At 71.5% G+C, this 57,087-nt stretch carries 51 protein-coding genes (1 of these 51 running past the window's edge); 32 read left to right on the top strand and 19 right to left on the bottom strand.

The window, feature by feature from the left end:
* Positions 1-52 precede the first annotated feature (52 nt).
* Genes FDO65_RS16610 through FDO65_RS16600 form a run of 3 tightly spaced genes read right to left on the bottom strand, consistent with a single transcriptional unit; the run spans position 53 to position 2,477 of the window.
* Positions 53-1,513 carry an aldehyde dehydrogenase family protein gene (locus tag FDO65_RS16610; protein ID WP_240757675.1) on the bottom strand — a complete coding sequence of 487 codons (1,461 nt, stop codon included), beginning with the start codon at positions 1,511-1,513 and terminating at the stop codon, positions 53-55.
* Positions 1,514-1,518: 5 nt separating this feature from the next.
* A complete protein-coding gene (locus tag FDO65_RS16605; RefSeq protein WP_137450845.1) occupies positions 1,519-2,049 on the bottom strand; it encodes a flavin reductase family protein in 531 nt (176 codons plus the stop codon).
* Entirely contained in the window at positions 2,049-2,477 is a 429-nt protein-coding gene (locus FDO65_RS16600; RefSeq protein ID WP_137450844.1) for an ester cyclase, read from the bottom strand. The genes FDO65_RS16605 and FDO65_RS16600 overlap by 1 nt, the downstream gene beginning before the upstream one ends.
* A 268-nt stretch (positions 2,478-2,745) precedes the next feature.
* On the opposite strand from FDO65_RS16600, the gene FDO65_RS16595 reads away from it, so the two are divergent.
* Genes FDO65_RS16595 through FDO65_RS16565 form a run of 7 tightly spaced genes read left to right on the top strand, consistent with a single transcriptional unit; the run spans position 2,746 to position 8,239 of the window.
* Positions 2,746-3,420: an amino acid synthesis family protein gene (locus FDO65_RS16595; protein WP_137450843.1), complete on the top strand. Its 675-nt coding sequence runs from the start codon at positions 2,746-2,748 to the stop codon at positions 3,418-3,420.
* Positions 3,414-3,971, top strand: a complete 558-nt coding sequence (locus FDO65_RS16590) for an amino acid synthesis family protein (RefSeq protein WP_137450842.1) — start codon at positions 3,414-3,416, stop codon at positions 3,969-3,971. Before FDO65_RS16595 ends, FDO65_RS16590 begins: the two co-directional genes overlap by 7 nt.
* A 15-nt stretch (positions 3,972-3,986) precedes the next feature.
* The gene (locus FDO65_RS16585; protein ID WP_137450841.1) at positions 3,987-4,712 is read left to right on the top strand and encodes an alpha/beta fold hydrolase; all 726 of its coding nucleotides are present in this window, start codon (positions 3,987-3,989) and stop codon (positions 4,710-4,712) included.
* Positions 4,709-6,199, top strand: coding sequence for an aldehyde dehydrogenase (locus FDO65_RS16580; RefSeq protein WP_137450840.1), 1,491 nt, complete (start codon positions 4,709-4,711; stop codon positions 6,197-6,199). The genes FDO65_RS16585 and FDO65_RS16580 overlap by 4 nt, the downstream gene beginning before the upstream one ends.
* A 2-nt stretch (positions 6,200-6,201) precedes the next feature.
* Entirely contained in the window at positions 6,202-6,405 is a 204-nt protein-coding gene (locus FDO65_RS16575; RefSeq protein WP_137450839.1) for a 2-hydroxymuconate tautomerase, read from the top strand.
* 11 nt (positions 6,406-6,416) lie between these two features.
* Positions 6,417-7,148, top strand: a complete 732-nt coding sequence (locus FDO65_RS16570) for a GntR family transcriptional regulator (RefSeq protein ID WP_205850112.1) — start codon at positions 6,417-6,419, stop codon at positions 7,146-7,148.
* 50 nt (positions 7,149-7,198) lie between these two features.
* A complete protein-coding gene (locus FDO65_RS16565) occupies positions 7,199-8,239 on the top strand; it encodes an LLM class flavin-dependent oxidoreductase (RefSeq protein ID WP_137450838.1) in 1,041 nt (346 codons plus the stop codon).
* Positions 8,240-8,298: 59 nt separating this feature from the next.
* On the opposite strand, the gene FDO65_RS16560 is transcribed toward FDO65_RS16565, so the two are convergent.
* Together FDO65_RS16560 and FDO65_RS16555 are read right to left on the bottom strand one after the other, a co-directional pair.
* Positions 8,299-8,853 (bottom strand): HutD family protein, encoded by a 555-nt coding sequence (locus FDO65_RS16560; protein WP_137450837.1) that lies wholly within the window; start codon positions 8,851-8,853, stop codon positions 8,299-8,301.
* The gene (locus tag FDO65_RS16555; RefSeq protein WP_240757674.1) at positions 8,850-9,515 is read right to left on the bottom strand and encodes a GTP cyclohydrolase II; all 666 of its coding nucleotides are present in this window, start codon (positions 9,513-9,515) and stop codon (positions 8,850-8,852) included. Before FDO65_RS16555 ends, FDO65_RS16560 begins: the two co-directional genes overlap by 4 nt.
* Before the next feature lie 438 nt (positions 9,516-9,953).
* Between FDO65_RS16555 and glnT the strand changes: the two genes are divergently transcribed.
* The 6 genes from glnT to FDO65_RS16525 all read left to right on the top strand — a co-directional run bounded on the left by glnT (position 9,954) and on the right by FDO65_RS16525 (position 16,908).
* Entirely contained in the window at positions 9,954-11,324 is a 1,371-nt protein-coding gene (gene glnT / locus FDO65_RS16550; protein ID WP_420847549.1) for a type III glutamate--ammonia ligase, read from the top strand.
* Positions 11,325-11,451: 127 nt separating this feature from the next.
* The gene (locus FDO65_RS23135) at positions 11,452-12,357 is read left to right on the top strand and encodes a class II glutamine amidotransferase domain-containing protein (RefSeq protein ID WP_137450834.1); all 906 of its coding nucleotides are present in this window, start codon (positions 11,452-11,454) and stop codon (positions 12,355-12,357) included.
* Entirely contained in the window at positions 12,345-13,112 is a 768-nt protein-coding gene (locus FDO65_RS16540) for a protein glxC (protein ID WP_137450833.1), read from the top strand. Before FDO65_RS23135 ends, FDO65_RS16540 begins: the two co-directional genes overlap by 13 nt.
* Positions 13,113-13,156: 44 nt before the next feature.
* Entirely contained in the window at positions 13,157-14,488 is a 1,332-nt protein-coding gene (locus FDO65_RS16535) for an FMN-binding glutamate synthase family protein (protein WP_137450832.1), read from the top strand.
* 7 nt (positions 14,489-14,495) lie between these two features.
* Complete coding sequence (locus tag FDO65_RS16530) at positions 14,496-15,653, top strand: FAD-dependent oxidoreductase (RefSeq protein ID WP_137450831.1); 1,158 nt, start codon at positions 14,496-14,498, stop codon at positions 15,651-15,653.
* A complete protein-coding gene (locus FDO65_RS16525; protein WP_205850111.1) occupies positions 15,646-16,908 on the top strand; it encodes an allantoate amidohydrolase in 1,263 nt (420 codons plus the stop codon). The genes FDO65_RS16530 and FDO65_RS16525 overlap by 8 nt, the downstream gene beginning before the upstream one ends.
* 143 nt (positions 16,909-17,051) lie before the next feature.
* On the opposite strand, the gene FDO65_RS16520 is transcribed toward FDO65_RS16525, so the two are convergent.
* The 5 genes from FDO65_RS16520 to FDO65_RS16500 all read right to left on the bottom strand — a co-directional run bounded on the left by FDO65_RS16520 (position 17,052) and on the right by FDO65_RS16500 (position 23,046).
* The gene (locus FDO65_RS16520; RefSeq protein WP_137450830.1) at positions 17,052-17,732 is read right to left on the bottom strand and encodes a helix-turn-helix domain-containing protein; all 681 of its coding nucleotides are present in this window, start codon (positions 17,730-17,732) and stop codon (positions 17,052-17,054) included.
* Positions 17,733-17,858: 126 nt separating this feature from the next.
* Positions 17,859-19,190 (bottom strand): ammonium transporter, encoded by a 1,332-nt coding sequence (locus tag FDO65_RS16515; RefSeq protein WP_137450829.1) that lies wholly within the window; start codon positions 19,188-19,190, stop codon positions 17,859-17,861.
* Positions 19,191-19,397: 207 nt separating this feature from the next.
* Positions 19,398-20,513 carry a vWA domain-containing protein gene (locus tag FDO65_RS16510; protein WP_137450828.1) on the bottom strand — a complete coding sequence of 372 codons (1,116 nt, stop codon included), beginning with the start codon at positions 20,511-20,513 and terminating at the stop codon, positions 19,398-19,400.
* A 259-nt stretch (positions 20,514-20,772) separates the two neighbouring features.
* Complete coding sequence (locus FDO65_RS16505; RefSeq protein WP_137450827.1) at positions 20,773-21,963, bottom strand: ATP-binding protein; 1,191 nt, start codon at positions 21,961-21,963, stop codon at positions 20,773-20,775.
* Positions 21,964-22,188: 225 nt separating this feature from the next.
* Entirely contained in the window at positions 22,189-23,046 is an 858-nt protein-coding gene (locus tag FDO65_RS16500; RefSeq protein WP_137450962.1) for an AAA family ATPase, read from the bottom strand.
* Between the two features lie 187 nt (positions 23,047-23,233).
* On the opposite strand from FDO65_RS16500, the gene FDO65_RS16495 reads away from it, so the two are divergent.
* The 5 genes from FDO65_RS16495 (at position 23,234) to FDO65_RS16475 (ending at position 30,738) form a co-directional block, all read left to right on the top strand.
* Positions 23,234-25,321 (top strand): hydantoinase/oxoprolinase family protein, encoded by a 2,088-nt coding sequence (locus tag FDO65_RS16495; RefSeq protein WP_137450826.1) that lies wholly within the window; start codon positions 23,234-23,236, stop codon positions 25,319-25,321.
* Positions 25,321-27,324, top strand: a complete 2,004-nt coding sequence (locus FDO65_RS16490) for a hydantoinase B/oxoprolinase family protein (protein WP_205850110.1) — start codon at positions 25,321-25,323, stop codon at positions 27,322-27,324. The genes FDO65_RS16495 and FDO65_RS16490 overlap by 1 nt, the downstream gene beginning before the upstream one ends.
* Positions 27,321-28,016, top strand: a complete 696-nt coding sequence (locus FDO65_RS16485; RefSeq protein WP_137450825.1) for an NAD(P)H-binding protein — start codon at positions 27,321-27,323, stop codon at positions 28,014-28,016. Before FDO65_RS16490 ends, FDO65_RS16485 begins: the two co-directional genes overlap by 4 nt.
* 109 nt (positions 28,017-28,125) lie before the next feature.
* Positions 28,126-29,055, top strand: a complete 930-nt coding sequence (locus tag FDO65_RS16480; protein ID WP_137450824.1) for a carbamate kinase — start codon at positions 28,126-28,128, stop codon at positions 29,053-29,055.
* Between the two features lie 135 nt (positions 29,056-29,190).
* A complete protein-coding gene (locus FDO65_RS16475; RefSeq protein ID WP_137450823.1) occupies positions 29,191-30,738 on the top strand; it encodes a carboxyl transferase domain-containing protein in 1,548 nt (515 codons plus the stop codon).
* A 7-nt stretch (positions 30,739-30,745) separates the two neighbouring features.
* Here the strand turns inward: FDO65_RS16475 and FDO65_RS16470 are convergent, their stop codons facing one another.
* On the bottom strand, positions 30,746-32,434 hold the full coding sequence (locus tag FDO65_RS16470) for a PucR family transcriptional regulator (RefSeq protein WP_205850109.1): 1,689 nt from the start codon (positions 32,432-32,434) through the stop codon (positions 30,746-30,748).
* A 261-nt stretch (positions 32,435-32,695) separates the two neighbouring features.
* On the opposite strand from FDO65_RS16470, the gene bar reads away from it, so the two are divergent.
* Both bar and FDO65_RS16460 read left to right on the top strand, forming a co-directional pair.
* Entirely contained in the window at positions 32,696-33,826 is a 1,131-nt protein-coding gene (bar, locus tag FDO65_RS16465) for a barbiturase (protein ID WP_137450822.1), read from the top strand.
* Between the two features lie 161 nt (positions 33,827-33,987).
* Entirely contained in the window at positions 33,988-35,400 is a 1,413-nt protein-coding gene (locus tag FDO65_RS16460; RefSeq protein WP_137450821.1) for an amidase, read from the top strand.
* On the opposite strand, the gene FDO65_RS16455 is transcribed toward FDO65_RS16460, so the two are convergent.
* The gene (locus FDO65_RS16455) at positions 35,373-36,377 is read right to left on the bottom strand and encodes a helix-turn-helix transcriptional regulator (protein WP_137450820.1); all 1,005 of its coding nucleotides are present in this window, start codon (positions 36,375-36,377) and stop codon (positions 35,373-35,375) included. The two genes, FDO65_RS16460 and FDO65_RS16455, sit on opposite strands and share 28 nt — an antisense overlap.
* A gap of 129 nt (positions 36,378-36,506) precedes the next feature.
* Here FDO65_RS16455 and FDO65_RS16450 point away from each other — a divergent pair, with 129 nt between their 5' ends.
* The 3 genes from FDO65_RS16450 (at position 36,507) to FDO65_RS16440 (ending at position 39,021) form a co-directional block, all read left to right on the top strand.
* Positions 36,507-36,902: a RidA family protein gene (locus tag FDO65_RS16450; RefSeq protein ID WP_137450959.1), complete on the top strand. Its 396-nt coding sequence runs from the start codon at positions 36,507-36,509 to the stop codon at positions 36,900-36,902.
* A 217-nt stretch (positions 36,903-37,119) separates the two neighbouring features.
* Positions 37,120-38,553 (top strand): APC family permease, encoded by a 1,434-nt coding sequence (locus FDO65_RS16445; RefSeq protein WP_166442249.1) that lies wholly within the window; start codon positions 37,120-37,122, stop codon positions 38,551-38,553.
* A gap of 36 nt (positions 38,554-38,589) precedes the next feature.
* Entirely contained in the window at positions 38,590-39,021 is a 432-nt protein-coding gene (locus FDO65_RS16440) for a carboxymuconolactone decarboxylase family protein (RefSeq protein ID WP_137450819.1), read from the top strand.
* Between the two features lie 22 nt (positions 39,022-39,043).
* On the opposite strand, the gene FDO65_RS16435 is transcribed toward FDO65_RS16440, so the two are convergent.
* Complete coding sequence (locus tag FDO65_RS16435; RefSeq protein ID WP_137450818.1) at positions 39,044-39,673, bottom strand: MBL fold metallo-hydrolase; 630 nt, start codon at positions 39,671-39,673, stop codon at positions 39,044-39,046.
* A 437-nt stretch (positions 39,674-40,110) separates the two neighbouring features.
* Here FDO65_RS16435 and FDO65_RS16430 point away from each other — a divergent pair, with 437 nt between their 5' ends.
* The gene (locus FDO65_RS16430; protein ID WP_137450817.1) at positions 40,111-40,941 is read left to right on the top strand and encodes a hypothetical protein; all 831 of its coding nucleotides are present in this window, start codon (positions 40,111-40,113) and stop codon (positions 40,939-40,941) included.
* A gap of 10 nt (positions 40,942-40,951) precedes the next feature.
* Here FDO65_RS16430 and FDO65_RS16425 read toward each other — a convergent pair whose 3' ends face one another.
* A complete protein-coding gene (locus FDO65_RS16425; RefSeq protein WP_240757670.1) occupies positions 40,952-41,695 on the bottom strand; it encodes a FadR/GntR family transcriptional regulator in 744 nt (247 codons plus the stop codon).
* A gap of 405 nt (positions 41,696-42,100) precedes the next feature.
* Here FDO65_RS16425 and FDO65_RS16420 point away from each other — a divergent pair, with 405 nt between their 5' ends.
* The 7 genes from FDO65_RS16420 to FDO65_RS16390 all read left to right on the top strand — a co-directional run bounded on the left by FDO65_RS16420 (position 42,101) and on the right by FDO65_RS16390 (position 50,822).
* The gene (locus tag FDO65_RS16420; RefSeq protein WP_137450815.1) at positions 42,101-45,187 is read left to right on the top strand and encodes an FAD-binding and (Fe-S)-binding domain-containing protein; all 3,087 of its coding nucleotides are present in this window, start codon (positions 42,101-42,103) and stop codon (positions 45,185-45,187) included.
* A gap of 66 nt (positions 45,188-45,253) precedes the next feature.
* Entirely contained in the window at positions 45,254-46,225 is a 972-nt protein-coding gene (locus FDO65_RS16415) for a hypothetical protein (RefSeq protein ID WP_137450814.1), read from the top strand.
* A gap of 132 nt (positions 46,226-46,357) precedes the next feature.
* Positions 46,358-47,257, top strand: coding sequence for a hypothetical protein (locus tag FDO65_RS16410; RefSeq protein WP_137450813.1), 900 nt, complete (start codon positions 46,358-46,360; stop codon positions 47,255-47,257).
* Positions 47,254-48,228 carry a hypothetical protein gene (locus FDO65_RS16405; protein WP_137450812.1) on the top strand — a complete coding sequence of 325 codons (975 nt, stop codon included), beginning with the start codon at positions 47,254-47,256 and terminating at the stop codon, positions 48,226-48,228. Before FDO65_RS16410 ends, FDO65_RS16405 begins: the two co-directional genes overlap by 4 nt.
* A 37-nt stretch (positions 48,229-48,265) precedes the next feature.
* On the top strand, positions 48,266-49,246 hold the full coding sequence (locus FDO65_RS16400) for a hypothetical protein (RefSeq protein ID WP_137450811.1): 981 nt from the start codon (positions 48,266-48,268) through the stop codon (positions 49,244-49,246).
* A gap of 73 nt (positions 49,247-49,319) precedes the next feature.
* Positions 49,320-49,805: a hypothetical protein gene (locus FDO65_RS16395; RefSeq protein WP_137450810.1), complete on the top strand. Its 486-nt coding sequence runs from the start codon at positions 49,320-49,322 to the stop codon at positions 49,803-49,805.
* A 60-nt stretch (positions 49,806-49,865) separates the two neighbouring features.
* Positions 49,866-50,822 (top strand): septum formation family protein, encoded by a 957-nt coding sequence (locus tag FDO65_RS16390; protein ID WP_137450809.1) that lies wholly within the window; start codon positions 49,866-49,868, stop codon positions 50,820-50,822.
* On the opposite strand, the gene FDO65_RS16385 is transcribed toward FDO65_RS16390, so the two are convergent.
* Both FDO65_RS16385 and FDO65_RS16380 read right to left on the bottom strand, forming a co-directional pair.
* Positions 50,823-51,344, bottom strand: a complete 522-nt coding sequence (locus FDO65_RS16385; protein WP_137450808.1) for a hypothetical protein — start codon at positions 51,342-51,344, stop codon at positions 50,823-50,825.
* A 29-nt stretch (positions 51,345-51,373) separates the two neighbouring features.
* Positions 51,374-52,117: a CPBP family intramembrane glutamic endopeptidase gene (locus FDO65_RS16380; RefSeq protein WP_137450807.1), complete on the bottom strand. Its 744-nt coding sequence runs from the start codon at positions 52,115-52,117 to the stop codon at positions 51,374-51,376.
* Between the two features lie 110 nt (positions 52,118-52,227).
* Here FDO65_RS16380 and FDO65_RS16375 point away from each other — a divergent pair, with 110 nt between their 5' ends.
* The gene (locus tag FDO65_RS16375) at positions 52,228-53,523 is read left to right on the top strand and encodes an acyltransferase family protein (protein ID WP_205850108.1); all 1,296 of its coding nucleotides are present in this window, start codon (positions 52,228-52,230) and stop codon (positions 53,521-53,523) included.
* A gap of 15 nt (positions 53,524-53,538) precedes the next feature.
* Here FDO65_RS16375 and FDO65_RS16370 read toward each other — a convergent pair whose 3' ends face one another.
* The 3 genes in view from FDO65_RS16370 to FDO65_RS16360 are tightly spaced (at most 11 nt apart) and all read right to left on the bottom strand, a layout consistent with a single transcriptional unit that may run on beyond the window.
* The gene (locus tag FDO65_RS16370) at positions 53,539-55,857 is read right to left on the bottom strand and encodes a xanthine dehydrogenase family protein molybdopterin-binding subunit (RefSeq protein ID WP_137450806.1); all 2,319 of its coding nucleotides are present in this window, start codon (positions 55,855-55,857) and stop codon (positions 53,539-53,541) included.
* Positions 55,854-56,342: a (2Fe-2S)-binding protein gene (locus FDO65_RS16365; protein WP_137450805.1), complete on the bottom strand. Its 489-nt coding sequence runs from the start codon at positions 56,340-56,342 to the stop codon at positions 55,854-55,856. Before FDO65_RS16365 ends, FDO65_RS16370 begins: the two co-directional genes overlap by 4 nt.
* A gap of 11 nt (positions 56,343-56,353) precedes the next feature.
* Positions 56,354-57,087, bottom strand: the 3' portion of a protein-coding gene (locus FDO65_RS16360) for an FAD binding domain-containing protein (protein WP_137450804.1). 106 nt of this gene lie beyond the right edge of the window; only the last 734 of its 840 coding nucleotides appear in the window; its start codon lies off the right edge, out of view; its stop codon occupies positions 56,354-56,356.

Genomic DNA, 57,087 nt, shown 5'->3' with positions numbered 1-57,087 from the left:
CGGTGCCGGGAGAGCGGCAGTACCAGAACGGGAGTGCGGTGGGGAGAACGGATCAGCTCAGGCCGGACAGCACGAGCGTGCGGACATCGGTGAAGTCCTCCATCGCGGAGCGGACGCCCTCGCGTCCTATGCCGGATTCCTTGACCCCGCCGTAGGGCAGTTGCTCGGCGCGCACGGTCGGGACGTCGCCGATGATCACACCGCCGACCTCGAGCTCCCGGTGGGCGCGAAAGGCAGTGGCGAGGTCGTGGGTGAGGACTCCGGCGTGGATGCCGAATCGCGAGTCGTTGATGCGTCGCAGCCCGTGGGTGAGGCCGTCGACCGTCTCGACCGTCATGACCGGGCCGAAGACCTCGTCGCAGGCCACCGCGGATCGGGGGTCGACGTCGGTGAGTACCGTCGGGGCGACGACCGCGCCGGTCCGGGTCCCGCCGGTGAGGAGCCGGGCCCCGGCGTCGACGGCGGCCTGCACCCAGGTGTGGACGCGGTCGGCCGCGGCCGCATCGATGAGCGGGCCGACATCCGTGTCCGGGTCCCGTGGATCGCCCGTCCGCAGGTCGGCAACCGCGGCCAGCAATCGCGGCAGGAACGCCTCGTGGACGGCCCGATCGACGAGGACCCGCTGCACGGAGATGCAGGACTGCCCACCCTGGTAGTTGGCGCACAGGGCGATCCGCCGGGCCGCGAACTCGAGATCGGCCGGGCTGGACCAGTCGTCGCAGACGAGCACCGCGGCGTTACCGCCGAGCTCGAGGGCGACGTGCTTGCGGGGGACGGCGTCGCGGATACTCCAGCCGACCGGTCCGGAACCGGTGAACGAGACCACCGGCAGTCGTGGGTCGGCGACAAGATCGGCGGCGCCGGCGTTGTCGACGCACAGGACGGAGAATGCGCCGGCCGGGAGGTCGCACTCGGCGATGATCTCGCCGAGGGCCAGCGCGCTCAGCGGGGTGGCCGGCGCCGGCTTGAGCACGATCGGCGCGCCTACGGCGAGGGCGGGTGCGACCTTGTGGGCGACCAGGTTGAGCGGGAAGTTGAACGGGGTGATGCCCAGGATCGGGCCCCGCGGGACCCGCAGCAGCAGGGCCAGCCGTCCCTCGTCGGCCGGGTCGGTGTCCAGTCGCTGCAGCTCACCGGACCACCGGTTGGCCTCCTCGGCCGCCCAGCGGAAGGTCGATGCCGCCCGCCGCACCTCGCCGCGGGACCATCGGATCGGCTTGCCGCTCTCGGCGGTGATCAGCTCGGCGAATTCGTCCAGCCGCTGCCGGAGCCGGTCGGCGATGTGGTGCAGCGCCGTGCTGCGCCGGTGGGCGGGGGTCCGGGCCAGCTCGTCACGGGCACCGGCCGCCAGCTGCACGGCGCGTTCGACGTCGGCCGGTCGCGGCTGTTCGACGGTGGCGAGAACGCTTCCGTCCCAGGGATTGTGCACCGTGATGGGGGCGCCGCCGCCCACCCGGTCCTGACCGACCCAGCCCCCGGCAACCATGTCCGTGGCCACGATGGTGAGGGTCATCGGGCTCAGCCCGTCGCCGACGCGAGCTCGGTCAGATCGGCCCCGTCGAAGAACCGGCCGGCCTTGTAGACCATCGGTGCGAGATCGGCGACCTGGGCGTGTCGCACCCGACAGAGGAACAGGGTGTGGGTCTTGGCCTGGAAGCGCTCGCGGATCTCCGCCTCCAGCATGGCCGCCGAGCCGGGGATCAGCGGGGAACCGTGTGGGCCAGGCTGCCATTCGACCTGGGAGAACTTGTCCGGGTGCTTGGAGGCGAAGGTGGCCACCACCGCCTGCTGCTGGTTGCTCAGCACATTGACCCCCAGGTGGGTCGCGGCGAACAGGGCGGGCCAGGTCGACGATGTGCGTTGCACGCACACCATCACCAGCGGCGGGTCGAACGAGATCGAGCAGTAGGCATTGACGGCGAGTCCGCGGGCGCGGCCGTCGTCCATCGTGGTCACGACGGTCACGCCGGTGACGAACTGCCGGTTGAAACCCTTGAGTGCGTCCAGATCGGGCTCGTCGGTCAGTGGGGTGGACAGGGCGTCGGTCATCAGTCGTGCCTCACAGTCGAGATGCCCAGCGCGGTGAGCAGGTGCCGGGGATCCCAGGTCACGCGCTCGTCGGTGAGCTTGCCGTCGGACAGGGTGCAGAGATTGGAGCCATAGGTCACGACCTTGCGCCGGGTGGCCGGGATGCCCAGCAGCTCGGCCTGATGGGTGCCGGTGCTGGTCCAGAAAATGGCCACCCGGTCGCCGTCGAGAACGATCTCGTCGATCGTGGTCACGAGGTCGGGAAAGGCCTCGCGGGTCGCGCGGATCTCCTTCTTCAGTTCGTCCGCCGACAACGACGTCTTGGAGCCTTGCGTGCGGCGGGTGAAACCCGGAGCCAGCAGATCGTCGAGAGCGTCGACGTCCCCGTCGTCCCAGGCGCGGGCCCAGGCCTGCGCAATGGCGGCCTTCTGGGGTGAATCCATGGTCATCTGCGGTCATCTCCGGCGTGACGTTGCATGGTAGGCGGATCAGCCGAGATTAGGAGTGACGTGCAAGGCCGTCAAGAGGTTGACGTCAGGAAATGTGGCGTTCACAACGGGAAACACTATGAACAAGGCCAAGTGACCTGGTGAAGCGGGGCCATCCGGCCGATGACTTACTCATTGCAAAAGGGGGTGGACCGTTGCTGGCCGAGCAGTTACGTTGACTGCCATACAACAGCTGGTTTTCCGTTCCCTCTCACGAAGGACACCTGTCATGACCGCATTCGCCCTCGCCGGGGATGCCCGGGAGTCGGCCGGCGGCTCCGGCCGCGCCGCCCCCCAGGTCCTCGCCGGTGTCCGCAAGACGGTGCTGGGCGTCGAGGACGTCCTCCTGGAGAACGGACGGGGCCCGGCCGTCCCGGCCCGGCGGGCCTTCGCCGCCGCCGTCATCGCCAATCCCTGGCTGGGTACCGACCCGACCGCCGATCTGGGCGACGAGGTGTTCGCCATCGCGCCGGTGCTGGCTCGGGGGCTGACCGACCGCCTGATCGACGCACTCGGCGGGCCCGAGCGGATCGAGGCCTTCGGCAAGGCGGCGATCGTGGGCACGGCCGGCGAGATCGAGCACGCGGGTGCCCTGATCCACACGCCGTACTTCGGCAATCTCATGCGCGATTTCCTGGATGGCGACTCCATCATCTGCTTCGCCGACGCGCGGGCGGAGGCCGGGGAGGCCCTCGTCGTGCCGATGTGGCACAAGCGGCACGTCGCGACCCGCAGTCATTACCAGACGGTCTGCGCCCGCGTGGCGGATGCGCCGCACGCCGGTGAGATCGTCGTCATCGCTGCGGCCTCCACCGGGCCGCGGCCGCACGCCCGCATCGGTGACCGTTCCACCGACCCCGTCGTCAACGCCGCGCAGCACCTGGAGAGTGACCTGTCATGGTAGAAATCCGCAAGATCGTGACCGTCGTCGAGGAGACCCACTCCGAGGGCGGTCGTCGGGTCGATCCCGCAGCGCGCGTCGCCGTGGTGGCCGCGGTCATCCAGAACCCATGGGCTGGCCAGGGTTTCGTGCAGGATCTGACGCCCGGCATCGAGGCCAACGGCTCGGACCTGGGCGCGCTGCTCGCTCCCCGGGTGTTGGAGGCGCTGGGCGCTCCGGCGGAGGCGTTCGGCAAGGCGGCGATCGTCGGGGTGAACGGCGAGATCGAGCACGGCTCCGGGCTCATCCACTTCCTCGGTTTCGGCAACCACTTCCGCCGGGCCGCGAACGCCACCACCCTGCTGCCTGCGGTCGAGAAGCGCGGTCCGGCCGGCATCGTCTTCGACATCCCGCTCAAGCACGTCACCGACGCCACCATCCGCTCCCACCACCAAAGCCTCGAGGTGCGCATCGCCGACGCGCCGCACCCCGACGAGCTGATCATCGCGCTGGCGGCTGCCGCGCAGGGACGCCCGCAGCAGCGGCTGGCGGCGTTCTCACCCGACCAGCTCTAGCCCCGGACGGACGCGATGACTGCACCGTCGATCGTGCTGCTGCACGGGGTCGGGCTGGACCACACCATGTGGCGACCGGTCGTGACCCGCCTGTCGGGCGAGTTCGCCGTGCTGACACCCGATCTGCCCGGTCACGGCGGCCGAGCCCCGGTCCCAGCGGACCTGAGCCTGCGGGAGCTGGCCGACCGGGTCGCCGACGAGATCCCACCCGGCTCCCACGTCGTCGGGTTCTCGTTGGGGGCACTGGCCGCCCAGCACCTGGCCCGCTTCCGGCCGGAACTCGTCAGGACCCTCACCTGCGTCAGCTCGGTGTGCCGCCGGACCCCGGAGGAGCGGGCCGCCGTCCTGGACCGGTTGGCCCTGGCCGAGCGGGACTTCGCCGGCAGCGCCGCGGCCTCGATCGAGCGGTGGTATGCCGGGACCGACGTCGACCAGGCCACCGTGGACCGCACCCGGCAGGTGCTGCTGGCCAACGATGTCGGATCTTTCTTGGCCTGCTACCGGGTGTTCGCCGCCGGCGACGCCGACATCGGATTGGAACTCGGCCGGATCACCGCACCGGCGCTGGCCATCACCGGCGAACTCGACGGCGGGTCCACTCCCTCGATGTCCGAGCGGTTGGCACAGGTCCTGCCGGACTGCCGGGTGCAGATCGTCCCGGGCGCCCGGCACATGCTGCCAGTACAGGAACCGGACGCCTTCGTCACCGCCATCACCACCTTCATCCGGGAGAGCTCATGACGCACCCGACTCGCTACGAGCACCACATCGGCGGTACTGCGGTGCCGCCGTCGGGCGGCGAGTACTTCACCAGCACCAACCCGGCCACCGGGAAGGCGCTGTACGAGGCGGCCCGCGGGAACGCCGCCGACGTCGACCGAGCGGTCGCCGCGGCCCGGGCCGCATTCGACGACCCCCGATGGCGCGATCTGAGCCAGACCCGTCGGGGCCACCTGCTGCGCCGGTTGGGCGATCTCATCGGCGAGCACGCCGACGAGCTGGCCGAGATGGAGTCACTGGACAACGGCAAGCTGCTGCGCGAGATGCGTGGCCAGATGGCCGCTCTGCCGGAGTACTACCACTACTACGCCGGACTGGCCGACAAGATCCAGGGCGACGTGATCCCCACCTCGGATCGCCGGGTCCTGAACTACACCCAGCGCGAACCGCTGGGGGTGGTCGGGGCGATCACCCCGTGGAACTCGCCGTTGACCCTGACCACCAGCAAGCTGGCCCCCGCGCTCTGCGCGGGCAACACGGTCGTCGTCAAGCCGTCGGAGTACACCAGTGCCACGGTGCTGCGCCTGGCCCAGCTGGTCGACGAGGCCGGGTTCCCGCCCGGGGCGATCAATGTCGTGACCGGGTACGGCGTGGAGGCCGGGCAGCCGCTGGTGGACCATCGGGGGCTGGCCAAGATCTCGTTCACCGGAAGTACGGCCACGGGCGCCCGGATCGCGGCCAGCGCGGCGTCCCGGTTCATCGGCACCACCCTGGAGCTGGGCGGCAAGTCGCCCAACATCATCTTCGACGACGCGAACGTGGCCAACGCCGCCATGGGCGTGGTGGCCGGGATCTTCGCCGCGGCCGGGCAGACCTGCATCGCCGGCAGCCGGGTCTTCGCCCAGCGGGGCGTCTACGACGAACTGCTCGAGCGGGTGACCGACCGGGCCCGCACGATTCGCGTCGGCGACCCGCTGCTCAGCGACACCGAGCTCGGCCCCCTCGCGTTCGCCGACCAGCGCGACAAGGTCGCCGGATACGTCGATCTGGGCCGCAGCGAGGGGGCGACCGTGCTGACCGGCGGCCGGCCCACCGACGGCGGGGGCCTGGGCGGCTACTTCTACGAACCGACCGTGCTCACCGGCGTCGACAACTCGATGCGCGTGGTCCGCGAGGAGATCTTCGGCCCGGTGGCGGCGATCATGCCGTTCGACACCGAGGACGAGGTCGCCGTGCTGGCCAATGACACCGACTACGGTCTGGCCGCCGGCATCTGGACCAGCAATCTGTCCCGCGCCCACCGACTGGCCGATCGCCTGGAGGCCGGCACCATCTGGGTCAACACCTACCGGGCGATGTCACCGATGTCGCCGCGTCAGGGGTTCAAAAACAGCGGCGTCGGCATCGAGCACGGCGTGGAGAGCATGAAGGAGTACACCCGGCTCAAGAGCGTCTGGATCAACACCAGCGAGGAACCGGTCGCCGATCCCTTCGTGATGCGGAGCTGAAGATGCCGCACGTCGCGATCACCCTGTCCGCCGGACGCAGCCCCGAGCAGGTGCGTGCTCTGCTGCACGAGGTCCACGACGCCGTCGTCCGCGCCGCGGGGGCCCGGCCCGAGCACGTCCGTGTGGTCGTCCACGAGGTGCCCCGCACGCACTGGGCCACCGGCGACGTCACCCTGGCCGAGATGGACGCCGGAGGTCTCCCGTAAAAATGTCGGTCATGAGCGATCAGCAGGACAGGGCCGTCTCGTCCGATGTGGCCGGCTCCGGGGTTTCCCGGCCGCGCGGCATCCGCCCCGGCGTGGAGCCGGACACCAGCCTGCTGACCCGGTTGCGGGACATGGTGCTCGGCGACGGGCTCACCCCGGGGACGGCCCTGTCCGAGGTCCGGCTGGCGGAGATGTTCAACGTCAGCCGTACGCCCGTCCGTGAGGCCCTCAAACAGCTGCAGGTGGAAGGGCTGGTCGAGATCAGGCCCAAGGTCGGCACTTTCGTCCGCGAGATCAGCCGCCGTGAGGTCGGCGAGATGTTCGAGATGAAAGAGGTGCTGGAGGGCATGGCCGCCCGCCTGCTGGCCCGTCGCGGGCAGGTTCCCGAGCTGGACATCCTGCGGGAGAACATCGCCGATTCGGAGATCGCCGCCGCCCGCCACGACGGCGAGCGCTACGCCGCGCTCGTCCACGAGTTCCACCGGGCCATCGTCGAAGGCAGCGACAACCACAAACTCATCGAGCACTACACCAGCCTGATGAACCAGATGGCGTACCACCGCATGGTGCTGCGCACCGTTCAGAACCCGAAACGGCTCGACCGATCCAACGACGAACACCACCGCATCCTCGAACTGATCCTCGAGAAGGACGGCGTGGGTGCCGAGATCGCCATGCGCGACCACGTCGTGGCCTCCGCCCGCGAGGCGATGGCCCGGTCCGCCGTGGACCACCGCACCTGACCGTCCGCGTCGACGACGCACGGTCCGAGAACGAGAAAAGGACCCCAGCAATGCGCTTCTCCCTGTTCATCCACATGGAGCGGTGGGACGAGACCGTCAGCCACCGTGAGCTTTTCGAGGACCTGACCGAACTGACCCTGATGGCCGAGGCCGGCGGCTTCGGCACGGTGTGGATCGGTGAGCACCATTCGATGGAATACACCGTCTCGCCCAATCCGATGCCGCAGCTGGCCTATCTCGCCGCTCGCACGTCGACGATCCGGCTCGGCGCCGGCACCATCATCGCCCCGTTCTGGAACCCGACCCGGGTGGCCGGCGAGGCGGCCCTGCTCGACGTCATCAGCAACGGTCGGGCCGAGATCGGCCTGGCCCGTGGGGCATACCAGTTCGAGTTCGACCGGATGGCCGGCGGCATCCCGGCCAGCAGCGGTGGCAACCACTTGCGCGAGCTGGTGCCGGCGGTCCGGGAGCTGTGGGCCGGCGACTACGCCCACGACGGGGACATCTGGCAGTTCCCCACCTCCACTAGCGTGCCCAAGCCGATCCAGCGGCCACTGCCGATCTGGATCGCCGCGCGGGACCCGGAGTCGCACAAATTCGCGGTCCGCAACGGGTGCAACGTGATGGTGACACCGCTGATGAAGGGCGACGAGGAGGTCGTCGATCTCCGCGACAAGTTCCAGGCCGCCCTGGACGAGAACCCGGACGTGCCCCGGCCGGATCTGATGGTCTTGCGGCACACCTACGTGCACCCGGCGGACGAGCCCGACGGCTGGGTCGCCGGTGCCACCGCGGTCAACCGCTTCTACCGCACCTTCGATGCCTGGTTCGGCAACAAGACCACCCCGGTCGACGGGTTCCTCGAGCCAAGCCCGGAATCCAAGTTCGCCGAACGGCCCGAGTTCGGAATCGACTCGCTGCACCGCACGGCGATGATCGGCACCCCGGACGAGGTCATCGAGCGCATTCGCTACTACGAGCAGCTGGGAGTGGACGAGTACAGCTTCTGGTGCGATAACGGGATGTCGCACGAGGAGAAGAAGCGCTCGCTCGCCCTGTTCATCGAGCAGGTCGTCCCGGCGTTCGGCTGATCGTCCGCGATCCGGCCCCGGGTCGTGCGCGGAACGCCGCGCCCCGGGGTCGGGTCGCGTCAGACCATCGTCGGGCCGGGCGCCGCTCCGGGGAGCACCAGGGCCAGCGGTAGCGCCGGGCCGGACGCGAGACCGGCGTGGGGGCGGACGATGTCGAACCGACCGAACCCGCCGCCCGGAGTCAGGGTGAGCGCGGCGATCGCCGCGGCGCAGCGCGGGTCGTGGGAGTCGGCCATCACCAGTTCCGGTCCGCCCCCGGATGCACGGACCATCAGATTCACCGCGAAGGCCGGGGCCGACGTCAGATCCAGGAGTTCCACGACGTCCTTGCCGGAGAACCGGCAGACCTGGCCGGCCGGCACGGGGATGTCCGCCCCGGCGATGCGCAGCCGGACGTCCGCACCGATCGGCAGGAAGTGGCGGTCGACGCCCGGGAGCGGTGAGAAGGGCGCAGGGCCGTCGAGCCGGGCGATGCTCAGGCGCCACGCAGGACCATCGGATCCGAACAGCCCGGGGCCGTCGGACCACCCGAGTAGCTCGGTGGTGCTGCCCAGGCCGTTGGCCCAGGGCTGGGGTCGCCGGTCGCGGAACCGGACGAGCGGCCGAGCCGTCATCGGCGGCTGGTGGCCTCGTCCGGCCCCGGGGCCGTGGACGGACCGAACTGGTGGTGCATGCGGTCGCGCTTGGTCCGCAGGTAGCCGATGTTGGCCGGGGTGACCGCGGCGGGCAGGGCCAGCCGGCGGACGACCCGCACGCCGCCCCCGGTCAGCGCCCGGGTCTTGGCCGGGTTGTTGGTGATCAGCGCGACCGCGCTCACGCCGAGGTCGGTCAGGACCGCGACCGCGCCGCCGTACTCGCGGGCGTCCTCGGGCAGGCCGAGCGCGAGGTTGGCGTCCACCGTGTCGGCGCCGGCGTCCTGCAGGCGGTAGGCCCGCAGCTTGTCGAGCAGTCCGATACCGCGGCCCTCGTGGCCGCGCAGGTAGACGACGACGCCGCGGCCGGCCTCCGCCACGACGGCCAAGGCGGCCTGCAGTTGCGGGCCGCAGTCGCAGCGCAGGGAGCCGAACCCGTCCCCGGTCAGGCACTCCGAATGTAGGCGGACGGGGACCGGCTCCCCGTCGGAGCGACCTGCGCCGGCGGCCGTCGCGGGCCCATCGGTCTCCCCGGGGACGTCCAGACCCATCACCAGCGCGACGATCTCGTCGCCGGTGACGCGATCGCGGTACCCGATGGCGGTGAACAGGCCCTGGGCCAGGGGCATCCGGGTGCTGGTCACCCGCTCCACCCGTGCCGCGGTCCCGTCGGGCCGGCGAAGCGCCGGCCCCGGGGGAAAGATGCCGGCGCGGACGAACGGAGCCTCCCGTCGCGGCCGCACGGGGGAGTCGGGCAGTGGGGCACACGACATGCGAGCTCCTGAGGCGGTGGCGATCTCGTGGACGCCGGCGTGACGCATGATGCATACATCAACAGTGGGCGTTCGGGTCCACCAACCGTAAATTCCGCGCTCGTACTGCGCAAGAGCTCACGGTGCAGCGACAGAATCTCTCGACACCGAATGGTCACTGGCATGCATCGCAACATGATGCTGACGCCGCGGATACATGGTTGTTACGGAGGCCCTGTCTACTGCTAGTAGACAAATCAGCCTCACATGAGACATCGAGGAGTTCCGCCCGTGACCGCCACCGCGCTCTCGCCCGATACCCGCCTCCCCATCGCTGCGCGGTCCGGGGGCTCGGTCGCGACCTCCCCGACGACCGCCGCCCCGATCGCGAGCCTGGCCGAGCTCGCCGCCGCGGACGGCGTCCAGCACCTGCTCGCCACCTTCACCACGTTGAGCGGCAAGCCCTGCGCGAAGCTGGTTCCGGTCGCCGTGGCCGACCAGCTCCAGGAGGAGGGGTGCGGGTTCGCCGGGTACGCGGCCGGCGCGATGGGGCAGGTGCCGGCCGACCCGGACATCGTCGCCGTCCCGGACGTCTCGTCCTACACGCCGTTGCCGTTCGTCCGGCCCGGCCTGGCCATGGTGCAGTGCGACCCGCACGTGAACGGTGATCCCTACCCGTTCGCCCCGCGGGTGATCCTGCGTCAGCAGATCGCCGCGGCCGCCGAACTGGGCATGACGTTGTCGGTCGGGGCCGAGGTCGAGTACTTCCTGGTCACCCGCGGCGCCGACGGCCGCCTGCGGACGGCCGACGCGGCCGACGACGCCGACCGCCCCTGCTACGACGCCCGTGGGCTGACCCGAATGTACGACCACCTGACCGCGGTCTCCGATGCCATGGGCACCCTGGGCTGGGGGCCGTATGCCAGCGACCACGAGGACGGCAACGGCCAGTTCGAGCAGAACTTCCACTACGCCGACGCGCTCACCACCGCCGACCGGGTCACCACGCTGCGCTACGTGATCCAAATGCTGGCCGAGCAGCGCGGGATGATCGCCACTTACATGCCCAAGCCGTTCACCGACCGCACCGGAAGCGGGATGCACCTGCACCTCTCGCTCTGGGACGAGGCGGGCCCGCGCTTCCCGTCCGCCGGTGTCGACCCCCATGGGCTCGGTCTGTCGGAGACCGGTTACGCCTTCGTGGCCGGGCTGCTGGAGCACGCCCCCGGTCTGCAGGCCATCCTCGCCCCGACCGTGAACTCCTACAAGCGCACGGGGGCCAGCTCCACTGCGTCCGGGGCCACCTGGGCGCCGCGGGCCGCCACCTACGGCGGCAACGACCGCACGCACCTGGTGCGGGTGCCGGACGCCCAGCGGGTCGAACTGCGTTCCGGTGACGGAGCGGGCAGTGCCCACCTGGCGGTGGCGGCCGCGTTGGGCGCCGGCCTGGCCGGCATCCGGTCCGACCGGGATCCCGGGGCGCCCGGCGCGCGCCCGGCCGACGCCCCGCTGCTGCCGCGCACGCTGCTGGATGCTGTGGCCGCGCTGGAGTCCGACGCCGTCGTCCGGGGGGTCCTGGACTCGGTGTCGCCCGCGGCCGGAGTGGCCGACTACTACGCGCAGCTCAAGCGCGAGGAGTTCTACGAGTGGCATGCGCGCGTTACCGACTGGGAGGTCGAGCGCTACCTGACCGCCGTCTGAGTCGGCGTGTGAGAGGGCCCACCCGGCTGATCCTGCGTTTCACAACAAGAGACATGATCTACTACTGGTCAACACTTCAGTGGGTCGCCCGCACGGCGGTGCGGCCCGGGAAATCGGAGGCAAGCCCATGTGCGGTATCGCCGGGCTCCATCTGCGGGACGACGAACTCCGTCCCCGACTCGGACAACTGTTGGGCGGCATGCTGTGTCAGGCCGCCGAGCGGGGAACCGATGCCGCGGGCATCGGCATCTACGGCGATCCATCGCTGAACCCGGCGGGTCGGTCCACCGTCTGCGTCGTCGACGGGCCGGCCACGACGGATGCCGCCGTGGCCGCCGCTGCCGCCGTCACCGCGCTCCTGGGCCGGCCGGTCGACCAACGCGTCGCCGGTCAGACCGCCCTGTTCACCGCCGCCGCCGGATCCGCCGATCTGGAGGCCGCCGTGCGGGCCGCGCTGCCGGAGGCCGTCCTGACCAGTCGCGGCACCGCACTGTCGGTGCTCAAGGGCACCGGCCATCCGGATGCGCTGGCCAGCACGTTCTCGCTGGCGGAGGCCACCGGCTACCAGGGCGTCGCCCACACCCGGATGGCCACCGAGTCCGCCGTCACCTCCACCGGCAGCCACCCCTACTCGGTCGGCCCCGACCAGTGCATGGTGCACAACGGCTCCTTCGCCAACCACGCGACCATCCGCCGCGAGTTGATGGCCGACGGGATCACCTTCGACTCGGAGAACGACACCGAGGTCGGAGCCCGGTTCGTCGCCGCCCAGCTGGCCGCCGGGGCGGACGTCGAGAAGGCGCTGCGCCTGCTGTGCGAACGCTTCGACGGCTTCTACACGCTGCTGGTCGCGACCGAGAACTCCTTTGCCGTCGTCCGCGACGCGATCGCCTGCAAGCCGGCCGTCATCGCCGAGACCGACCGCTGGGTCGCGATGGCCAGCGAGTACCGCTACCTCACCGGGCTGCCCGGCATCGAGTCCGCCCGCATCTTCGAACCTGAACCGGAAGTGGTGTACGCATGGGAACGCTGACGTCCGAGACCCCCTCCGTGGCTGCCGATGTCGCTGCGGCCACGGTGCCAGCGCAGGCCGTGCCCGCCGCCGAGGTGAGCACCGTCGACCTCGCCCGGTCGAGCACCCGGGAGCTCAACTCGACCCTGCACGCCGAACCCGAGGGATCCACCCGGGCCTTCCGGGTCACCCACCCGGTCGGCACGCACTCGCTCGCCGTGGGTTTGCGCGGTCCCCTGCACGTCACGATCGAGGGGCATGTCGGCTACTACTGCGCCGGGATGAACCAGCAGGCCACGGTGGTGGTCGAGGGCAACGCCGGGGTCGGCGTGGCCGAGAACATGATGTCCGGCCGGGTGCACGTCACCGGTGACGCCTCGCAGTCGGCCGGCGCCACGGCGCACGGCGGCCTGCTGGTGATCGACGGGAATGCCGCGGCCCGCTGCGGGATCTCGATGAAGGGAGTCGACATCGTCGTCGGCGGCAACGCCGGGCACATGAGCGCGTTCATGGCCCAGGCCGGCCGCCTGGTGATCTGTGGCGACGCCGGGGAGGCGCTGGGCGACTCCATCTACGAGGCCCGCATCTACGTCAAGGGCACGGTCGCCTCCCTGGGCGCGGACTGCATCGCCAAGCCGATGCGCGAGCAGCACCTCGCCGAGCTGGCCGAACTGCTGTCCGCCGCCGGCCGGGACGACGACCCCGCCGAGTTCACCCGATACGGCTCCGCCCGCACGCTGTACCACTTCCACGTCGACAACGCCTCGAGCTACTGAGTTCTCGAGACACCTCAGCCACGAGCCCCGGAGACCGACATCCCATGACCGACAACTCCTTCGACCCGGCCGCCGCCGGGCTCCGTGAGTCGGCGACCTTCGACCGTCGCACCATCGCCGCGATCCAGCACGCCGCCCGTACCGGCATCTACGACATCCGCGGTGGGGGCGCCAAGCGCCCGCTGCCGCACTTCGACGACCTGCTGTTCCTGGGGGCCAGCATGTCCCGGTACCCGCTGGAGGGTTACCGCGAGCGGTGCGACACCGACGTGGTGCTGGGCGATCTCCACGCCAAGTACCCGCTGCGGCTGGCCACCCCGGTGACCATCGCGGGGATGAGCTTCGGCGCGCTGTCCGGTCGGGCCAAGGAGGCCATCGGTCGCGGCGCCAGCGCCGTCGGCACCTCCACCACCACCGGTGACGGCGGGATGACCGACGAGGAACGCGGCCACTCCAAGCACCTGGTCTACCAGTACCTGCCGTCCCGCTACGGGATGAACCCCGACCACCTGCGGGCCGCCGACGCCATCGAGATCGTCCTCGGCCAGGGGGCCAAGCCCGGCGGCGGGGGGATGCTGCTCGGCCAGAAGATCACCGAACGGGTCGCCGGCATGCGGACGCTGCCCGCCGGTGTCGACCAGCGTTCGGCCTGCCGGCACCCGGACTGGACCGGCCCCGACGACCTGGCCATCAAGATCGGTGAGCTGCGCGAGATCACCGACTGGGAAAAGCCGATCTACGTCAAGATCGGCGCGAGCCGCCCCTATTACGACGTGAAGCTGGCTGTGAAGGCCGGGGCGGACGTCGTCGTCGTCGACGGCATGCAGGGCGGCACGGCCGCCACCCAGGACGTCTTCATCGAGCACGTCGGCATCCCCACCCTGGCTGCCATCGGCGACGCGGTGCGGGCCCTGCAGGAGATGGGCATGCACCGCAAGGTCCAGCTCATCGTCTCCGGCGGCGTGCGCAACGGGGCCGACGTGGCCAAGTGCCTGGCCCTGGGAGCGGACGCGGTCGCCATCGGCACCGCCGCGCTCATCGCCCTGGGCGACAACGATCCGGCGCTGGACGCCAAGTACCGCGAGCTGGGCTCGGCCGCCGGGTACTACGACGACTGGCAGGCCGGGAAGGACCCGGCCGGCATCACCACGCAGGATCCCGAGCTGCAGCTCAATCTCGACCCCGAGGTCGCCGGCCGCCGGCTCGCGAACTACCTGCGGGTCATGACCATGGAGGCGCAGATCATCGCGCGGGCCTGCGGCAAGGCCCACCTGCACCACCTGGAGCCCGAGGACCTGGTCGCGCTGACCATCGAGGCGGCGGCGATGACCCGCCGTCCGCTCGCGGGCACCAGCTGGATCCCCGGACAGGTGTGAGGCCCTGATGAGTGCAGGGAACGGTCCCGCGGGCGACCGGCGGCGGTTCCTCGTCGTCGGAGCGGGTCTGGCCGGGGCGTCCGCGGCCTGGCACCTGGCCCGCCGCGGGCACGCGGTCACCGTCGTCGAGCGGGACGTCCCCGCGTCCGCCGCGGGCAGCTCGCACGGGTCCGCCCGGATCCTGCGGTTCGCCTACCCGGACCTGGACTACGTCCAGTGGGTGCAGGAGGCGACCGCCGGGTGGCGGGAGCTGGCCGAGGTGTCCGGTACTCAGGTGCTGACCCCGACCGTCGCCCTGGATTACGGCGTCACCCGGAATCCCGCCGCCCTGGCCGCGGTGCTGGCCCGAGCCGGGGTGGCGCACGAGCTGCTTACCCCGGACCAGGCCCGCGGCCGCTGGGCCGGACTGCGTCCCGACACCGACGTCCTGGCCCATCCCGGATGGGTGATCGACGCCGAGAGCACCGTGCACGCGATGCTCGGACAGGCCCAGTCGCACGGTGCCCACGTCGAGAGCGGTTTCTCGGTCGCGGGTCTCACCCGCACGCCAACGGGGCTGTCGGCCCGGGCGGCCGACGGGCGCACCGTCGACGCCGACCACGTCGTCATCGCCGCGGGAGGCTGGCTGCCCGACCTGCTGGACGGACTCGACCTGCCGGCCGGGTTCCGGGCCGCGATCCCGGGGTTCACCGTGCGGGAGGAGAACGCCTTCCACTTCCCCTACCGCGACCAGGGTGCAGCGCGCTGGCCCACGCTGATCCACAAGCGGCCGGAGATGGCGGTCTATTCGCTGCCCGGCGACCGCGACGCCGGCTTCCGGGGCCAGAAGGTCGCCGAGTACGAAGGTGGGTCGGTCATCGGATCGGCCACGCACGGCAGCGGCACCGTCGATCAGGCCAATCGGGCCCGGGTCGTCGAGTACGTGCGCGAGTTCCTCCCCGGCCTGGACCCCGAGCCCTACGCCGAGACCACCTGTCTGTTCACCACGACCCCGTCGGAGGACTTCGTCATCGACACCGCGAACGACGTGACCGTGCTGTCGGCCTGCTCCGGGCACGGAGCGAAGTTCGCGCCGTTGCTCGGCCGCTGGGCGGCCGACACGGCACTCGCCGGGACCGCTGTGGTGCCGCGCTTCGGCGTCCAGCGGGAGACCGCCGGTGTCTGACCCCGTTGCGCCCGTCCCCGGTCCGACGACGGCCGACCTGCTGGCCGAGATCGCCGACGTCGGGCGGGATCCGGTCCGCGGCGGCTACTCCCGTCCGGTCTTCTCGTCCGGGGAGCGGACGCTGGTCGACTGGTTCACCGATGCCGCCACGCGCCGTGGCCTCGACCTCACGGTCGACCGGAACGGCATCGTGTGGGCCTGGTGGAACCCGGCCGGAGCGCCGCTGCAGGACGCGGTGGTCACCGGTAGCCACCTGGACTCGGTGCCGGGCGGGGGAGCGTTCGACGGTCCCCTCGGGGTGGCGTCCGCGTTGCGCGCGGTCGACGTCCTGCAGGCCCGCGGTGTGCAGCCCGCCCGACCGCTCGCCGTCGCCGTCTTCCCCGAGGAGGAGGGATCCCGCTACGGGGTCGCCTGCCTGGGGTCCCGGCTGCTCAGCGGCGTCCTGGAACCCGAGCGGGCCCTGGCGCTCACCGACGCCGACGGTGTCACCTACGCCCAGTCGTTGACGGCGGCCGGGCTCGATCCGGCCGCGATCGGCCGTGACGACGAGACCCTCGGACGGATCGGTACTTTCGTCGAACTGCACGTCGAACAGGGGCGGGGCCTGATCGACCTGGACGCCCCGGTCGCGGTCGGCGCCGCCATCCTCGGGCACGGCCGATGGCGGATCAGCATCACCGGGCAGGGCAACCACGCCGGCACCACGCTGATGGCTGACCGCCGGGACCCGCTGCTGGTCGCCGCGGAGGTGGTCGTCGCCGTCCGGCGGATCGCCGGCCGGCACCCGGGGGCTCGTGCCACGGTGGGCCGCATCCAGCCGGTGCCCGGCGGGACCAACGTCATCGCCTCCCGGGTCGACCTCTGGTTGGACGCCCGGCATGTCGACGACCTGGTCACCGCCGCGGTGGTCGCCGAGATCACCGCCGCCGCGCAGGGGGCCGCCGCGATCGAGGGCTGTGCGGTCGAGGTCCGGCAGGAATCGCTCAGTCCCACCGTCGATCTCGACCCGCAGCTCGGCGCACGCATGGCCCGGACCCTGGGCGGGGCGCCGGTGCTCGACACCGGGGCCGGTCACGACGCCGGGGTCCTCGCCGCTCGGGTCCCGTCGGCGATGCTGTTCGTCCGCAACCCCACCGGCATCTCCCACTCACCGGAGGAGACCGTCGAGGACGTCGACGCCGACCGGGGAGCGCTCGCGCTGGCCGATGTGCTGGCCGATCTGCTCGCCGACGGAGCTCCCGCTGAACGACCCTGAGAAGGCCGCAGGACGGCCACCGGACCAGGCGCCCGCTCGGGATTCCTCCAGGCCCCGAGCGGGCGCCTACCTGTCTGCGCGCCCGGTGGTCAGGCACGGGTGCGACGGCCGAACAGCGGCTCGCAGCGCCCGGATCCGCTCGGTCAGGGCGACGCCGGCGCGTCGCCGTACGCGGTGACCGACAGGAAGCGCACCGGGACCTCGGACAGCTCCTCGGGGCCGTGGGGGCCCTCACCGTCGAACTGCAACGCGTCCCCGGGTTGCAAGGTGTAGCGGGTCTCGCCGTGCCCGTAGATCATGCGGCCCTCCAGCATGAAGAGCAGTTCGGTGCCGGGGTGCTGGAAGAGCGGGAACACCTCCGAGGCCTCGGTCAACGTGACGAGGACGGCCTCCATGCGCTTGTGCGGCCCCCGCAGGGCGCCGAGCAGCTCGTAGAGGTGCCCCTGGCGGGACCCTCGGCGGACGATCCGCGCGCCATGGCCGGCGGGGACGAACACCGCCTCCCGCTCGGCGTCGATCCCCCGGAACAGGGCGGTCACCGGCACCTCGAGTCCCGCGGCGAGCCGGGCCAGAGTGGTGAGACTGCAGGACGTCTGCGCGTTCTCGATCTTCGACAGCATCGCCTTGGAGATGCCGACGCGCTCGGCCATGTCGGCCACCGACAGGCCCGCCGCGGACCGGTAGAAGCGGACCTGGGCAGCGATGCTCCGTTCGAGGTCGCCCTCGCGGGGGCCGGATGGTTCGCGACGGATCTCGCGGGCCGGGGAGCCGGTGCCGACCGCTTCCGCGCCGGACTCGTCTCTGGCCAGGTCCTCGACTGTCATGGTCACAGTGTCCTCCCGGACGGTGCGCAGGATCGGGGGCGCGGCGGGCACGCCGCTCGGGGTCGAGAAAAGGAGATGGCGGCGCCGGGAAACCCGGCGCCGCCATCGATCACTGCCGATCCCGCATCAGGCGGTGTGCGGGGCCACCAGCTTCTGGTGGTGCGCCCCGGAAGCCGGGACGACGGAACCGTCGTCCTCGCCGGCGCCGGCCGAGCCCAGGTCGTAGGCGGTCTCGCTGTGCAGCACGAGGTCGACCCCGGCGCGTTCGGTTTCCGCGTCGACCCGCAGCCCCATGGTCTTGTGCAGCACCAGCGCGATCAGCAGGGTGACGACGAACGAGTACGCCATCACCGAGCCGGCCGCGACGGCCTGCTCCCCGAGCAGCTCCCAGCCCCCGCCGTAGAACAGTCCGGACCGGCCGTTGGGGGCGGCGTCGGTGGCCAGCAGTCCGATGAGCAGGGTGCCGATGATGCCCCCGACCAGGTGCACCCCGACGACGTCGAGAGCGTCGTCGTAGCCGAAGCGCCGCTTGAGCCCGATGGCCAGCGGGCAGACCGCGCCGGCGATCAGGCCGATCACGATCGCGCCGATCGGGGACACCGCGCCGCAGGACGGGGTGATCGCGACGAGCCCGGCGATCAGGCCGGACGCCGCGCCGAGGGTGGTGGCATGGCCGTCGCGGAGTTTCTCGACGACCAGCCAGGCCAGCAGCGAGGCGCAGGCGGCGACGAACGTCGTCATGAACACCACGGACGCCGCTGTCCCGGCGGCGAGCGCGGAGCCGGCGTTGAACCCGAACCAGCCGAACCACAGGATGCCGGCACCCAGCACCGTGGCGGGCAGGTTGTGGGGGCGGGGAGAGCGCGGCCAGCCGAGCCGTCGACCCAGGACGAGCACGACGGCCAGACCGGCGATCCCGGCGTTGATGTGGACGGCGGTGCCGCCGGCGAAGTCGATGGCCTTGAGCTGGTTGGCGATCCATCCGCCGGTGACCGAACCGTCGGGGGCGTCGAAGGCGAAGACCCAGTGCGCGACGGGCAAGTAGACCAGCGTGACCCACAGGCCGCTGAAGACCATCCACGGGCCGAACTTCATGCGGTCGGCCACGGCGCCGGCGACCAGGGCCACCGTGATGGCGGCGAACAACGCCTGGAAGGCGGCGACCAGCATGGGCGGCAGCGTGGCATCCGGGGTCGGGGCCATCAGCTGCCCGAGCCCGAGGTACTCGGTCGGATCGCCGAGCAGGCCGCGGCCGCCCAGGGAATTGCCGAAGACGGCGGAGTAGCCGTACAGCACCCACAGCACACCGGTCAGGGCCACGGCGCCGAAGACCATCATCATCATGTTGAGCGTGCTGCGGGCGGCGGTCATCCCGCCGTAGAACAGGGCGAGGCCGGGGATCATCAGGGCGACGGCCGCTGATGCGGCCAGGATCCAGGCGGTACTTCCGGTGTCCATGCAGAGACCTTCCGGGTTCGAGTCGGTCGGGACGACCAGTGACAATCGGACGCGACACAGTGCGGTCGGAGCGCGAGGAACCCGAACTTCGGACCACTGTGATGAGGCGTTGGCTCATGACAGTGGACACCGGCTGTGTTACTGCTCGCCGTGTCTGTGGTTACGGGTGTGTGTCGTTGGCCGTAGCCGAGGCCCGGTCCGCAGCTGTCAGGACCGGGCGACGAGCTCAGCCACTTCGGCGAACGCGGCCAGCGAATGCCCGGCGACGAAATGGTCGCAGTGCGGTAGCACGGCGAGCACGCCGCGTTGGACGGGTTCGTAGTCTGCTCGGCCCTGGTGCGGGGTCGCCCAGATCACCCGGTGGGCGATGCGTCGGAGTCGGGCGGCCTGGTCGGCGAGCAGGTCGGGTTCGCCCCGTTCCCACCCGTCGCTGAACACGACGACCACCGCGCCGCGGGCCATCCCGGGCCGGCCCCACCGGTCGAGGAACACCTGCAGCGATTCGCCCAGCCGGGTGCCGCCCGACCAGTCGGGCACGGTGGCCCCGGCCGCGGCGAGCGCTCGCTCGGGGTCCTCGGTCCGCAGGGCACGAGTCACGTGCGTCAGACGCGTTCCGACGGTGAAGGTCTCGACCGTCCCGCCCTGGCGGCGGGTCGCGACGGTGCAGCGGTGGGCGAAGCGCAGCAGGGCGTCGGCGTAGGCCCGCATCGAGCCGGAGACGTCGACCAGCAGGATGACCCGGCGGGGTCGGCGCCCACGCCGGCGCCGGGCCAATTCGGCCGCTTCGCCGCCCTGCCGGAGCGCGTTCCGCAGGGTTCGGCCGACATCCACTTCACCGCGGTGCCAACGCTGATGCCGGGCCGTCCGCCGCAGGGGCGGCCGCGGGTGCAACGACGCGAACAACCCGGCGAGACGCCGGCGATCGTCCGCGGACAGCTCGGCGATGTCCCGGCTGCGCAGCACGTCGGTGTCGCTGACCAGCGCCCGGATGACCTCGCTCTCGCCCTCTTCCGGGCCGGAGTCCCCGTCGCGGTCGGGCAGCGGCGCCCGGGCGGTCGTGCGGGACCGGTCGGCCGGGGCCTGCCGGGGTCCGGCGTGCCGGGAGAAGAAGGCCGGGAAGACCAGGTCGAAACGGGCCAGGTCGTCCGGGCTGGCGCACAGCGTCGCCCGCCCGGCCAAATGAACGCCCCGGGCGGTGTCGGCCCCGACCACCGCGACAGCGGCCAGGAATGTCTGTGCGCGATCGGGAGTCACTGCGACGCCGGCCACCCGGAGGGCGTGGACGAAGGCGAGGAGTACCTCGTCGGCGTCGCGGCTGATCATGGTCCGACCGTACTCAGCAGTGTGGAGTTCCGACGCTGCGAACCCGCGTTGTCGCCGTGCCGTGGAGGCTGGGCCGGGGGCAACCGCAGCTACGCTGCTTGGCCAGGGCGGACAGGATCGGCATGTCAGCCGTGAAGCCTCAGGAGCGTCACCAGTAGGTTGACGTCAGCCCACGGCATCAGTGTCGACGACCGAGCCCGGTACCAGGACGTGGACCTTGTAGCGGCTGGTCTCGCGGGCGGTCATCAGCGGGGGTCTCCTACATGCCGGTCGAGGGTGACGGATGTTCTGGGGCCGCGGGCTGCAGGTCCTCATGATCGACCGAGCTGGCGGCGTGCTCACGGAGGTACTCGCGGAGCTGGGGCAGGGTGTAGTCGATACGGCCGTGCCCGGCGGGGGTGATCAGATCGGCGGCGATCAATCGCCGGCGGTACTGAGCGGCGTAATTGGTGTCGACCCCCATTCGGTCGGCGATAGTCGCGGTGCGAGACGGGCCCTGGTCCAGGGCCATGGCGGTCAGGAAGGTCCGGTCGACGTCGGACAAGTCCTGCAGGGCAGGTTCGTGGACCAGTGATCCCAGGCGTCTTCGCGCAGCCTGGACGCCGGCGGCAGCCGCGGTGGTGTCGATCAGCGTGGTCGGTTGGCCGTTGGTGAGGGTCCTGCACGTCCAGTAGCCGACCAGCTGGATGAGGAACGGGTAACCCCCCGTGCCGCGGGTGGCCATGTCGAGCGCTGCGTCGGTGATCTCGTATCCGGCGGCATGGAGCGGGGTGCGGAGGGCGTCGGATACGTCGGCGGGGTCGACGGCGCCCAGGTGGTGGCGGTCGGCTCGGCGCAGGAAGGTCAGGACATCGTCGTTGAGGAGGTCGGTAATGGCGGCGGGCAGGCCGGCGCCGGCGAAGGCGATGGGGCGCTGTTCGCGGAAGCAGTGCTGCAGGGTGGCCACCAACTCGCGCATGCCGGCTCGGTCGGCTCGGTGTAGCTCGTCGACGGTGATGAGCAGACCGGTGCTGTGATCGGCGAGATGGTCGGTCAGGGCGTTGATCTGGGCCCGCAGATCGAGCTGTTGGGCGGCAGCCGGCGGTTGCCATGTCACGCCGCCCAGGTGGAACGGCAGGCTCACGGAGGTGAGTCGCCGGCGGGTTTCCGCACCGCCGACGGCTACCTCGAGCTGGGCGGCGACTTCGGGCAGGCGGGATTGGACGAGGCGATCGACGATGCCGGGCACTCCGGTCTCGGAGACGACCACCCATCCCCGTTCCCGGGCCAGGGACTCGGCCTCGTTGAGCATCACGGTCTTCCCGACCCCGCGCAGACCGGTGTACAGGGTTGCCCTACCAGGAGCACCAGGGCCAGACTCGAGCGCGTCAACGAAGTCCAGCAGCTCGGCGTCGCGGCCGACCAGCAGCGGCGGGTTGACGCCGAACGACGGCCGGAACGGGTTCTCCACCCGCTACCCCCTTTACCAAGCTTTCACTTCTTTTCACTTTACCTGCCGCTGATGGCGGGATGACGGCCAGCGCCTGCGCAGAGCAGAACAAGGGTGCGCAGGATCAAGCAGGCCGGCCGGTTGGCCGGAAGGCGATATCAGTGACTGCGCTATGGCGTAGGCGGATGCCCCTCGGGATGAAGACGCCGGTTCCGCAACGTCGGCGAGAGCGATCATCCATAGCGCTCACGGTCGCAGCAGCCGGTCCAGCGCCAGCCGCACCCGATCGACATCCTCCCGGTACTTCACCAGGGCGCCGAGAGTGGCCGCGGCCGAGGCCAGATCGAGTTCGGCGGCGCCGAGGTGGTGCAGGGCCCGCGCCCAGTCCAGGGTCTCGGCGACCCCGGGTGGCTTCTGTAGGGATTCCGCGGTACGCAGGCGCTGGACGACCTCGACGACCTGGCGGCGCAGCGTCTCCGACACCTCCGGCGCCCGGGACCGGGCGATGCGCAGCTCCTGGTCCAGGTCCGGGTGGTCGACCCAGTGGTAGAGGCAGCGGCGCTTGAGGGCGTCGTGCAGTTCGCGGGTGCGGTTGGAGGTCAGCACCACCACCGGCGGTGTCTTGGCACTGACCGTGCCGTACTCGGGGATCGAGACCTGGTACGTCGAGAGCACTTCCAACAGGAAAGCCTCGAACTCGTCGTCGGCCCGGTCGATCTCGTCGATCAGCAGCACCGCCGGACTCTGCTGCAGGGCCTGCAGCACCGGCCGGGCGGAAAGGAAACGTTCGCTGTAGACGCTCTGCTCGGCTTCGGCGACGGTCTCGCGGGTGACGCCGCCGGCCGCCTCCAGTGCCCGCAGGTGCAGGATCTGCTGCGGGAAGTTCCAGTCGTAGAGCGCCTGCGCGGCGTCGATGCCCTCGTAGCACTGCAACCGCACCAGTGGGATCGACAGCGCCTGGGCGAGCGCCTCGGCCAGCGCCGTCTTGCCCGTCCCCGGCTCGCCCTCCAGCAGGACCGGACGCTGCATCCGCAGGGCCAGGAAGGTGACCGTGGCCAGCGCGTCGTCGCTGAGATACCCGGTGCCCTGCAACAGCTCGGACATGTCGGCGGCGGATTCGGGAGCCACGGGTCAAGACTACGGCGCGGCTCCGCGCGCCGACCTGGCAAGAGTTGGACAACATGTGGGCGGACGACGGCAAGAATTGCTGTGGTCCCGGGTCCGGGTGGTCGGTTGAATCCAACCTCAGACAGACGACGGCACGGGGCGACGTCGCGGAACAGGAGCAGTCATGGCCCGGAGCATCCGGATCGGCATCGACACCGGCGGCACGTTCACCGATGTCGTCGCCTTCGACGAGGAGTCGGGGGAGCTGGTCACCACCAAGACCCCGTCGACACCCAGCAACCCGGCCGACGGATTCCTGGCCGGGATCGACAAGGTGCTCGCCCTCGTCGGGGGGAGCGCCGCCGACGTCGACGCGGTCAGCCACGGGACGACGGTCGCGACCAACCAGCTCCTGGAGGGCAAGGTCGACCGGCTCGGCTTGATCACCAACGCCGGATACGAGGCGATGCTGGAGATCGCCCGGCAGTCCGTGCCCGACGGGTACGGCAACTCCTACTTCTGGGTCAAGCCCGACCGCATCGTCCCGCGCCATCTGGTGAAAGGGGTGGAGGGCCGGCTCGGCGTCGACGGCGAGGAGGTGCGCCCCTTCGACGAGGGCGGGGCTCGGGCCGTCGCCCGGTGGTTCCGCGATCAGGGCGTCAACACGCTGGGCGTCTGTTTCCTGCACGCCTACGCCAACTCCGATCACGAGGACCGGATGCGGGCCATCCTCGCGCAGGAACATCCCGGTGCGGTGGTGTCGGTGTCCAGCGAGGTGCTGCGCGAGTACCGCGAGTACGAGCGGGCCATGACGACTCTCGTCGACGCCGCCGTGAAGCCGCGCCTGTCCGCCTATGTCCGCAACATCGCCCAGCGGCTCAACGCCCTCGACGGCCGGACCATCCCCTTCTACGTCATGAAGTCCAACGGCGGGGTGCTGTCCGCCGACGAGGTCGTCCACCAGCCGATCACCACGGTGCTCTCCGGCCCGGCGGCCGGGGCGCTCGGAGCCGCGCTGATCGCCAAGGTCGCCGGGTTCGACAAGGTGCTCACCTCCGACGGCGGCGGCACCTCCACCGACGTCAGCGTCGTCATCGACGGCGAGCCGACGCTGACCACCGAGGGATCGGTCGGGGCGTTCCCGTCCAAGATCCCGATGATCGATGTCGTCACCGTCGGCGCCGGCGGCGGCTCCATCGCCTGGCTGTCGCCCGAGGGCACCCTCAAGGTCGGGCCGCAGTCGGCCGGCGCCGATCCCGGTCCGCTCTGCTACGGCAAGGGTGGTCAGGACGTCACCATCACCGACGCCCACGTGTTCCTCGGCCGCATCCCGCCGCACCTGCTGGGCGGCGAGATCCAGCTGCACACCGAGGCCGCCCACCGCGGCATCGAGATCCTCGCCGACAAGCTGGGTCTGAGCCCGGAGGCCTGCGCCACCGGCATCCTGGAGATCTCCGCCTGGAACCAGGCCAACGCGCTGCGCCAGGTCACCGTCAAGCGGGGCCTGGACGTCCGCGACTTCGTCCTGGTCACCTTCGGTGGTTCCGGCTCGCTCCTGCTGTGCCGGTTGATCGACGTGCTCGGTCTGCCCGCCGTCCTGGTGCCGCCCAACCCCGGCAACGTCTCGGCGTTCGGCCTGCTGACGGTGGACGTCAAGAACGACTACGTGCAGACCCATGTGGCGTTGCCGGACGAGCTCGACCCGGCCGTCGTCGCCGGCATCTACGACGGGCTCACCGCGCAGGCCGCGAAGGCCCTGGCCACCGAGGGCTTCCCACCCGAGGAGCACGTCTACTCGCGCACCGCCGACGTCCGCTACTTCGGTCAGGCCTTCGAGGTGCGGGTCCCCGTGCCCGAGGGGCCGATCGACGCCGACGTGCTGGCCGAGGTCGCCCGCCGGTTCCACGCCGAGCACACCGCGCTCTACGGCTACGACTTCGCCGGTGACCCGACCCAGCAGGTCGAGTGGGTCAACCTGCGGGTGTCGGGCATCGGCCCCATCCAGCGACCGGAGATCCGTCGACACCCGTGGGGTGACGGCCGGGTGCCGGCCGAGAAGTCCCGGCGGGGAGTCTGTTTCGACGCCGCCGGCGGGTACGTCGACACCCCGGTGCTCTGGCGGACCGACCTGCGGCCGGGGGTCGTCGTCGACGGCCCGGTGATCATCGAGGAGTTCGGGTCGACCGTCCCCGTGCACCCCGGCTTCAGCGTCCGCGTCGACGACCACCTCAACCTCATCGTCACCCGGCTCGAGTCGAAGGAGAGCAACTGATGTGCACCTGTTCGACCGGCGTCAGTTCGACGGGCCCGGCCTCCGCCACGACCCCATCCGTCGGCGAGAGCCGCCGGGCCCCCACCCAGTTCCCGTTCACCTCGCTGACCGTCGACGCCGGCGCCGGGGCCGACCCGGTGCTCGTCGAGATCGTCCAGGGGTCACTGGCTTCCGTCGAGATGGAGGTCGAGACCGCGATCGCCCGGACCAGCCGGAGCCCGATGATCCGGGACGCCCACGACTTCCGGGCCGGCATCCACGACCGGTTGCTCCGCAAGCTCACCGGCCGGTCGTACTCCGCGCTCGTGCACCCGGTGGCCCGTGACTTCCCCATCGAGCAGATGCGGGAGGGGGACGTGTTCTTCCACAACGACGTCTACCGCTCCGAGGGCGGCATCGGGCACCTGCCCGACCTGTGCGTCACCGTCCCGGTGTTCGCCGGGCCGGCGGGGGATCGTCGGGTCGTGGCGTTCGTGCAGGCCTTCGGCCACCACGACGACATCGGCGGCGCCGTCCCCGGTTCCATGCCCTCGCACGCCACCAGCGTGTTCGAGGAGGGGTTGATGGTCCCGCCGATCCGGTTGTGGGACGCGGGCGTGCCGAACCGCGCCGCGCTGGCCATCATGACCCGCAACTCGCGGATGCCCGAGTCGCTGTCGGCCGACCTCGACGCCGAATGCTCGGCCTGCCTGATGGGCGCCCGCCGACTCGGCGAACTCTTCGACCGGTACGGCGTCGACACCGTCGAATCCTGCTTCGACGCCATCATCAGCCGGACCACCCAGACCTACCGTCGCGAGATCCTGTCCAAGATCCCGGTCGGCAGCTGGGTGTGGGAGGACTACGCCGAGCACGACGGGGTCGACGAACCGCAGCTGCACACCCAGCGGATCACTCTCACCCGCACCCCGGCCGACGACCCGGAGGGGGAGCGGCTCATCCTCGACTTCGGCGGCACCTCGCCGCAGGCCAAGGGCCCGATCAACCACTGCGGCGACTACAGCGACGGCGTCTTCCTCAAGAAGTGGCTGGCGCCGATCCTTCGGAACCTGGCCGACACCCCGGAGCGGATGGCCGAACTCGACGTCAACGAGGGCATCGTGCCGCTCATCGAGATGCGCTTCCCGCCGCCCGGCACCCTGCTCACGCCGGTGTTCCCCGCGCCCACCAACGCGCGCACGTTCGTCATCCTGCGGCTGCTCGGGGTGCTGGCCGGGGTGGTCGCCAAGGCGGTGGACGGTCGGATGCCCGCCGACCAGGAGACGATCCGTTACACCGGCGTGTACGGCGAGGACCTGCACGGCCGCTCGTATCTCATGCGCGAGGTGCTGGGCGGCGGGTCCGGCGGCCGTTACTACGCGGACGGTGAGGACACCATCCACGTGGTGCCCGACTCCCGGAACCTGCCGACCGAGTTCACCGAGGCGCGGTTCCCTTTCCGGGTCGAGTCGCTGTCCCTGGCCGTCGACAGCGGGGGAGCCGGCCAGTTCCGCGGCGGCCTGGGCTATGAGAAGCACATCCGGATGCTCAAGGACGGTCACTTCATGTCGATCGCCGACCGCTCGATCCTCGGCTGCTGGGGGGTCAAGGGCGGCAAGGCCGGTAAGCCGTTCCAGGTCACCATCGACCCGGGCGGGCCGAACGAACGGGAGATCGACGCGCTGGCCGACTCCGAACCCATCAGCGCCGGCGAGGTCGTCCGCATCCGGACCACCGGCGGCGGCGGCTGGGGCGACCCGCTGCAGCGCGACCCGGCGCTGGTCGTGCGGGACGTCCAGTGGCACAAGGTCTCCGCCGCCGCCGCGCTGGCCGACTACGGCGTCGTCCTCACCGGATCGCTCGACGACGACACCCTCGGGTACGACGACGCCGCGACCCGCCGGGAACGCCAGGGTCGGTCGACGGCCGGCACCGCGTTCTTCGACCGCGGTCCCGGCTACTCGACCCTGGCCGGCGGGGCCAGCCATGCCGCGGTCGACGTCCCGATGGCGGCGGCGCGGTGAACGATCCGGCCGGGCCGCGGCGGGTCGCCGTCTTCGGCGGTCATGGCAAGACCGGCCGGGCCGTCATCGCGGCACTGATCGAACGAGGCGCGGAACCCGTCCCGTTGGGACGCGCGGAGTGGCCCGCACTCGGGACGGCGCTGATCGGTTGCCAGGCGGCGTGTGTGATCGCCCCCAATCTGCACCCGGACGAACCGGACTACGTCGCAACGGTTCTCGGTGCCCTGACCCGGGCCGGTGTGCCGCGGGTCGTCTACCACTCGGTGGCCTCACCCTACGCGCCGGACATGCCGCACCACGTCGGCAAGGCCCGTTCCGAGGACCTGGTCCGCCGGTCCGGGCTGTCCTGGACGATCCTGCAACCCGGGGCGTACCGGGAGAACCTGGACCTGTCCGGGCCGACGGTCACCGTGCCGTACGACGTCGACGCCGTGTTCGGGTTCCTCGACCTGGCCGATCTCGGTGCGGTGGCCGCCACCGTGCTGCTCGATGCCTCTCACGCGGGGGCGACCTACGAGCTGGCGACCCGGCAGGCCACCGTGCGCGAGCTGGCGGCCGAGTGTGGGCTGACGGCACAGCAGGTACCCAACGAGGTGGAGCATCCGTGGCTGCGGGCGATGTTCGACTACTACGACCGGCACGGCCTGCCGGTGGGTCTCGGCGTGCTGCGGCACCTGCTCGGATCCCGGTGACGGCTGACGGGCCCGGCCGGCGGTCCCTGGCAACAACTGCCCGCGCCGGCCACGATTTTCGCGCATTCCTGCCCATGTCCGCTGGTCGGAGCGTCCCTAGGTTGAGGCCATGAGAGTCCTGCTCGCCCTGGGCGGCAACGCCATGACGAACGCCGAGGGGCGCGCCCAGCCCGAGGACCAGATCGCCGCCGCCCAGGTGGCCATGGCCGCGGTCGCCGAGCTCCTCGGCCGCGACGTCGAGGTCGTTCTCACCCACGGCAACGGCCCGCAGGTGGGCAACCTGCTGGTGAAGAACGAACTGGCCGCCGGCGTGGTGCCGCCCGTCCCCCTGGACTGGTGCGGGGCGCAGACGCAGGGCACGCTCGGGGTCGTCCTGATGAACGCCCTGGACGCCGCGCTGGCCGACCGGGGTATCGACCGTCCCGCCGCGACGCTGGTCACCCGGACCCGGGTCGACGCCGACGATCCGGGTTTCACCACCCCCACCAAGCCCATCGGGCGGCACCTGCCGAAGGTGCAGGCGCAGGTGCTCGTCGACCGCGGCGAGACCTGGCAGGACCGCGGGGCGAAGGGGTGGCGACGGGTCGTCGCATCGCCCGAACCCCGCGAGATCCTCGACGCCCCAGCGGTCGTCGCCCTCATCGCGGCCGGGTTCGTCGTCATCGCCAACGGCGGCGGCGGGGTTCCGGGGATCCGCGAGAACGGCCGGCTACGCGGGGTCGAGGCCGTCATCGACAAGGATCTCGGGGCCGCGTTGCTGGCCCGGTCGATCGGCGCCGACGTACTGGTCATCGGCACCGATGTGGCGCACGCCGTCCTGCACTGGGGGACCCCGCAAGCCCGGGACGTCGGAACGGTGACCGTCGCGCGGATGCGCGAGCTGGCCGCCGAGGGACATTTCGCCAGCGGCTCGATGGGCCCGAAGGTCGATGCCGCCTGCCGCTTCGTCGAACAGGGCGGACGGCGGGCGGTCATCACCGACCTGGCCCACCTGGCCGATGCAATCACCGACGACGTGGGGACCGTCATCGTCCCCTGATCGGGGTCGACCCGTCGCCCCCGGCGCCTGCACGGGCGGGCCGGGGGGTTCGATCGACGGGGGATGTGAAGAACCTCGGCGACCAGCCCCGGGCCGCCCCACCGATACGACGAGCACACCGACCCGGGAGCCCCGATGACCACGACCGAGCAGCACCCGTCGAGCGGACCGCGCGCGGACACGGCCCGAGGTCGGGTGGGCGCGCGGGAACTGCTCGACATCGTGCTGGACCCGGGCAGCTGGCAGAGCTGGGACATCCCGCCGGCCGCGAACGCGGGCGCCGCGCCCGAGTACGCCGCCGAGCTGGCCGCCGCCGCGGCCAAGGCCGGCACGGACGAGGCGCTGATCACCGGCACCGGACGGATCGACGGCCGCACGGTGGCCATCGTCGTCAGCGAGTTCCGTTTCCTGGCCGGATCGATCGGCCGCGCGGCCACCGAGCGACTGGTGGCCGCCGTCGAACGGGCCACCCGGGAGGGTCTGCCGCTGTGCGCCGCCCCGACCTCGGGCGGCACCCGCATGCAGGAGGGCACCCGGGCGTTCGTCGGGATGGTGGCCATCTCGGCGGCCGTCGCCCGGCACAAGGCGGCCGGTCTGCCGTTCATCGTCTACCTCCGCAACCCCACCACCGGCGGGGTGCTCGCCTCCTGGGGGTCGCTCGGCCACTTCACCGCGGCCGAACCCGGCGCGCTCGTCGGCTTCCTCGGCCCCCGCGTCTACGAGGCGTTGTACGGGACGGCGTTCCCGGCCGGCGTGCAGACGGCCGAGAATCTATACCGGCGGGGGTCGATCGACGCCGTCCTGCCGGTGACCGCGCTGGCCGCCGTCGCGTCCCGGGTGCTGAACGTGCTGATGTCGCCGCGCGAGGGACTGCCCGAACTCAGCGAACTGCCCAAGGACGTGCTGGCCGACATCCCGGCTTGGGAATCGGTCACCCGGTCCCGGCGGCCGGACCGGCCGGGCGTCCGGGAGCTGTTGCGGCACGCGGCCACCGACGTCGTGCCGCTCAGTGGGACCGGCGAGGGCGAACAGGACCCCAGCATCCGCATCGCCCTGGCCCGGTTCGGGGGGATCCCGTGCGTCGTCCTCGGCCAGGACCGGCGCAACCAGAGCGAGAGCCAGCAACTCGGCCCGGCCGGCCTGCGTGCCGCGCGCCGCGGCATGCGGCTGGCCCACGAGCTCAACCTGCCGTTGATCAGCATCATCGACACCCCGGGCGCGTCGCTCAGCCAGGAGGCCGAGGAGGGTGCGCTGGCCGGCGAGATCGCCCGCTGTCTGGCCGATCTGGTCGCCCTGCCGGCGCCGACCCTCTGCCTGCTGCTGGGCCAGGGCACCGGCGGCGGTGCCATCGCCCTGCTGCCCGCCGACCGGGTGATCTGCGCCGAGCATGCGTGGCTGTCCCCGCTGCCGCCGGAGGGGGCGTCGGTCATCCTGCACCGCGACGTCGACCGCGCCCCGGAACTGGCTGCGCGCCAACGCATCCGGTCGCGCGACCTGCTCGCCGACGGCATCGTCGACCGCATCGTGTCCGAACGTCCCGACGCTGCGGACGACCCGGAACAGTTCTTCGAGCGGCTCTCGCACGTCCTGCGGTACGAGCTGGCCCGCCTGCTGCGCGCCGACGCCGAGCAGCGGATGGCCGAGCGTTCCGCACGTTTCACCCGCCTGGGGTCGCTGGGTTGAGCCCCGTTCAGCGGGGTCGGGCCAGGCCGCGCATGCCGTGGACGCGCAGGGCCATGGCCAGGGTCATGCGCAGTTCGGCGTCGGTGACGAACGGACCCAGCAGCTGTTCGAGCCGGCCGATCCGGTACCGGAGCGTGTTGTAGTGGATGAACAGGCGCCGCGCGGACTCGGCGACGTTCATGTTGGTGTCGATGAGCAGGCCGAGGGTCCGTCGGTGCTCGGCGGCTTCCGGGGTGTCCAGCGCCAGGTCGCCCAGGGTGTCGCCGACGAAACGGTGCAGGGCGTCGGTGTCCGGGATGAGCGCGAGCAGCCGGTAGGTGCCCAGGTCGTCGAAGTGGGTGATGGCCGACGACCCGTGGATCTGCCGGCCCACGGTGACGGCGTTGAGCGCCTCCTCGTACGCCCGGGGGAGGGCATCGACCGACGTGACGGTCTGCGAGATCCCCGTGCAGAACGTGCGCCGGCCGCCGCCGCCCAGCCCCCGCACGATCGTGACGATCCGGGTGACCTCGTCGACCACGTCCTGCCGGCTGGCCGTGCCCTCGATCGGGAAGAGGGTGACGACCTCCTGACTGAACCCCATGACCGGGGTGGTGGCGTCCCGGGTCGTCGCACTGCGCACCCAGGCCCGGGTGAAGCGGTCCTGCAGGGCCCGGATCTCCTCGGCCGGCCGGGCCGTCTGCTGATCGTCCTCGTCGGTCTCCGCGACGACCACCACCATCGGCCGGTCGATGTCCCAGCCCAGCGACCGGGCGTGGGCGATGGCCTCGGCGCGCCGGCCGGCCCGGCCGGCCAGCGCATCGCGCAGGAACTCGGCGCGGTACTTGCTCTCCACGGCCGACACCGCCTGCGAGCGGGTGATCGCCAGGGCGGCCACCATCGCCGCGCGTTCCAGGGTGGTGACGTCCTGCTCGACCATGACCCGGTCGCTGGCGAACGCGACCAGCCGGCCGAGATCGGTGTTGGCGGCGACGATGCGCACCATCGCCCGGCTGCCGCCGACCGTCGGTTCCGCGGTGACGCCGAAGCGCTGCTCCTCCACCACCAGGCGGCCAGAGGCGTCGAAACACGGGTGTCGGCGCGCATTGTCGAGCTCGGCGACCGCCGTGCTGCTGGTCACCAGGACCCGGCCGTCGGTGTCGGTCACCATGACCGCCCCGTCCATCAGCACCGCCAGGTGATCGGCCAGCTCGTCGAGGCTGCCCCCGGTGAGCACGCTCTGCTCGATCATCCGGTGCACCCGGTCGATGCGATCGAGCAGCAGTGACTGTTCGTGGAGCACCAGCCGGAGGGCGCGCGCGTGCCAGGCCCGTGCGGTCACCTCGTCGGTGGCCAGCACCGGCAGACCCGCCGCGGCCGCCGCGTCCCGGCAGATCGCCAGCTGCCCGTCCGGCAGGTCGGCGAGGACGAGGACCGACACGCCCCGGGCGGCGGCGTCGGCGACCAGAACCGCGGCGCGGGGCATGGTGCCGGACACCACCAGCAGGCAGCGGTCGAGCTCGGCCTCCGGGAGCGCACCGTCGTCGGCGACCGCGGCGCCGCCGATGCGCACGTCGTCCAGCCCCGGGAGTGCGGCCGGCGGACGGAGGGTGGCGTCATCGAGCACCGCGGCCAGGGGCACGGTCACGAACGGCTGCGGGCGAGGCGTCAGCGACCCGACGCCCGGCGGGGAGATCGCGTCGGGGGAAGTGGTCACGCCCGCACCCTACTGGCGGAATCTGCCGGTCCCGGCCGGCGAACGTCACCGTCCACCTAAGCCCGGGCGGACCGCTCGACGCGGGCGGCGGCTGTGAGTGGTCCCCGGACCAGGCCCGGCACATTTGGCAAGATCTGCTAATGAACCGTCCGGGGGACGTCCGGTGGGATGGAACCGAACCGCCGAGCACCCGAGTTCCACCGTGACCTCCTCGGCCCCCTGCCCGCCCGCCGATCCCACTCCACCGAAAGGGTCCAGGTCATGCCTGAAGCCATCGAGGTCCGCAAGGTTCCGATCCACGGCGTCTCCGACGCCTCCGAGCTGACCAAGCTCATCGACGACGGCGTGCTGGAGGCCGACCGCGTCGTCGCGATCATCGGCAAGACCGAGGGCAACGGCGGGGTCAACGACTACACCCGCATCATCGCCGACCGGGCGTTCCGGGAGGCGCTGATCGCCAAGGGGGCTCCGGCCGAACAGGTCAAGCAGATCCCGATCGTCTGGTCCGGCGGCACCGACGGCGTCATCAGCCCGCACGCCACCATCTTCGCCACGGTGCCCGCGGAGAAGGCCGAGCAGACCGACGAGCCCCGCCTGACGGTCGGGTTCGCCATGAGCGAGCCCATCGCGCCCGAGGAGATCGGTTACCTCGGCATGATCGAGAAGGTCGCGGCCGGTGTGAAGGTCGCCATGGAGCGGGCCGGCATCACCGACCCGGCCGACGTGCACTACGTACAGACCAAGACCCCGCTGCTGACGATCCACACCATCCGCGACGCCAAGAGCCGCGGGAAGACGGTGTGGACCGAGCACACCCACGAGTCGATGGACCTGTCCAACGGCACCACCGGCCTCGGTGTCGCGCTGGCCCTCGGCGAGATCGAGAAGCCCACCGACGCCGACATCATGCACAACCGCGAGCTCTACTCGTCGGTCGCCTCGTGCTCCTCGGGTGTCGAACTCGACCAGGCGCAGATCGTCGTGGTCGGCAACGCCCGCGGGGTCGGCGGCCGCTACCGCATCGGCCACTCGGTCATGCAGGACGCCCTCGACCAGGACGGCATCTGGACCGCGATCAAGGACGCCGGACTGGACCTGCCGGAGCGTCCGCGCACCACCGACCTGCAGGGCCGGTTGGTGAACGTGTTCCTCAAGTGCGAGGCCAGCCAGGACGGCACCGTCCGCGGCCGCCGCAACGCCATGCTCGACGACTCGGACGTGCACTGGCACCGGCAGATCAAGTCGTGCGTCGGCGGTGTGACCGCGGCCGTCACCGGCGACCCGGCCGTGTTCGTCTCCGTCTCGGCCGCCCACCAGGGCCCGGAGGGCGGCGGTCCGGTCGCCGCCATCGTCGACCTCGGAGCCGACCCCACCGGCTACCAGCGGGCCTGATCCGCCCGCAGCCGCCGTCCCCCGGGAGCGGCGGAAACCCCCCCCGACCGAACGCTCCGGGGTCGGTGCCCGCCGGCCCCGGGGCGTTCCTCCATGTCCGTACCGATGTCTGTACCGGTAGGTGCACCGACGTCCGCGACCGACCCGACGGGAAGCCGACCATGACCGCATCACTCGCCGCGCTCAGCGCCCGGGATCTCGCCGCCGGGCTGCGCAGCCGGCGGTTCTCGGCCCGCGAGGTGCTGGCCGACCACCTGGCCCGGATCGACCAGCTGAACCCGACGGTGAACGCCATCGTCAGCCTCGACGTCGAGGGGGCGCAGGCGGCCGCGGCCGACGCCGACCGGCGCTGCGCCGCCGGCGAGCCGCTCGGCCCGCTGCACGGGCTTCCGGTGGCCTACAAGGACACCCACGCCACCGCCGGGCTGCGCACCACCTACGGTTCACCGCTGCACGCCGCGACGGTTCCCGACCGCAACGACGAGATCGTCGATCGCATCGAACGGGCCGGGGCGATCCGGGTCGGCAAGACGAACGTCCCGGAGTTCGCGGCCGGGTCCCACACCTTCAACTCCGTCTTCGGCACCACCCGCAACCCGTGGGACACCAACCGGTCCGCCGGCGGCAGCAGCGGTGGGGCGGCGGCCGCACTGGCCGCCCGGATGCTGCCCATTGCCGACGGCACCGACATGGGCGGCTCGCTGCGCAACCCGGCGTCGTTCTGCAACGTGGTCGGCCTGCGGCCGACCCCGGGGCGGGTACCGGAACCGGGCACGGCGCTGGGGTTCTCGCCGCTCGGGGTGGGCGGGCCGATGGCCCGCTCGGTCGACGACCTGGCCCTGCTGCTGTCCGTGGTCGCCGGCCCCCACCCGGACGACCCGCTGTCGTTGTCCGACGACCCGGGCGTCCTGGCCACCGTGACGCCCGCCGAACTCCGCGGTGTGCGGGTCGCGTGGGCGCCGACCCTGGGTGGTCGGGTGCCCGTGGAGCGGCAGGTGCTGGACGTCCTCGACCCGGCCGTCGCCCTGTTCTCCGACCTCGGCGCGGAGGTGGACCACGCCTGCCCCGACCTCGATGGCGCCGACGACGCTTTCCGGACGATGCGGGCCGCCCAGTTCGACCTGCTGTGGAGCGACCTGCTGGCCGCGCACCCGGAGGCGTTCAAGGACGACCTGGCCTGGAACATCCGCCAGGGACAGGGCTTGTCGGGTCGGGACGTCAGCCGGGCATGGGCGGAGATCAGTCGCCTGCACCGGGTGATGAACGCGTTCTTCGACACCTTCGACGTGCTGCTGGCGCCGGTCAGCCAGCTGGCCCCGTTCGACGCCGACGTGCTCTGGCCCGACCACATCGACGGCACCCCGCTGCACACGTACCTGGACTGGATGGCCTCCTGCTACCTCATCAGCGCCACGGGGGTGCCGGCGCTGTCCATCCCGGCCGGGTTCACGCCCGGCGGTCTGCCGGTCGGCCTGCAGATCGTTACCCGCGCCCGGTCGGAAGCCCGGTTGCTCGCAGTGGCGAAAGCCTTCGAGGAGGCGACTGGCTACGGGCAGCGCTCACCCGGCAGCTGAGCTGCGCCGTAGGCCCTCGCCATGGCGAGAGCTCGGGCGCCCAACGTCGTCCGCAGCGGGAGCGGGGAGACCACCTCGGCGTCCGGACCCAGACGCCACAGCGCCCACTCGGCGTGCCAGGCGTCCTGGTAGGTGACGTGCAGGGGCAGCCGCCCTTCGGCGTCCGGTGGTGAGGCAGGTTCCAGCGACCGCACGGTGACGGCGGTCTCGAGCAGTGCGTCGTGTCGGTGGGGCGCGACGTGGACAACCACGTCCAGGTGATCGTCGGCGAGGAACCGTCGGCATCGTTCCTGCCAGAGTCGGTCGAGATCGACCCGTTCCGGGCGCTCGGCCGGTGCGTCCAACTCGGTGGCCGCCGTGATCCGCGACAACCGGTAGGTCCGGTCGACGCCGTCCCGCAGGGCCAGGAGATACGAGCGTCCACCCGCGGCGACCAGTCCGACCGGGTCGACGGTGCGCCAGGCCGGTTCGCCGCCGCGCGCCGTGTACCGCAGGGTGAGCCGGCGACCGGCGATCACCGCGCGACGTACGGTCCCCAGCACCGCCGCGGCGACCGAGTCGGAGGAGAGTCGGCGGGGCAGCAGATCCGTCTCGGCGTCGACGAGCAACCGCCTCGCCGCCTCGCCGGCCGTCTTCATCTGGGCGTCGGGAAGGGCATCGACGACCTTGCGCAACGCCGAGACCAGGTCCGGTCCGAGGCCGAGCCGATCGGCGGAAGCGCCTCGGCCGAGCGCGAGCACCGCGACGGCCTCGTCGTCGTTCACCCCCGTCAGTTCCGTCCGGAGACCCGGCAGCAGGGCGAAGCCGCCGTGACGACCGTGCTCGGCGTAGATCGGAACTCCGGCCGCCGAGAGGGCGTCGACGTCGCGCAGCACGGTCCGTTTGGATACCTCGAGCTCGCGGGCCAGGGCGGTGGCGGACATGCGGCCATGGTGACGAAGCAGCAGCACCAGGGAGACCAGGCGGTCGGCGCGCATGCACCGATCGTAGGAGGAATCGGTGACAGTAGATGTCACCGTTGGGTTGCGACGGTTGTCGGGCGAGCGCGGGTACGCCGGCCACCGGGCCGGGGGCGCCGCCACGACGAACGGAACAGGCCCGTGACACTGCACCGCACGCCCGTCAACCCGGTCACCTGGTCGTTGGCCCTGGGGTTCCCCCAGGGCGAACTGGTGACCGGGGCACAGCGAACACTCCACATCTCCGGTCAGACCGCGATGGACGCCGACGGTCGCCCCCAGCACGACGGTGACCTCGCCGCTCAGCTGTCGCTCAGCGTCGACAATCTCGAATCCGTTCTGCGGGCCGCCGACATGGATCTGTCTCACCTGGTCCGCCTCGCTGTCTACACCACGGATGTCGACGGGCTCCTGTCGCACTACGGGGTGCTGGCCGGTCGGTTGGCGACCGCCGGTGCGGCGCCGACCACGACGCTGCTCGGAGTGAGCGGATTGGCCGTGCCCGGGCAGCTGGTCGAACTCGACGGCACGGCCGTCGCCTGACTGACCGGCGGGACGGGCGCGGATGGCCGTGGTGGACAGGCGAAACCAGTGTGAGTACCCCACCCAGGCAGCGACCAAACAAGATCACGATCTTGCTTCCGGATCGCCACCCGCTCTCGCCAGGGCACCAGCCAGGCCCTACGCTCCCGGGCATCGATCGCGACCGTCCGACCGGCGTCGTCGGCACCGGCGACGCGAACGGCGTCCGGGAGCAGCCATGACCGCGACCACCACGACGGCCCAGCCGGAACTCAAGCGGGTCATGGGCCCGAAGCTGCTACTGCTCTTCATCGTCGGCGACATCCTCGGCACCGGCGTCTACGCGCTCACCGGGGACGTCGCCGGCGAGGTCGGCGGAGCCGCCTGGCTCCCGTTCCTCGTCGCTTTCGCGGTCGCCACCGTCACCGCGTTCTCCTACCTGGAGCTGGTCACCAAATATCCGCAGGCGGCCGGGGCCGCGCTCTACGTGCATCGAGCGTTCGGGGTGCAGTTCTTCACCTTCATGATCGCGTTCGTGGTGATGTGTTCGGGCATCACCTCGGCCTCGACCGCCTCCCGGGCGTTCGCCTCGAACATGGCCAAGGGCTTCGGGTGGGACGACGGGCCGCTGCTCATCGTCGGCATCGCGCTGCTGTTCATGCTGCTCGTCGCGGCGGTCAACTACCGCGGCGTCGGCGAGAGCGTCAAGGCCAACGTGGTTCTCACCCTCATCGAACTGTCCGGACTGCTGTTGGTGATCATGGTCGGATTCCTGGCCCTGTTCGGCGGTGATGCCGACTGGTCCCGGGTGATCGCCTTCGACACCCCGCAGGACAAGAGCGTGTTCCTGGCGGTGACCACGGCGACATCGCTCGCCTTCTTCGCCATGGTGGGGTTCGAGGATTCGGTCAACATGGCCGAGGAGACCAAGGACCCGGTCAAGTGCTTCCCGAAGATGATGCTCACGGGGCTGGGCATCACCGGCGTGATCTACGTGCTGGTCTCCGTCGTCGCCGTGGCGCTGGTGCCGGTGGGTGACCTGGCCTCCAGCGACACCCCGCTGGTGCTGGTCGTCCAGGCCGGCGCTCCGGATCTGCCGATCGGCACCCTGTTGCCGTTCATCTCCATGTTCGCGGTGGCCAACTCGGCCCTCATCAACATGCTGATGGCCAGCCGGCTGATCTACGGCATGGCCCGCCAGCACGTGCTGCCGCCGGTGCTCGGCAAGGTGCACCCGGTCCGGCGGACCCCGTACGTGGCCATCGGCTTCACCACCGCCCTGTCCCTCGCGCTGATCGTTTTCGTCTCGCTGGGCAGCTCCGACGCCGTCGCGGTGCTGGGCGGGACCACCGCCCTGCTGCTGCTCGGCGTGTTCGCCGTCGTCAACGTCGCCGTGCTGGTGCTGCGGCGACCGGGTAAGCGGAAGGGGCAGCAGCGCAACCACTTCCATGCCCCCACCGTGTTGCCGATCGTCGGCGCGATCTGCTGCCTGTACCTGGTGACGCCGCTGTCCGGGCGCGCCGTGTCCCAGTACGTGGTGGCCGGCGGGCTGCTCGTTCTCGGGCTGGTGCTGTTCGTCGTGACCACGGCCATCAACCGCAAGCTGGGGGTGCGTCCCGTCCCACCGGAGGAGGACGAGGAGAATCTGAAGTCGCACGGCGCGATCAACTGATCGCCGTCGGCCGCACACGCCCGGGGGGACGTCCGCATGAGCACCACGACACCAGACCCGATCACACCGGAGGATCGGGAACGCCGGGACCGCTTCGACCGCGGACGGGCGGTGCTGGACGCGGTCGACGGGGCGGCGGGGGAGGCGGTCATCACCGCGCTGCAGGACGTCGCCCCGGAACTGGCCCACCAGATCATCGGCTGGGCCTACGGCGACATCTACGCCCGCCCCGGGCTGGTGCCCCGCGACCGGCAGCTGCTCACCCTGGGCATGCTCACCGCCCTGGGCGGGTGCGAGAAGGAGCTGACCGTCCATCTCAATGCCGCGTTGAACGTCGGCCTGACCCCGCAGGAGATCGTCGAGGCGTTGCTGCACTCGGCGGTCTACTGCGGGATCCCGCGGGCCCTGAACGCCACGATGGTCGCCAAGGACGTCTTCGCCGAACGGGGTCTGCTGCCGGTCACCTGACGGGGTGATCGGGCAGACGTGTTCAGAACTCCCGGGTCTGCCCGTCGTCCATCAGTACCCAGCGGGAACTTTTCGGCAGCAGCGGTTCGACCATGCCGTAGACCATCGCCGGCCGGGACAGCACCTGCTCGTGGATCGGGATCACGTACGCCGGCGACACCGAGCGGACGTACTCGACGGCTTCCTTCACCGCCATCCACGGGGCGGACACCGGCAGGGCGAGGATCTCCACGGGGCGGTCGATCTCGGTGAACGAGTCGCCCGGGTGCAGCAGCCGCCCGTCGATCAGGTAGGCCACGTTGCTGATCACCGGGATGTCCTTGTGGATGACGGCGTGCCGCGCCCCGTAGACCGACACCGGGACCCCGACGTCGAACTCGTCGGCCGCCTGGACAGTGGTGACCTCGATGCCCTTCTCGCTCAGGATCGCGGCCGTCTGGGCGTCGGCGTGCACCGAGGCGCCGGGGTTGGCGGCCAGCAGGGTCACCAGCTTGTCGGCGTCGACGTGATCGAAGTGCTGGTGCGTGAGGAGGACGGCGGTCAGGCCGGTGAGGGACTCGAACCCGGAGGAGAACGCGCCGGGGTCCAGCAGGATGCTGGCCGAGCCCTCGGTCACGTGCAGGCAGGAATGGCCGAACTTGGTGACGCGCATGGATCCTCCTCGAGCGGTGTCGCCGGCGCCGCGTGACGGTCCGGTACCCGCCCCTCCGGTGGGCGGCACCCTCAGAGGGTGCCGACGGTCCTGGTGAGCTGCCGTCAGGGTAGCCAGGGCGCCCGCATGGTGAATCGGGGGATGCCGCCGCTACCGATCGGCCCTGCTCGGGCCGTGGGCCCTGGACGGCTGACGAAGTCGACAGAACGTAGGGGTGGTTCGACGGACGGTCACACACGGCCGGCATGTCACCCGCCGGGGCTCCGGGACCCCCCTTTGGAGACCCCTGCACGGACGCGTCGATCCGTAGTGTCACTGACGGTCATCAGCATTCCCCCGTCGCGCCGCGCTGTGCTCCCTCGGCAACAAGGCCGTGACTGTGCGTCCACATCGATCGATGTGTGCGACCCGGGGTCCATCACGCCAGGAGTCCACTCATGCTCGCGCCCGCGTCCCCGCGGCCCGGTTCGTTCCCGGGTCCCGCCGATCGCCGGCGCAACGCTGCCCTCGTGGTCATCGCGATCATCACCGGCGTGCTGGCGATCCTCGTGCCGGTCGTGCTGGCGGTCCGGGCCTCCGGTGATGAGCCGGCGGTCGAGCCCACTGCGCGCACCGGTGCGGCGGCCGGGCGCGACCGACCGGATCCCGCCGTTCCCGGCTCGGTCCCGCCGACGACGACCGCGGCCGGGACGAGCCTGGCGCCCGCTGTCCCGGTCGGTCCGACCGGCCCGGCGGTCGTGGTGGTCGACGCGCAGGCCGCCGCCACCACGCCTGCGCCCTCGATCCCCTCACAGTCAGTTCCGTCCGCCGAGGGGCGGGTGGCCGACTTGTCGTTCATCCCGGAGTCGGCGGCTGCCGCGCCGACCGACTGGATGCAGGCGCTCCGTCCGCAGGTGGACCCGCGGGGACTGGCGACCTGGGTGCTCGAGGCGCGTGGGGCCTGGGGGGCCACCGACGGCCACACCGTCTACATCGACCCGAACGTCCCGGCGGACAAACGATGGTCGGTCATGGTCCATGAGTACGGGCACGTGCTGCAGGTCCGTCGCTACGGCAACCTGAACGCGACCGCTGCGGCCCTGAACCAGATCGTCGGGGCCGACCCGTCGGACAAGGGTCCGACGGAGAGCAACGCCGACTGCATCGCCGAACTGCTGGGCGCCACCTGGACCGACTACGGCTGCCGGGATGCCCTGCGACCCGCGGCGGCCGCCCTGGTCGACACCGACCGGGCCTGGATCTCGATCGCCCGGTACGCCCAGCCCTGATCCCGTCGGGTCAGTCGGGGTCGGCGGCGACGCCGACCTGCCGCATGTAGCGGAAGAAGCCGCGGATGTGGGCCTCGAGCAGATCCGCGGCCCCGGGGCCGTCGCCGTCCGTCAGTGCGCCGGCGATCGCCCGGTGTTCGGCCCGCAGCGTCGACCGGACGTCACCCCACTCCGGATCGGCGGTCAGGGCCGCGTGGATGTCGGTGCGACTGGACTCGCGGACGGCCACCGTCAGGTCGGCGACCAGGCGGTTGCCGCCGGACTCGGCGATGGCCACGTGGAACCTGGTGTCCAGCTCGTTGAACTCGTCCTGGCCGATGTCCTCCCGCTCCATCGCGGTGAGGATGCCGTCGAGGGCGGCACCGTCGATGGCCCCCGACTGCACGGCGCTCACCGCGCTGAAGCGTTCGAGCATGACCCGGGCCTCGACGACGTCCGACAGGGGGAACGAGGCCACCGCCAGGTGCACCCGCAGCAGATGGGTGAGCGCACCGCTCGGCGCGGACATGACGACGGTCCCGGAGTCCGCCCCGGTGCCCACCGACGACTTGAGGATGCCCTGCGCCTGCAACACGCGCAGGGCCTCGCGCACCGCGGGGCGGGACGCGCCGAGCATGGCGGCCAGCTCCCGCTCGGGCGGCAGTTTGTCGCCCGGTCGCAGGGAGCGGGAGACCAGTTGTTCCTCGATGCGGGACAGGACCAGCTGGTAGGTCGGTACCCGGTCGACCGGAGCCCAGGACGGTTCGGTGGCCACGTCAGGTCCTTCACGGGTGGCGACCGGCGCCCGGGTCGAGACGCCGCAGCCGCAGGTGGAACGAGCAACCCGGTGCGGCGACGCTATCAGGGAAGCGAGCACACCAGCACATGGTCGGACCACATCCGTCAGGGACGGTCCAGGGGCCAAGGACCCGGTCGGCGGGGACCTCACTTGCCGTACGGTGTGGTCTGACCACAGCGGGATCTGCGTGTTGTGGGCGGCGAACGAAGCCGCGGCTCTCGCTCCGCGAGAACGTGGGAGGCGCCAGCCCCGGGTCGGCCGCACACTCGGCCCTGGACGACGCATCCGGGATCAGGCCGCAGCACGGGTCCGGCCTGGTCGACCGTCCGCCGGCGGACCGCCGCCCGTCCGGCTCGATCGTGCAGCGAAGAAGGTGCCGACATGACCGGGGTGACCACCAGATCCAGCCGAGCCGAGCGTTCGGCGCGGACCGCCGAACCGTCCGGGACCGGCCCTGGTCTGCTGCCGGAGGTCCCGCCCGCGCTGACCGCCGCCCTGGCCGCCGCGGTCGGGCCCGACGAGGTCCGGATCCGCGCCACCGACCGATTGGCCCGCGGCCATGACGCCTCGCACTACGCGCTTACCCCGCAGGCGGTCGTCGTGCCCCGGAATGCCGGTCAGGTCGGCGCGCTGCTGGCCGCCACCGCCCGCACCGGAGTGCCGCTGACCTTCCGGTCCGGCGGTACCAGCCTCAACGGGCAGGGCGTCACCGACGGCGTGCTGGTCGACACCCGGATGCACTTCCGCGACGTCGAGGTCCTCGACGGCGGAGCGAAGGTCAGGGTCGGGCCCGGCGCCACGGTCCGCGCGGTGAACGCCCGGCTGGCCCGGCACGGCCGCAAGCTGGGGCCGGATCCGGCCAGCGAGATCGCCTGCACCATCGGCGGAATGGTGGCCAACAACTCCTCCGGCATGGCCTGCGGCGTGGTCGCCAACACCTACCGGACGCTGCATTCGCTGGTCGTGGTCCTGCCGTCCGGGACCGTGGTCGACACCGGCGCCGCGGACGCGGACGAGCAGCTCCGCGCCGCCGAACCCGGCCTGTACGAGGGGCTCTCGCGGCTGCGGGACCGGGTCCGCGGTGACGCCGCGTCGGTCGCGACCATCGAACGGCTGTTCGCGATGAAGAACACGATGGGCTACGGGGTCAACTCGTTGCTCGACCACACCCGGCCCGTCGACATCCTGGCCCACCTGATGATCGGCAGCGAGGGCACCCTCGGGTTCATCGCCTCGGTCACCATGAACACCGTCCCGCTGCTGACCGCGGCGATGACCGGCCTGCTGGTCTTCCCCGACCTGGACCGGGCCACCGCCGCACTGCCCGCGCTGGTCGACACCGGCGTCGCGGCCATCGAGTTGATGGACGCCACCTCCCTGCGGGTGGCCCAGGCCGACCCGTCCGCCGACCCGCTGGTGATGGCCATCGACGTGCGCGACCACACCGCGCTGCTGGTGGAGTACCAGGCCGCCACCGCGGAGGAGGTGCGAGAGCAGGCCGAACGGGCCCGCCCGGTGCTCACCGACCTGCCGCTGACCGCGTCGGCCGAGCTGAGTACCGACGCGAAGACCCGCGCCGGGCTCTGGCACATCCGCAAGGGCCTCTACGCCACGGTGGCCGGCGCCCGTCCGTCCGGCAGCACCGCGCTGCTGGAGGACATCGTCGTCCCCGTCCCCGAGTTGCTGCCGACCTGCCAGACCCTGACCGAGTTGTTCGCCCGGCACGACTACGGCGACGACTGCGTCATCTTCGGGCACGCCAAGGACGGCAACCTGCACTTCATGATCAACGAGCAGCTCGGGGTCCGGAACGGGCAGCAGCCCGACCTGACCCGGCTGGACGCGTTCACCGAGGACCTGGTCGATCTGGTGCTGGGGCACGGCGGCTCGCTCAAGGCCGAGCACGGCACCGGCCGGATGATGGCGCCCTACGTCCGCCGGCAGTACGGCGACGAGCTGTACGAGGTGATGCAGGAGATCAAGCGGCTGTTCGACCCGCACGGCCGGCTCAACCCGGGCGTGCTGCTGTCTGACGATCCCCGTTCGCACGTCAGCAATCTGAAGACCACCGAGACCGTCGAGGCCGAGGTCGACCGCTGCGTCGAGTGTGGGTACTGCGAGCCCGTCTGCCCGAGCCGGAACCTCACCACCACCCCGCGCCAACGGATCGTGCTGCGCCGGGAGATGCAGCGGGCCAAGGCGGCCGGCGACACTGCGCTGCTGGCCGAACTGGAGGACGAGTACGGCTACGACGCGGTCGACACCTGCGCGGTCGACGGCATGTGCCAGACCGCCTGCCCGGTACTCATCAACACCGGCGATCTGGTGCGCACGCTCCGCAAGCAGGAGGCCGGCGGCGGCGACGGTTCCGGAAGGAAGACGGTTCCGGCCAGGGTGTGGAAGACGGCGGCCAAGCACTGGGACACGACCACCCGCGGCGCGTCGATCGCGCTGACCGTGGCCGACAAGGCGCCGTCGCCGCTGGTGGCCGGCACCACCGGTCTCTTGCGCAAGGTCGTCGACCCGGACGTGATGCCGGCCTGGTCGCCGGAGCTCCCGGAGGGCGGCACCCGCCGGTCGAAGCAGGAGGGCCAACCGCCGGTCGGCTCCCCGGCCGCCCATCCGGCCGGGGAGGAGGCGGTGTTCCTGCCGGCCTGCGTGGGCACCATGTTCGGCCCGGCCGACCAGGGGCCCGGCTCGTCGGTGGCCTTCCGCCGGCTGTGTGCGCGGGCCGGGGTCGAACTGGCCTACCCGGACGGTCTGGACTCGCTGTGCTGCGGTACCCCGTGGAAGTCCAAGGGCATGGCCGACGGCTACGAGATCATGGTTCGCCGGGTGCTGCCCGCGTTGTGGCGGGCGACCGACGGCGGCCGGCTGCCGGTCGTGGTCGACGCCTCGTCCTGCACCGAAGGGGTCCGGGAAATGCTCCACCATCCCGAGGCGGCCCGGCTGCTGGGTGAACTGGCCGGCGTGACGAACCCGGTGCGGACGGCCACCGGCGACCCGCTGCCCACCGACAAGGTGCCGGCGCAGCGGGCGGTGGCCACCGAACCGGTGGTGCAGGACGAGCCGGCGCTGCGGATCGTCGACGCCGTGCAGTTCGTGGCCGAGACCGTGCTGCCCCGGCTGCCGGACACGGCCGGCCGGCGCCTCGGCTCGCTGGCCGTGCATCCGACGTGTTCGTCCACCCACCTCGGCACCACGCCGCACCTGCTGACGCTGGCCGGCGCGGTGGCCGACGAGGTGGTCGTCCCGGACGACTGGGGTTGCTGCGCCTTCGCCGGCGACCGGGGGCTGCTGCACCCGGAGCTGACCGCGTCGGCGACCCGGCCGGAGGTGGCCGGGATGCACGGCCGGACGTTCGACGCGTACGCCTCGAGCAACCGGACCTGCGAACTGGGCATGACCCGGGCCACCGGGCATGCCTACCAGAACGTGCTCGAACTGCTGGACGCGGCCACGAACTGATCACAGCTGGGGCCTGACCGTCCCGTCCTGCGTGGGGCCGGACGGGGGCACGGTTACCGTCTGCCGATGGACAAGCGGTGGCTTCTGCCGATCGGCCTCGCGCTCGCGGTGGGTGTGGCCATCGGGGTGGTGGCCGTCACGGCACCCGACAGCCGGACGGTCGTCGGGACGCCCACGCTCGCGGCGGTCGCGTCTCCGCCGGTGGTCGGCGACTGCCTCCTGGGTGGACCGGACGGGCCGTTCCCCATCGACGAGGACACCGGGGAGGGGCTCGTGTCGCCGTACTCCCGGTCGTTCGGCGTCTGTGACGGCGTCCGCTACGGCGAGGTCACGGCCGTCGTCGAGGGGCAGGCCCGCAACGTCGATGCCGATGGATACCCGATGGGCCGGCTGCAGGCCGACTGCGACAGCGCGTTGGCCGAGTATCTCGGCGCGCCCGACCCGGTCAGCATGAGCAGCGACTGGTGGCCGTCCTTCACCGACGGGAGTTTCGCCGTCGGACCCGACCCCCGGCAGGCCCGTTCCGACCAGGACTGGGCGGCCTGTCTGATCCGGCCGCCGTTCTGGGGACCGGACGGGCGCGAGGGGCAGGTGGGCTCCGACGGGTACACGACGGTCGGCGCGGACTCGGTGCGCGGTCAGTGGTCCGAGCAGGAGACGCGTGACCGGCTCGGCACCTGCTGGTACAGCGACGGCATCAGCGGGGACCTCACCACCTACTGCGGTGACGTCCACGATGGCGAATCCCTGGCCTTCACCGCCGGGGACGCCTACGGATCGGTGGCGGAATGGACCGCCGGCTGCCGGAAGATCGCCGCGGCGGTAATCGGCCGTGACGACCCGACGCTCGGGGGAGCCATCTCCCTTGCGGCCTACGCTCTCGACGGGGATGGAAATTACGGCCCCATCACGGAGTCCGTCTTCCTCACCGCGTCCGACCGGGTCGATTGCGAAGCGCGACCGGTCGATCCCGGGCAGGTACTGACCGCCAGTCTCGTCGCCCTCGGCGACGACACCCCGCCGCTCGCCCCGCGCTGACGCATCGATGCGCTAGGCGCCCAGGGGTCGGATCACTAGGGTCACGCCATGGACCGTCGTCGGCTCGGGGCAGTGGGTGTCCTCGCGGCCGCCGTCCTGGCCGTGGCGGTCGGGGCGGGGCTCAGCCGGCCGATGACGGCCGGCGTCGCCAGTGCATTGCCGGTCGACCCGCCGCCGCAGGTGGAGGACTGTGTGTACACGGGTCCACGGGATTGGACGACGGAACGACCACTGGACGACGAGGGATCATTTGTCTCGTTCGATATCGGCGTCCGGCTCGGTCCGTGCATCGCCCCGTGGGACGCGGAAATCGTCGATGTGCACCCGATGGCCGAGGGTGATGGCCTGACCTACGGCGTCAGCGACAAGCCGTACCTCGGACGCAATGAATGCGGGGGCGCGGCTGCGCGGTACGTCCGCCAACCCGACTTCACGGACCCGGCCGGTCGGTGGCTGCCGAGTGGACCGTCATCGGACCCGCTGCCACCGGACCAACGGCAGTTCGCGGCCGGACAGAGATGGGTGGCCTGCCTGCTGTCCGCGCCGATGTGGGATCCATCGGGGAGGGATGCGACGACCTTCGTCGGTCCCGGCTTCATTCGGAGCGGGCAGACAGGGCATGGCCAATGGCAGGACCCGGTGTTTCGCAACCAGTGGGGTCAGTGCGGGATCGGGACGGATGGCGCAAGCCCCGTCGGTTTGGTCTTCTGCGGCCAGCCGCACGACCGGGAGCAGTTGGCCCACACCTATTGGGACATCGCCCCCGTGGCCGCGACCTTGATCGACAGCTGCGCCGGGCAGGCAGCACGTATGACCGAGCAGGGTGACGAATTCGCCGACGGGGCGTTGACGTCGGAAGTCGTCGTGCGCGGCTCTGATCCAGCCCCGGAGATCCAAATCCTCACGCGCACAACCGCTCTGACGGATGGCGGCTGGGCGGAGTGCTGGGTCCGCCCGGTCGACCCGGGGATGCGACTGACCGCCACCGTCGTGAGCCTGGGATCAGCCCCGCCTCCGTTGGTGCCCCGGTGACGCGCGCCCGCCTCGAATCCCGTCGGCTCACGGGAGTGGGCGTGCTCGCCGCCGCCGTCCTCGCGCTGGCCGTCGGGGCCGGCCTGGGGCGACCCTCGGTGGTCGGCGTGGCCAGCGCGCCGCCGATCGACCCGCCGCCGCAGGCGGGGGACTGCCTGTACGCGGGCCCCGACGGTCCGTGGAACACTGCGCGTTTCGACGGCAGCTGGCAGGACATGGCCTACCACCGCTGGTACGGCCCGTGCCGGGAACCGTGGTTCGGCGAAGTCGTGGGCGTCCGTACCCAGGCCGACATCCAGGCAGACCTGGCTGAGTCGAGGGTCGGTCCCGGATACGACCCGTGCGCGGCCCTGACCGCCTCCTACCTCGGGGCGCAGACGGTCCAACCGGTCGACGGGTGGGTCTCGGTCACCATTAGCGCCAGCACGCTGGAACCCAACCGGCGCCAGTACTCATCCGGCCCGATGTGGCAGGCCTGCGTCCTGGGGGCGCCATGGTGGACCCCGGAGGGCGAGCCGTACACCTCCGACGGCGAGGTCAACGCCGGTCCCACAACCACCGAACCGCTGCGGGGCCGGTGGGTCGACGTCAGCGTTCGCAACATGTTCGGCGTCTGCGAGGAGGGATCCTGGACCGAACGGAACGGCGTGTTCTGCGGTGAGCCGCACGACCGGGAGTTCGTGGCCCATACGACGTGGAACTCGGCCACCGATCCCGTGGTGCTGGAACGTGGCTGTCGACAGCAGATGGGCCGGGTCATGGGCCGCCAGGACCCCACCGGGGGCGATGCGCTCGCCGCAGAAGTCGTGACCTATGACCAGCTGGGCCAGCTCGCTGCGCTCACCGACTCGACTGCGCTCGGCGAGACCGGGTCCGCAGAGTGCTGGGTCCGATCGGCCGACCCGTCGCGGCAGCTGACCGCGACGGTGATCGGCCTCGGCGAAGGACCTGTCCCGTTGACGCCCCGCTGACCTGACGCCACTCGCGGGCGGTCGTACCGTCGGCGACATGCAGACCCGGCGGTTGGCGAGCGTGACCGTGCTGGCGGTCGCCGCCCTGGTGGTGTCGATCGGGGTCGGCCTGAGCCGGCCCCAGATCGTCGGCGTCGCGTCGCCGCCGATGGTGTCGCCGGTACCGGCGGTCGGGGATTGTGTGTTCGCCGGCGAGGACGGTCCGTGGGGCCGGTGGGACGAGCAGGGCACTTTCCGCGAGAACCCGTTCGCCCGGCACTACGGCACCTGCGCCGGGCAGTGGTTCGGTGAGGTGTCGGCCGTCCGCACCGGGGCCGCCATGGCCAAGAACCTCACCAGCGACGAGGGTCTCGCGGCGGCCGACGCCATCTGCTCGGCCGCGGCGGCCGAGTACCTGGGGGCGCCGAACCTGACCACGCCGCGCACCCGGTGGCAGGCCACCGCGCTGCCCACCGGTTCGCCCGTCGGGCCGGACCCGCGCCAGTCGGCGGCCGGTCAGAGCTGGCAGGCCTGCATCCTCACCCCGCCCCTCTGGGGCGCTGACGGGCAGATGGCCGGCGCCCAGACGGCCGACGGATTCGCCGGCCTCCCCCGACCGTCCGACGAACGACTCCGCGGCCGGTGGGCCGATCCGGTCCTGCGGAACCGGTACGGGCAGTGCCAGAACTCGGCCGTCGGAACGGGAGAGGCGGTCTTCTGCGGGTCGCCGCACGACGCGGAATGGCTCGGCCTGGGCTGGTGGTCCTCTCCGGCGCCGACCGCCGACGAGTTGCGACAGTCCTGCACCGACCTGGCCAGTCGGTTGCTCCAGCGGCCGGACCCCACCGCCGGCGGGGTCCTCACCGTCGAGACCAGCCTCATCGGAGTGGCCGGCAGCCCCGAGATCGTCGGCCCCGACACGGACGTCCCGCCCTCGGCCTCCGGACAGTGCCGCGTCCTGGTGGCGGACCCGGCGTCGGTGCTCACCTCGACGGTCCTCGGCATCGGGGACGGGGCGGTACCGCTGTCCCGGCGGTGAAGACGACGTCGGCGTTCACGGATGCAACCGTGATCGCTGCGCCGACCGTCTCATCGTCATGCTGAGGTGCGCAGTGGGATCGACGTGCGCGGCGGTGCTGGGTCTGGCCATGGTCGGATGCGGTAGTGAGGTCCCACCGGACGCGCCGACGGCGCTCCTGGTGACGCGTCAGTGCGAGGAGCCACCGGCAGATGCGCCGATCGTGTCGCTGATCGGTGCCGTCCCGGTCAGCCTCGTCCTCTGTGAAATCCCGGCGGTCGATGCCGCGGGCCCTGAAGGCTCGATCATCCCCACGTCGCAGATGTACCCGTCGGCGTTCTTCGCGGCGTCCCAGGCGGGGGTGGTTCTGGCCGCATTGAGCGCCGTCCCGGCCGATCCCCCCGGCACCTGCCCGACCGTCACCAGGTACGTCGCGCCGGTGTATCTGAGACTGGCGGACGGTCGTCTCCTCCGATTCATGCCGCCGACCAATCGGTGCGGGTATCCGTCCGACGAGTTCGTCGATTTCCTGAGGTCGCTGGGCTTCGCCTACGCGGGGTCCGGTGCGCTACGGCCATGAGCGGGTTCCCAGCGACGATCGGTACCCAGGACGGCAGGTATGAGGCCGTAGCGTCCGGTCATGCGGTCCCCCCGACCGGCCGGTGTCGCCGTGCTCGCCCTCGCGGTGATGGTGCTCGCGCTGGGAGCGGGTGCGGCCGGTCGGACCGTCGCCGGTACGGCGGGCGCGGCGCCGGTCGGGCCGACTCCCGCCGCCGGCGACTGTCTGCTCGCGACCACCGAGTCCGCCGCCCAGTGGATCGACGACAACGGGTTGCGCGCGCCGGAGCGGTCGTTCGGTGCCTGCGAGCAGGGCGACGACAGGACCGCGTCAGAGGTGGTGGGCGAGGTGGCGGTCATCCTGACCGAGCGCAGCGGCCGTCCGCACGACGACTGCGCCGAGCCGGTCGGTCGCTACGTCGGATTCGATGGTCTGCCGTCACGCAGCTCCGGAGATCTGTGGCACCCGGCCGGCGGGACGACGGTCGTCGTCGTCAACCCGGACAACCGGCAGTGGGCTGACGGCCAGCGGTGGCAGGCGTGCGTGCTGCTGCCCCCGTTGTTCACCGCCGACGGTGTGATCGACCCCGTCCGCGCCACTGCGACGAACCTGCGTTCCGCCCGCGGGGCCTGGGCCGACCCCGGCTACCGGAACCGGCTCGGGGACTGCCTCACCGTGTTCGCCGGGCCGATCGCAGAGCTCACCGCGTCGGTGTTCTGCGGCACGGCGCACGACCAGGAGCGGCTGGCGGTCGCATCCTGGGAGCGCGACGCGCCCCAGGCGGCATACCTGCGCCAGACCTGCGGGGAGTTGGCCGCCGGGCAGCTGGGCGCCACCGACCGGACCCGCGCCGGCGTGCTGACCACCGAGGTCGTCGTCACCGATCCGGACGGCCACCGCGCTCCCGTCGCCGAGGACGACACGCTGGCGCCCGAGGGCCAGGCCGACTGCGTCATCCGCCCCGTCGATGCCGGGCAGCAGTTGACGGCGACCCTGCTGGGCCGGCGCGACGCACCCCTGCCTCTGGCGCCCCGGTGACTACTTCGCGCCGGACGACCGGCTGATCCGCTCGCGGACCCGCGCCAACTGCGCGGCCGGGAACAGCTCGGACGGCAGGAGAGCGACCGACCGCAGGCCCTTCATCCGCAGCAGGACTGCGGTGTCGGTGGCCCAGACGTCCTCGATGCTGTCGTAGGTGAAATCGGACAGGCCCATCGGCCCGGCCACCGTCATGGCCCGGTCACCGAACCGCACCCAGTGCTCGGTGCCCGCCCGGTACAGCTTGCCCAGCTGCCGGGACGTCGACAGGTACTGCATACCCGTGACGATCGGGAAGACAAGGACCAGCAGCACGAGCGACACCCAGAGCTGGTCGTTGACGACACCGAAGGCGATCAGGGCGACCACGATGACCGCGTTGCTGATCCACGTCAGCGGACGCGTCCAGCGGTACTTCAGGACCGCCAGACCCAGACGCCGCGACGTGCGGTCGGTCGCGGTGTACCGGACGGCACCGGCCGGTGCGGGGGGCGTCTGGGCAGGGGTGGGGGTGTTGCTCACCGGCACGAGTATTCCGGGTGATCAGCGCTCTAGTTGACGAGCAGCCACGCCGCCACGAACCCCAACGAGTTGGTCGCCCAGTGCAGCAGCATCGTCGTCTTCACGCCCTTGCCCAGCCGGGCGAGCGCACACATCAGGATGCCCGCCGCCGTCATGCTGACCACGGCCAACGTGCTGGTCAGTACCTGGTTCGACCCCAACGCCCCCCCGACGGCGGCGTTGGCGCTGTTCAACCCGATGGACGGCAGGATGTGCCACAGCCCGAACGCGAACGAGGCCCCGAGCACCGGCCACCAGGCCCAGCGGATCGCCGGGGACGCCCCCATCAGCGCGGGCAGGACGCCGCGGAAGGCGATCTCCTCCAGCACCACCGTGCCCAACGGGATCTGGATGAGCACCGCGAAGAGCAGGCCGCTCACCCCGACGTCCCCGATCCGGCTGTCCAGGAACGCCGAGCGGGTCGCCGGCAGCAGCATGCCGATGCCGTAGATCAGGGCGACCCCACCGACCAGCAGCAGGCCGACCCCGACCGGTCGGTGCCAATGCCGGACGCCGAGGCCCACCGCGACCGGTCCCGCACCACCCCGGTAGGCGACCCCGAGCAGCAGCAAGGCCATCGACAGGTTCCACGGGACGTAGGCCCAGGACGGAAGGATCCGGTTGGCCATCACGTTGCTGATGATCAGCAGGACCAGGGCGACGACCAGGGCGATGTGACGTCGACGGCGGGACCGGTGCGCGATCGCGGGTCGGGCCGCCAGGACAGAGTTCACGGTCCTATCGTGGACCGAGAGGTCGAGACTCGGCCACCGATCACCGGGGAATCGGATGGGTATGACGGGGTGGGTCCATCCGATGGGCGATGGGGGAGAGGGGTGGCGGCATGGCCACGGCAGCTCGTCCGGCCGGTAGCCGGCCGCGCGCCCAGCGCGACCCGTACGCGGATTTCCTGCGGTCGTTCTCGCTGCTCGTCGTCATCCTGTGGCACTGGTGCTTCACGATCCTGATCTGGCGCGACGACGGCCCTTATGCCACCAGCCCCCTCGGATTCACCTCCGGGTTGTGGATCGCCACCTGGCTCCTCCAGGTCATGCCGCTGTTCTTCTACATCGGCGCCTACGTGCACCTGAAGTCGTGGGAGCGGGCCGCGGCCAAGGGCGAGCGGCTCTGGCACTTCGCGCTCCGGCAGGCCCGGTCGCTGGCCGTGCCGTCGGCTGCCCTGCTGATCACCTGGGTGATCCTCGGCTTCGTGGTCGGCGCGATCTTCGACCTGACGTGGATCGGCCAGGCCGTGATCATGGTGGTCTCGCCGCTCTGGTTCGTCGTGACGTACTTGATCTTCATCTGCCTGATGCCGCTCACGGTGTGGTTGCACCGTCGGTACGACGCCCTGGTCCTGGTCTTCCTGGCCGGTCTCGCCGTCATCGTCGACGTGCTCCGCTTCGGCTACGACGTGGACTCCGTCGAGTGGGTCAACATGATCTTCGTCTGGGGTTTCGCGTTCCAGCTCGGGTACTTCCACGGCCGGATCTCCGGAGTGGACTCGGCGCCGCGGTTCGCCGACGGGCGGATCGATTTTGCGTATCAGTCGCCGAAGAACCGGCAGTTCGCGCGGATCATGACCTTCGCCGGTCTGTTCGCCCTCATCGGGCTGGTGTTCTCCGGTCTGTACCCGGGGTCGATGGTCGGGGTGCCCGGCGAGGACTCGAACATGGCCCCGCCGACGGTCTGCATCGTCGCGCTCACCCTGTTCCAGGTCGGGTTCGCCGAGCTCATCCGTCCGTCGGTGCTGCACGCCCTGGGGCACGGCGGCTTCTTCGCCCGGGCGACGGATGTCTTCACCCGGTTCGCGCTACCACTCTTCCTGTTCCACACCACCGGCATGGCGTTGTCCCGCGGGGTGGAATGGTCCATCTTCGGTACCCAGTCCGAGGCCGTCGCTCCGACGCTGACCTGGTGGCTGCTGCGGCCGGTCGCGATCATCGGACCCCTGCTGGCCACCCTTCCGGTCATCTACCTGTTCGGCCGCCGCTGGCGCACGCAGACCGTCACCCCGCCGCCGCGGATTCTGCCCGCACCCGACGAGCAGCCCGGGCCGGCAGTGTCGAGCGGGTCCGACCCGGTGCCGGACCGCCGACCGGCCCCCCGAACGAGGCCGGCCGACGGCGCTCAGCGCTGACCGTCCTGAGCGCGGTCAGTCCCGTCCCCGTAGTGCGGCCAGAACGGAGAACGGGGTCATCGGCAGTTCGTGCACCGTGGTTCCGATGGCATCGGCAACCGCGCACGCGATCACCGCGGCCACGGGCACGATCGGCGGTTCGGCGGCGCCCTTGACGCCGAGGGCGCCGTTCGACCCGGGGATCTCCAGGATCGCCAGGTCGATGTCGGGGACGTCCAGCGCGGTCGGCACGCGATACGTACCGAGGTTCCGGTCCAGCACCTGGCCGTCATCGCCGATCCGCAGCGCCTCGTACAACGCATAGCCCAGGCCCTGGGCGACCGCGCCATGGACCTGGCTGGTGATCATGGCCGGGTTAATCGCGGTGCCCACGTCCTGGGCGATGACGTAGCGCAGCACGGTCACCGCGCCAGTCGCCGGGTCGACCTCCACCTCGGCGGCGTGCGCGTGGGAGGAGGTCCCGTTGATCGTCGAGAACAGGCTGCCCACGAAACACCCGGCGTCGAACGACGCCGGCGGGGAGACGAACCGGCCGGTCGCCGAGAGCGGACCGGTGGTCCACATTGCGCCCGCACTGACGGTTCCGAGGGGCACCGACACGGCGGGGTTGCCCACCATCGTGACCCCCCCGCCCTCGATGACCAGGTCGGCCTCGGCGACCTCCAGCTGGTCGGCGGCGGCTCGCAGGATGAGGTCACGCAGTTCTCCGGCGGCCCGGTCGGCGGCGGCTCCGGAGCCGTAGGTGGTGCGGCTGCCCTGGGCGCCGTTGTCGAAGCCGGCGGCATCGGTGTCAGGGGTGGAGATGATCACGTCGGCGACGTCGACGCCCAGCCGGGCAGCGACGATCTGCCGGATCCCGGTCACCACGGCGCCGGTCCCGATGTCGGTGGCGGCGGTCGTCACCAGGACGGTGCCGTCGTCGTTGAGCGCGATCGACGCCTCCGCGGGTCCCGGATTGGTCAACCAGGTGAGCGGGACGACGGCGGTGCCGCGCAGTGCGCCCTTCGTCGCCGGAGCACGGCCAGGGTTCCAGGGCATGCGTTGCTCGACCGACGCGAGTGCGTCCACCAGGGCGGCGTCCGGCAGCACCTGACCGTTGACCATCGCCTCGCCGGCGTGCAGCACGTTCCGCAGCCGTAGGTCCCGGCGGTCGACGCCGATGCGGCGGGCGATCGAGTCCAGGTGCGACTCCTGGGCGAAGATGACGTAGGGCCCGCCCACCCCGCGGAACGCGGCGGTCGGGGCGGTGTTGGTGTAGACGACCCGACAGCGGTACCGGGCCAGTGGAACGCGGTAGGTGCCGCCCAGCGCCAGGGGCGGCACCGCGGCGCAGACGATGGTCTCCCCACTGGAATTGGCCCCGTTGTCGATCAGCACGTCGGCCTGCTGGGCGAGCAGGGTGCCGTCGGCGGCGACGGCGGTGCGCAGCCGCAGCACCGCGTTCTCGCGGGGGCCGGCGGTGGTCAGCTCCTCCTCGCGGGTGTTGACCAGTCGGACCGGCCGACCGGACCGCCGGGCCAGCAGACAGGCGATCGGCTCCAACATGGCGTCGAGCTTGCCGCCGAACCCGCCGCCGACGGTCGGCACGATCACCCGGATCGCCGACGGCCGTAGGCCCAGCAGCTCGGCCGTCCGGCTGCGCACCGAGTGCGGGAACTGGGTGGACGTGTGGACGGTGTAGCGGCCCTGGTTCCACCGGGCGACGCACGCGTGCGGTTCCAGTGGGGTCTGGTGCTGGCGGGGCACCCGGAACTCGTCGTCGACCACGGCGGCGGCCGTTGCGAACGCGACGGCCCACTCGTCGTCGCTGCCGCGGTCGAGCGTCAGTTCCCAGGCGACGTTGCCGCCGCGGTGACCCTCGACCGGCACCTCGTACGTGGCCCAGTCCGGGTGGATCAGCCGGGTCTGCGGCGCCACCGCCTCGTCGAGATCGACGACGGGGGGAAGGGGTTCCAGGTCGAGCTCGATGGCGGCGACGGCGGCCGCCGCTGCGGCCGCGCTCTCGGCGGCGACGGCGGCGATCGGCTCCCCGGCGTACCGCACGGTGTCGATGGCGAACACGGTCTGGTCCTTGGTGGCCAGCATCCCCGAGCGGTGCGGGGCATCCGCGCCGGTGACCACCGCGTGCACCCCGGCCAGACCGGCCGCCGCCGTCACGTCGAGCCGGCGGATCGTGGCCGCGGCGACCGGGGCCCGCAGCACGGCGGCGTGCAGCATGCCCGCCTCCACGTGGTCGATCGTGTAGACGGCGGCTCCGCGGGTCTTGGCGTCGGCGTCGGGCCGGACCATCGAGCGGCCGATGGGGGAGCCGCTGCCGGGTCGGGTGGCGGTCATGCCTGCGCTCCCGTCGCGCCCGCGGCCCGCAGGGTGGCGTCGATGATGCCGTGATAACCGGTACAGCGACAGAGGTTGCCGCACAAGGCCTCTCGGATGGTGTCCGGGTCGACGGCGTCCGCCGGGGTCTGCTCCAGATAGGTGGTCATCGTCATCACCATGCCCGGGGTGCAGGCTCCGCACTGCACTCCGTGGCAGTCGACCAGGGCCTGCTGGACGGGGTGCAACGGGCCGTCCGGGGCGCTGACGCCCTCCACCGTGACGATCGGCTCACCGGCCGCCAGGGCGACCGGCAGCAGGCACGAGGCGACGGCCCGCTCGCCGACCCGAACGGTGCAGGCGCCGCAACGCCCGACCGCGCACACCAGCTTGGTACCGCGCAGGTCGAGCTGGTCGCGCAGCACCTCGACCAACGGCGTACTGCCGGGCACGGTGACGTCGTGCCGGCGGCCGTTGACGGTGAGCGGCCAAGTGGGGTCGGTCATCTCGGATCTCCTCAGACGGGCGCGACGGAATGCAGGTCGGCGAGTGCCGCGGCCACCACGGTCGGCAGGACGGCCAGCCGGTACCAGCCGGGGGCGTACAGGTCGTCGCGGGCGGTGAGCGCCGCCGCTGCGGCGGCGGCCGCCGATCTGCCGGCCTCGGGACCCAGATCGGTCCCCTCGAGGGCGGTCTCGGCCTCGGCGACCCTCCGCGCCTGGTGTTCGACGGCGCCCACGACGAACCGCACGTCGGTGGCCCGGACACCGTTCGCGCTGGTCGTGAGCTCGGCGGAGACGGCCACCGCGGTCAACGGGTACTCGCCGCCGCCGCGGACGGTGATCCGGCCGTAGCCGGAACGGCGCTGCCGCCCGTGGCCGGCGCTGACCGTCACCAGCAGCGCGGGCCGGTCACGGTCCGGGGCGGTCCCGAGATGGTCCTCCAAAGGGCAGGTCTCGGCCCCGTCGACGGTGTGCAGTTGCACCCGGGCTCCCACGGCGAGCAACGCCGGAACCAGGTCGGCCTCGACGAACCCCCGCGCGCAGATGTTGCCGCCGATGGTGGCGACCGCCCGGACCTGCGGGAAGGCCGAGGTCCGGGCCGCGGTGGCCACCGCCCGTAGGGCCGGGTGGCCGGCGACCCGGCCGAGTTCGGAGTGGGTGGTCATCGCGCCCCATCGGGTGTGGTCCTCGGTGGTCCCACCGCCCCGCAGCTCGGAAAGCCGGTGCACGGCCACCCAGGTGCTCGGCG

Origin of the sequence: Nakamurella flava (assembly GCF_005298075.1) — a bacterium.
Taxonomy (GTDB): Bacteria; Actinomycetota; Actinomycetes; order Mycobacteriales; family Nakamurellaceae; genus Nakamurella; species Nakamurella flava.
Note: the sequence above shows the minus strand (reverse complement) of the source record. Positions and strands in the feature narration are given on the sequence as shown.

What these genes read in the sequence shown, in the direction of transcription:
- FDO65_RS16570 (WP_205850112.1), top strand. Translation starts at nt 6,417, where the DNA reads ATGAGCGATCAGCAGGACAGGGCCGTCTCGTCCGATGTGGCCGGCTCC.
- FDO65_RS16480 (WP_137450824.1), top strand. Translation starts at nt 28,126, where the DNA reads ATGAGAGTCCTGCTCGCCCTGGGCGGCAACGCCATGACGAACGCCGAG.
- FDO65_RS16565 (WP_137450838.1), top strand. Translation starts at nt 7,199, where the DNA reads ATGCGCTTCTCCCTGTTCATCCACATGGAGCGGTGGGACGAGACCGTC.
- FDO65_RS16560 (WP_137450837.1), bottom strand. Translation starts at nt 8,853, where the DNA reads ATGACGGCTCGGCCGCTCGTCCGGTTCCGCGACCGGCGACCCCAGCCC.
- FDO65_RS16370 (WP_137450806.1), bottom strand. Translation starts at nt 55,857, where the DNA reads ATGACCGCCACCCGACCCGGCAGCGGCTCCCCCATCGGCCGCTCGATG.
- FDO65_RS16365 (WP_137450805.1), bottom strand. Translation starts at nt 56,342, where the DNA reads ATGACCGACCCCACTTGGCCGCTCACCGTCAACGGCCGCCGGCACGAC.
- FDO65_RS16575 (WP_137450839.1), top strand. Translation starts at nt 6,202, where the DNA reads ATGCCGCACGTCGCGATCACCCTGTCCGCCGGACGCAGCCCCGAGCAG.
- FDO65_RS16540 (WP_137450833.1), top strand. Translation starts at nt 12,345, where the DNA reads ATGGGAACGCTGACGTCCGAGACCCCCTCCGTGGCTGCCGATGTCGCT.
- FDO65_RS16585 (WP_137450841.1), top strand. Translation starts at nt 3,987, where the DNA reads ATGACTGCACCGTCGATCGTGCTGCTGCACGGGGTCGGGCTGGACCAC.
- FDO65_RS16475 (WP_137450823.1), top strand. Translation starts at nt 29,191, where the DNA reads ATGACCACGACCGAGCAGCACCCGTCGAGCGGACCGCGCGCGGACACG.
- FDO65_RS16515 (WP_137450829.1), bottom strand. Translation starts at nt 19,190, where the DNA reads ATGGACACCGGAAGTACCGCCTGGATCCTGGCCGCATCAGCGGCCGTC.
- FDO65_RS16580 (WP_137450840.1), top strand. Translation starts at nt 4,709, where the DNA reads ATGACGCACCCGACTCGCTACGAGCACCACATCGGCGGTACTGCGGTG.
- FDO65_RS16445 (WP_166442249.1), top strand. Translation starts at nt 37,120, where the DNA reads ATGACCGCGACCACCACGACGGCCCAGCCGGAACTCAAGCGGGTCATG.
- FDO65_RS16500 (WP_137450962.1), bottom strand. Translation starts at nt 23,046, where the DNA reads ATGTCCGAGCTGTTGCAGGGCACCGGGTATCTCAGCGACGACGCGCTG.
- FDO65_RS16520 (WP_137450830.1), bottom strand. Translation starts at nt 17,732, where the DNA reads ATGACAGTCGAGGACCTGGCCAGAGACGAGTCCGGCGCGGAAGCGGTC.
- FDO65_RS16610 (WP_240757675.1), bottom strand. Translation starts at nt 1,513, where the DNA reads ATGACCCTCACCATCGTGGCCACGGACATGGTTGCCGGGGGCTGGGTC.
- FDO65_RS16490 (WP_205850110.1), top strand. Translation starts at nt 25,321, where the DNA reads ATGTGCACCTGTTCGACCGGCGTCAGTTCGACGGGCCCGGCCTCCGCC.
- FDO65_RS16440 (WP_137450819.1), top strand. Translation starts at nt 38,590, where the DNA reads ATGAGCACCACGACACCAGACCCGATCACACCGGAGGATCGGGAACGC.
- FDO65_RS16595 (WP_137450843.1), top strand. Translation starts at nt 2,746, where the DNA reads ATGACCGCATTCGCCCTCGCCGGGGATGCCCGGGAGTCGGCCGGCGGC.
- FDO65_RS16415 (WP_137450814.1), top strand. Translation starts at nt 45,254, where the DNA reads ATGGACAAGCGGTGGCTTCTGCCGATCGGCCTCGCGCTCGCGGTGGGT.
- FDO65_RS23135 (WP_137450834.1), top strand. Translation starts at nt 11,452, where the DNA reads ATGTGCGGTATCGCCGGGCTCCATCTGCGGGACGACGAACTCCGTCCC.
- FDO65_RS16495 (WP_137450826.1), top strand. Translation starts at nt 23,234, where the DNA reads ATGGCCCGGAGCATCCGGATCGGCATCGACACCGGCGGCACGTTCACC.
- FDO65_RS16400 (WP_137450811.1), top strand. Translation starts at nt 48,266, where the DNA reads ATGCAGACCCGGCGGTTGGCGAGCGTGACCGTGCTGGCGGTCGCCGCC.
- FDO65_RS16535 (WP_137450832.1), top strand. Translation starts at nt 13,157, where the DNA reads ATGACCGACAACTCCTTCGACCCGGCCGCCGCCGGGCTCCGTGAGTCG.
- bar (WP_137450822.1), top strand. Translation starts at nt 32,696, where the DNA reads ATGCCTGAAGCCATCGAGGTCCGCAAGGTTCCGATCCACGGCGTCTCC.
- FDO65_RS16390 (WP_137450809.1), top strand. Translation starts at nt 49,866, where the DNA reads ATGCGGTCCCCCCGACCGGCCGGTGTCGCCGTGCTCGCCCTCGCGGTG.
- FDO65_RS16375 (WP_205850108.1), top strand. Translation starts at nt 52,228, where the DNA reads ATGGCCACGGCAGCTCGTCCGGCCGGTAGCCGGCCGCGCGCCCAGCGC.
- FDO65_RS16605 (WP_137450845.1), bottom strand. Translation starts at nt 2,049, where the DNA reads ATGACCGACGCCCTGTCCACCCCACTGACCGACGAGCCCGATCTGGAC.
- FDO65_RS16530 (WP_137450831.1), top strand. Translation starts at nt 14,496, where the DNA reads ATGAGTGCAGGGAACGGTCCCGCGGGCGACCGGCGGCGGTTCCTCGTC.
- FDO65_RS16455 (WP_137450820.1), bottom strand. Translation starts at nt 36,377, where the DNA reads ATGCGCGCCGACCGCCTGGTCTCCCTGGTGCTGCTGCTTCGTCACCAT.
- FDO65_RS16410 (WP_137450813.1), top strand. Translation starts at nt 46,358, where the DNA reads ATGACGGCCGGCGTCGCCAGTGCATTGCCGGTCGACCCGCCGCCGCAG.
- FDO65_RS16435 (WP_137450818.1), bottom strand. Translation starts at nt 39,673, where the DNA reads ATGCGCGTCACCAAGTTCGGCCATTCCTGCCTGCACGTGACCGAGGGC.
- FDO65_RS16430 (WP_137450817.1), top strand. Translation starts at nt 40,111, where the DNA reads ATGCTCGCGCCCGCGTCCCCGCGGCCCGGTTCGTTCCCGGGTCCCGCC.
- FDO65_RS16600 (WP_137450844.1), bottom strand. Translation starts at nt 2,477, where the DNA reads ATGACCATGGATTCACCCCAGAAGGCCGCCATTGCGCAGGCCTGGGCC.
- FDO65_RS16460 (WP_137450821.1), top strand. Translation starts at nt 33,988, where the DNA reads ATGACCGCATCACTCGCCGCGCTCAGCGCCCGGGATCTCGCCGCCGGG.
- FDO65_RS16590 (WP_137450842.1), top strand. Translation starts at nt 3,414, where the DNA reads ATGGTAGAAATCCGCAAGATCGTGACCGTCGTCGAGGAGACCCACTCC.
- FDO65_RS16420 (WP_137450815.1), top strand. Translation starts at nt 42,101, where the DNA reads ATGACCGGGGTGACCACCAGATCCAGCCGAGCCGAGCGTTCGGCGCGG.
- FDO65_RS16510 (WP_137450828.1), bottom strand. Translation starts at nt 20,513, where the DNA reads ATGATCAGCCGCGACGCCGACGAGGTACTCCTCGCCTTCGTCCACGCC.